Genomic DNA, 57007 nt, shown 5'->3' with positions numbered 1-57007 from the left:
TCGCGAAGTCGCTTCTCGAGGCATTACGGTAAACGTTGTTGCACCAGGCTTTATCGATACCGATATGACCAAAGCCTTAAGTGACGAACAGCGTGAAGCCATTTTCAAAGATATTCCGGCGAATCGTTTGGGTCAGCCAGAAGAAGTTGCTGCAACGGTTGCGTTCCTGGTGAGCGACGGTGCGGCGTATATCTCTGGTGAGACAATCCATGTAAATGGTGGGATGTACATGGGCTAACTCGATTTGTGTGATTTTTTGCAGTTTTGCATTGACACACAGACAGAGAAAGCCTTGAATGTTAAAATCTTGTTGATTAAACTTGGTTGGTTGCTGGTTTGACCAGATAGATTGTTCTAGCTGGTCGCTTGCAAGCGATAATATTGCAAAATAAACTAGTGACAATTTTTGTATCTAGTGACGTTAAGGGAAACCTAGAATTATGAGTAACATTGAAGAGCGCGTAAAAAAAATCATCGTTGAGCAGCTTGGTGTTAAAGAAGAAGAAGTAAAATCCGAAGCATCTTTTGTTGATGATCTGGGCGCTGATTCACTTGACACTGTTGAGTTAGTCATGGCGTTGGAAGAAGAATTCGACACTGAAATTCCAGACGAAGAAGCAGAGAAAATCACTACTGTTCAGTCTGCAATTGACTACATCAACGCTAACAAAGACGCGTAAGCTTCTTTTTTAGATAGTGAAAAACGGCTCTGTAACAGAGCCGTTTTTGTATGTATTGTTATAGCTCAACGTGCACTTTGTAGTGTTTACCGTTGGGTATCTGATTAGTTCCAATGCGAGGACATTCTGTGACAAAACGTCGCGTAGTGGTTACTGGCTTGGGTACGCTGTCCCCTTTAGGTTTGTCTACCGATAAAACCTGGCGCCGAATTCTGGCTGGCGAAAGCGGGATTGGCGACATTACCCATTTTGATTGCAGTAACTATTCCACCCGGTTTGCCGGTCAAATCAATGATTTTGATCCGCAAGACTATATCGATAAAAAAGAAACCAAGAAAATGGACCGCTTTATCCAGTTGGGTATTGCCGCGGGCAAGCAGGCATTACAAGACTCGGGTTTTGAGGTTACGCCTGAAAACGCGTCTCGCGTGGGCATTGCCATTGGTTCAGGTATTGGCGGTCTGGAGCTTATTGAAGAAAACCACTCCAAGCTGGTTAACAGCGGCCCTCGTCGGGTATCGCCGTTCTTTGTGCCTTCCACCATTACCAATATGATTTCCGGATTTCTGTCGATCATGGCAGGGCTGAAAGGACCTAACCTGAATATTGTGACTGCCTGTACCACAGGTGTACACAACATTGGTGTAGCGGCCCGGACTATCGCTTATGGCGATGCGGATGCCATGCTTGCCGGTGGTGCTGAAGCGTCTATTACGCCATTGGGTATGGCTGGTTTTGCCTCTGCTCGTGCACTGTCTTCACGCAACGATTCGCCGCAACAGGCCAGTCGCCCGTGGGACAAGGACCGTGACGGTTTCGTTATGGGCGAAGGCGCCGGTGTGGTAATGCTCGAGGAATACGAAGCGGCCAAAGCACGCGGCGCGACCATATATGCGGAGCTGGTAGGCTTTGGCATGAGCGGCGATGCGTACCATATGACCTCGCCACCAGAGAATGGCGAAGGCGCTGCGGCGTCGATGGTAAATGCCATCAACGATGCCAAAATCGATCCGTCTCTGATTGGTTATATCAACGCCCACGGCACGTCAACGCCGGCCGGTGATATTGCCGAAGTGTCAGCGGTGAAGAGCGTCTTTGGTGATCATGCGCATAAAGTGCTGGTTAGCTCAACGAAGTCCATGACTGGTCACTTACTGGGTGCTGCCGGTTCGGTTGAGGCGATTTTCACAATTCTGGCCCTGCGCGACAAACTGGCTCCGCCCACTATTAACCTGGACGAACCGGGTGAAGGGTGCGATCTGGACTTTGTTCCGCACAAAGCCAAAGCCTTTGAGGAAGAATATGCACTGTGTAACTCCTTCGGCTTTGGTGGCACCAATGGCAGCTTGATTTTCAAGCGCCCATAAGCCGACGTTGATAGACACAAAAGGGAGCCTGGTGCTCCCTTTTTCTTTGCAGTCGTGATCATCATTGGTCGCGACTTGGTATTAACAGAATTGCTGATACAATACCCGTCTGAAACTGACTAACCAGGTGACTGCCGAACGCGCTGTATGACTGATCCCAATGGACTGGCTCCACTCAAACAATTTGCCCTCAATGATCGGCTGGCCAATTATGGTGACGGTACGTTTACCACTATGCACGTGTCGGATGGTAAGGTTGCCCTGCTGAATCGCCACATTAATCGACTGGTAAATGACAGCCAGGCCCTTGGCTTAACGGTTGAAGCCGAAGTCATTCGTCAGGTGATTGCGGCCGCCTTACCAGAGCGAAATGAGGGTGTGCTAAAGGTGTTAATTGGTGCCGGGCAGGGCGGTCGTGGGTATGCGCGTCTGGCAGAGCCAAACATAAACGTTGCTGTAAGCTGGCATGACGTGCCTGCTGTTTATCAAAGCTGGCAACAACAGGGCATTCACGTAGGGACTGTGCCGGTCTCTTTAGCCAGACAGCCTTTACTGGCCGGATTAAAGCATGCCAATCGTTTAGAGCAGATTTTCATTAAACAGGCGTTGGCTCATACAGATTTCGACGATGCGATAGTAACCGACACCGAACAAAATATTATTGAAGCCAGTGCTGCAAACCTATTCTGGCTGGTTGGCGGGCAGTGGTTTACCTCATCGCTTGCGTTGGCTGGCGTTAATGGCGTTATGCGGCAATTTATTCTCGATAATTGCCCGGATATTCACATTATCGAACAGCAGTTAACAGAGATAGCCCACGTTGATGCCATGTTTTTATCCAATGCGCTGATGCAAATCGTTCCGGTGAAAACCCTCACCTTAGGTGAGTCTAAACGTGAACTTGCCATTGCGCCGGTACTGTCGCTCCACAAGTCACTGGCACAGGCTTATGTGGGAGAATACGGTGCTGCGTAAACTGGCCTTAGGATTAATCATTGTAGTAGGCGCAGCTATGGCAACCATGGGCTGGTTGCATCAGCAGTTTGCTAAGCCGCTGAATATCGAGCAACGCCAGTTATTTACCCTGCCGCCAGGCCAGGGCGCCATTGAAACGCTGATGCGCTTTGAACAGCAAGGATGGCTGCCCATGCCTACGCTGGCAGCCCGGCTGTGGCTCAAGCTGGTTTATGGTGGCCAGCCTATTCTGGCCGGTACCTATGCCTTTGAGCCGCCATTAACACTGGCGGGGGCTTTTGAACTACTTTCCCATGGCGAGGAAGTACAGTTTGATATCAGCCTGATTGAAGGGCAAACCTACCAGCAATGGCTGACAACGCTTAAAGCACATCCGCGTCTTAAGGCTGACCTCACTGATAATGAGGAGGCGCTTGTTCAGCGCCTTATTGCACAATGGCAGCCCTACAGCGCTGAGCCATTACATAGTCTTGAAGGCCTGCTGTTGGCGGATACCTATCACTTTACCAATCAGACCCCAGCCAGTGAGATTCTTGAACGTGCGTCTGATGCCATGCAGGAGTACCTGCTGGAGAACTGGGCTAAACGCGAGCCAGGCTTACCCTATGAGGCACCGGTGGAGGTGTTAACCATGGCGTCGATTATCGAAAAAGAAACGGCGCTTGCATCGGAGCGGGCCCGTATTGCCGGAGTATTTGTTAATCGGCTTGAGCAGAACATGCGGTTGCAAACCGATCCAACGGTCATTTACGGCCTCGGCGAACGGTTCGACGGAAATCTGACCCGCAAGCATTTACGCGAAGATACGCCTTACAATACTTATGTACATAAAGGGTTACCGCCAGGCCCTATTGCTATGATTGGCCGGGTTGCCATTGATGCAGCTTTGCAGCCGGCACTGACGTCGGAGCTCTATTTTGTGGCTCGTGGTGATGGCAGCCACCAGTTTTCCAATACATTAGAAGAACATAACCAAGCGGTACGAGAGTTCCAGCTAAACCGAAAGGACGGACAACCATAGATGTCAGGTAAGTTTATCGTCGTTGAAGGCCTTGAAGGGGCCGGCAAGAGTTCAGTGATTGCACTGGTAGAGCAAGCGGTTAAGTCAAAAGGCTTTACTACCGTGACAACCCGGGAACCCGGCGGCACGCCCATGGCCGAGGCCATTCGCAACTGCGTTAAGCAAAACTGGCAGGAAAATGTGGTTGAGGAAACCGAGTTGATGTTGATGTATGCCGCGCGGGCGCAACTGTTGGCTAACGTGATCAAACCGGCTATGGATGCAGGCAGTTGGGTGATTGGCGATCGTCACGATTTGTCCTCGCAGGCCTATCAGGGTGGCGGCCGCGAAATTGCACAAGCCACGCTGTCTGCGCTCAGTGACATTACGTTAAAAGGGTTTAAACCCGACCTCACTCTGTATCTGGATGTTGAGCCTGCTGTGGGCTTAGAACGTGCCCGCGGGCGTGGTGAGCTGGATCGCATTGAGTTAGCCGGCCTGGGCTTTTTTGAGCGTACCCGGGCCCGTTATCTGCAACTGGCTGCGGCCGATAGCAGCATCATCACCATTGATGCCATGCAACCTATGGCCGATGTGCATCGGGATGTTCAACGCACGCTGGAGCAGTATCTTTCATGCTAGCGTTACCCTGGTTAGCCGAGCGATATCAGCAGTTGGTACAGCGCTTTGGGGCCAGTACACTGCACCATGGCATATTGCTGAGTGGCCCGCAGGGCGTGGGCAAGCGTGAGTTGGCCGATGCCCTGATGCAGGCAGTACTGTGTTTGCACCCGAGGAGTGACGGCCCCTGCGGTGAATGCCAGAGTTGCAAACTGATTGAGGCAGGCACCCATCCCGACCGTTATGTGCTGGAAAGCGATAAACAGCTGGGCGTTGATGCCATCCGTGAAGCTATTGGTAAGTTAAATACCACGGCGCAGATTGGCCGTCATAAAGTGTTGATCATTCCCGCGGCCGAGCGGATGACCGAAGCGGCCTCAAATGCTTTACTTAAAACGCTGGAAGAGCCCACCGACAACACTTACCTGTTGTTATTAACCCACCGGGTGGCCGGATTATTACCGACTATTTTAAGCCGCTGTGAAAAGCACGTTATTGCCACTCCATCCGCAGAGCAAAGTCTTAACTGGCTGGCAGGCCAGGGCCATGATGAGGTTGATCAGGCGCTACTTAACGCTTACGGAAATGCGCCACTTCGGGTTGCCCGGGCGTTAACCGACGAGAGTGCGCTAAGTTACCGTGATTTTCTGACCGGTCTGGAAGGCTTGCTGGGTAATAACCAGGATGTGACGGAAGTGGCGTCGAAGTGGCAGGACCACGCAGAACAGGTGATTTACTGGTGCCAGCGGTATTATCATGATCAATACTGCAAAACACAGCGTAAAGAAGACTTGCAGCGTTATCAGCACTGTATCGCTTATGCTGTCCGGGTGCGTCATCCTGGCGTTAATAAAGTGCTGCTGCTGAGTCAGATTTTTTCATTACTAAAACAAGCCTAAGGAGGCTTTTTTGTTTGTAGATTCTCATTGTCATCTCGACCGCCTGAAACAAAATACCGAAGAGTTGGCGCAAACGCTGGCTTTTGCCCGCCAGCGCGGGGTAGAGCATTTCCTCTGTGTATCAGTATCGGTAAAAGATTACCCGCAGATGCTCAGTACGGTCAGTCATTTTGATGATGTCTCGGTGTCCTGTGGCGTGCATCCCTTGCATCAGGAAGATGCCTGCGATTACGACACCTTACTGACAGCGGCCAGTAGCGATAAGGTGATTGCGATTGGCGAAACCGGACTGGATTACTATTACAGCGAAGATACCCGTGAGGTGCAGATCCAGTCGTTTATCGACCATATCAAAGTGGCTAATGAAACCAACAAGCCGTTGATCATTCATACCCGCGATGCCCGCGAGGATACCATCGCGCTGTTAAAGCAGTACAAAGCCGATCACACTATTGGTGTGCTGCATTGCTTTACCGAAGATTTACCCATGGCCGAGGCGGCCATGAAAATGGGCTTTTATATCTCCATTTCCGGCATTGTTACTTTTAAGTCTGCGGAAGAATTACAGGCAGTTACTAAGGCTATTCCGCTTGAGCGGTTACTAATTGAAACCGATTCTCCCTGGCTGGCGCCGGTGCCCCACCGCGGTAAACCCAATCAGCCCGGCTATGTGGTAGAAGTTGCCGAATTTATTGCTGAACTTCGCGGTATCAGTGTGGATGAGCTGGCAAAAGCCACAACAGCGAATTTTTATCGCCTGTTCTCTGGCATTAAGCCGAATAGTTAAACGCCATGTCTGACTGGAGCGCGTTACTGTTAAAAAGTCTCGATAAAACCCGGGATATGCCGGAAAGCCGCTATTTTCAGCTGGCGACGGTTGATAGCAGCGGCCTGCCGCACAATCGCACTGTGGTGTGTCGCGGGGTAGATGAGAACCAGTCCCTGATGTGGGTGGTTACCGACACCCGCAACAAGAAAGTTGCTGAGCTTAAGGGCAACCCTCACGCGGCCGTTTGTTGGTATTTCGCCAAAACCCGTGAACAATACCGAATGACGGTAAGCTGCAGGGTGGATACGCCGAACGATGACAGCGCGTTATGCCTGCAACATTGGGATCGTTTGTCAGTGGCGGCCCGGCAACAGTTTTTATGGGGCGAACCCGGCAGCGAGCGCACAGCGCCGAAAAAGTCTCTGATTGATCACAGTGCCAATACGGATGTCTTGCCCGATCATTTCTGCGTGCTAACCCTACTGGTAGAAAGTGTGGACTACCTTAATCTGCGTGGTAACCCGCAGCAGCGGCAGTGTTTTGAAAAACACCAGGGGCAGTGGCATAGTAAAGAGCTTATTCCCTGAACGGTAAACGCTTATGGCTATTCGCTTTGTGTTGGGTGATATCACCAGTGCAACCACCGACGCTATCGTTAACGCGGCTAACCCGGCCATGCTGGGTGGCGGAGGCGTTGATGGTGCCATTCACCGGGCTGCAGGACCTGAGCTGTTAAAAGCCTGCCAGGCGGTAGCGGTAAAAGATGGCGTGCGCTGTCCACCGGGAGAAGCGCGAATAACGCCAGCGGGTAACCTACCGGCTAAATTTGTTATTCATACGGTAGGGCCTATCTACCATCAGGATCCACATCCCGCCCAAACTCTGGCTAGTGCCTATCAGCAAAGTTGCCGGCTGGCTGTTCACAACGGCTGCCAATCGGTGGCTTTCCCGGCTATATCCTGTGGTGTTTATGGCTACCCTCATAAGGAAGCGGCGAGCGTGGCTATTAACGCTTGTTTACAATTTGCATCCGCACTTAAGATTGATTTTTACCTCTTCGACCAGACACTATACGACTGTTTTGTTTCTCAGTGGCAGACGATTAAACAACAGCAGCAACAATAAAACTTTTTGGGCTGCGTCTGCGACTATATTAAAAGCACCTGAAACGGAGTTGGTGATGCGTTTACACAAAATAGTCCTGCTTGCCCTGGCGATAGTTACCAGCCCCATGGTGTTGGCCACCGATGCTGCCGACTTTAATGAGCTTGATAAGTATTTAACGACGGCTGAGGCCAACGGTTTCAGCGGCGCCGTGTTAATTGCTGAAGACGGTAAGCTCCGTTTAAATAAAGGTTACGGAAAAACAGAGCGGCAGGGGAGTACACCTATAACCGCCGATACCCTGTTTGATACCGGCTCGGTAACCAAGCAATTTACCGCCGCGGCAGTGATGCATCTTGTTCAACAGGGCAAGCTGAGCACTGCAATGCCAATTAGCCGGTTTTTTAACAGCCTGCCCGAAGATAAACAAGCTATCACCCTGCATCAGCTTCTTACCCATTCAGCCGGTATTGCCAATGGTATTGGAGCGAGGGATTTCACTCACGTTCCTACCGACGAGTTCTTTAAGCGGTTATTTGCTTTACCACTTTATTTTGCGCCGGGTGAAGGCTATGCCTATTCAAATGCCGGTTACAGTATTCTGGCGCGGATCATTGAGCTGGTTAGCGGGATGTCTTACGAAGCGTACCTTCAGAACGCTTTGTTTGAGCCAGCCGGTATGCACCATACTGGTTATCTGAATCCGGTACTGGCACAACTCCCTGCGGCAGCAGGCTATTTGTTTGGCGAAGTAGAGACGGGCAGTACCCGGGATAAGTACTTTGAGGACGAGGCTATCGCCTGGCCACTGAAAGGGAATGGCGGCATGCTGTCCACCATGAATGATATGTATCTGTGGGCACAGGCGCTGCAGCGTGACTCGGTGTTGGCTGCAAAATACCGCGATCAGCTCTTTGAACCCCATGTGGCAGAAAACGAGGAGGGCACCAGCCACTATGGTTATGGCTGGGCAGTCATGCCAACCCCACGGGAAACTACTTTTATTGGTCACAATGGTTCAAATGGTACTTACTACTTTGATTTTCGCTGGTTGCCTGACGAACAGATACTTATCCTGTTTGCCTCTAACGCATTGGTGGAAAGTACCATGGCCTTGCCTTATTACATCGAGCAATACCTTTTTGAAAAGGAACCGTTACCGGCGTTTGAGACCGGCATCACCAGTCAAATTGCAGGACTATCGCTGCGCACAGCCGGTAACCCTGAGCGCAAAAAGGCGGTGTTGCAGGAAACGTTTGCCAGCAGGATTGATAACAAGCGTACTCTGAATCGTGCCGGTTTGCGGTTAATGGATAATGAACGATATAACGATGCAATAGCCCTGTTGCTGCTGAATGTCGATCTGTTCAGGGATGACGGTAATTTGTGGGACAGTCTTGGGGAAGCGTATTTTGTTAACGGGCAGTATGCACAGGCAAAGCAGGCTTTTACCCAGGCCATTGAACTTAAGCCTGCAGAAAATTGCTACTGGTGTGATAACAGCGCTGCACGACTGCGGCAAATCAGCACAGCAGACTGAATACTGGCTTCTGGCCGCTATCTTAAAGCCGGTATAGTAATAAACCTACCGGCTTTGCACTAACCTGAATATGGGTGATGCACTGTTTTAACGCACTGCATTTAAATGCTTAAGCCAAAGATTGGTATTCCCACAACAAAATGTTACGTGTAACATAGGTGTTCGATGACCAATTATGTCTGTTAACATTTATGACCAATCGCGCCTCCCTACAAGATATTGCCGATCAACTGGGCATTACCAAAATGACGGTCTCCCGGTATTTTCGTTCTCCAGAAAAAGTAGCTCCCGCCACGCGCGAAAAAATTGCTCAGGCGGTAAAACATTCCGGCTATATTCATAACCGCGCGCCGGCGTTAATGTCCAGAGCGCTGAGTCGCACCATTGGTGTGGTCATCCCATCTTTATCAAACCAGGTGTTTTCTGCTTTGGTGGATGGCATTGAAACCATTACCAACGCAGAATCTTTCGACATATTACTGGCTCATTCAGGCTATGATCCCAAGGTAGAAGAACGCAAGATTGAAATGTTGCTGTCTTATCAGGTGGATGGCATGATCCTTTGCGAAACCGAACATACCGACCGCACCCGAACAATGTTAAAGCAGGCGGGCATTCCGGTTGTGGAGTGCATGGAGTTACCGGAAGCCCCAATAGATATGGTGGTAGGGCTCGATCATAAAGCGGCTGCTTTTAATGCGGTAACCCGGATGATTGCCAGCAATAAACAGCACATTGTTTATCTGGCAGCCCGGCTGGACCGACGAACCATGCTGCGTCAGCAAGGCTACGAGCAGGCTATGTGGGAAGCAGGGCTTACTCCGCAAACCGTGGCTACACCGTTTCAGTCGAGTTTTTCGCAGGGCATGAAATTGCTGCAGCAGGCGCTCGATACCTTTGACAGGGTGGATGGTATATTTTGTACCAACGATGATTTGGCCGTAGGGGCCATGCAGTTCTGTAAAAATGAAGGCATTCGGGTACCGGACGATCTTGCTGTAATGGGTTATAACGGGCTGGATATTGGCCTTACCATGCAACCTAAACTCACCAGTGTAGTGACTCCGCGTCAGGCCATCGGGATTAAAAGCGCACGTCTGCTTATTGATGTGATCAACGGCAAAGCACCCTCTGACAAGCTTTTTGATCTGGGCTTTTCTTACACTGCGGGAGAATCGCTGAGTTAATCCGGCGGCGTGAGCAACAGGTGATGACGCTGAATGTCAGCAACCAACTGTTCAATAGGCAACTCTATATCAAGGGTGTATACATCCTGTTCGTCGGCAGCGGGGCGTTCCAGCGTATTAAACTGACTTGCCAGCATTTCGGCTTTCATAAAGTGTGCCTGACGGGCTTCCATCCGGCGTTTAATAAGCTCAAACCGGCCATCCAGAAAAATAAACCTGACGCAGCTGATATGCTCACGAAATATATCCCGATAGTGCTTTTTGAGTGCTGAACAAACAATCACTACCGTGTTACCCGCCGTAACATGCTGTTCGGCAGTTGCGGCAATCTGTTTTAGCCAGGGCGCACGGTCTTCATCATTGAGTGCTTCCCCCCGCGACATTTTAGCTATATTCGCCAGCGGGTGCAGGTCATCGCCGTCAATAAACCTGGCGCCGACAGCCTCCGCGAGACGTTCACCAACCGTACTTTTACCACTGCCGCTAACACCCATTACTATAATGCAACAGGGAGCGGGATTATTATCGAGGGCTGTCATAGAGTCTGCTTGCGTTCTTGTTAAAAAAATGTTTTGCTAAATGTTATGCGTAACATTTTAGCTCGGCTTTACGGCTGTGTGAATAGTTAAATAGAGAATACAACGAGATTTCATGGATATTGCGAGCAATCAAACTGACAATATTGTTTTACTGTTAACCGGACTGACCATGGTTCTGGTGCTGATGGGACTGATTATTGTAGCCCGGGTGCATGCGCTCATTGCGTTAATTACAGTAAGTCTGATTACTGCCCTGGTAACCGGTATCGGCGCTGCTGACGTGCTGCCTGTTATGATGCAGGGCTTCGGCAGTACGCTGGCCGCAGTGGCCCTGCTGGTAGGTCTTGGCGGGATGATTGGTAAGTTACTAGAGAGCAGCGGCGGGGCAGATGTGCTGGCCCAGCGCATGATTAGCCTGTTTGGTCTCGAGCGAGCACCACTGGCTCTGGGTATTACTTCGTTGCTGTTTGGTTTTCCGATCTTCTTTGATGCCGGGCTTATTGTGATGATGCCCATCCTGCTGAGTGTGGCGAGGCGCTTGCAGCAATCAACCCTGTTAACCGTGCTTCCTGCGGCCGGTGCGTTTGCTGTAATGCATGCCTTTGTGCCGCCACACCCGGGGCCCGTAGCCGCGGCTGATTTGCTGGGGGCAAATATTGGACTGTTGCTGATAGTGGGAACGGTGATTGCTATCCCTACCTGGTATGCAGGCAGTTACCTTTATGCCATGTACGCTGGCAAGCGGTTTAATATAGACCTGCCCGCATGGTTTACTGATAGCGAATCTAACCCCAACAGCCAGAGGCAACCTGCTTTTGCCCGGGTTATCGCGGTGCTCTTGTTGCCGTTTGGTCTCATTTGCCTTGATACCGTGGTGAATACTCTGCAGGTTGCTGGCATGATCCCGCAAGAGTCGCCTTTTTTAAGTGGTCTGCGTTTACTTGGCAAGACGCCGGTAGCACTGTTATTAACCCTGCTCATAGCGTTTGGGTTATTTCGCAAGCAATTCAACCGTAAGCAATACGAAGGTTTATGCAATGATGCGCTTGAGCCTTTAAGTGCCGTTATTCTGGTCACCGGTGCCGGCGGAATGTTTGGTGGTGTGCTGCGTGCTGCGGGGATAGGCGATGCATTTGCGCAACTACTGGTAGACAATGGCTTACCGGTTATAGTGGCGGCGTTTGTGATTTCCGTTTGTTTGCGGGTTGCGCAGGGCTCAGCCACGGTTGCCTTAACGACCACCGCGGCGTTGATTGCGCCGGTAGTAACTCAGGTCCCGGGCCTCAGTGCGGTGGATTTATGCTGTATCGTTATTGCTATCGCCGGTGGCGCCACGGTACTGTCACATTTTAACGATTCAGGCTTTTGGTTGGTGTCACGGTTATTGCAAATGGATGAGAAAACCACCTTAAAAACCTGGACCGTGATGGAAACGCTATTAGGCACGATAGCCTTTATACTGGCGCTCCTGCTGAGCGCCGTATTCTAGGCGGCTATTCCGCCTCGGGCGGTGAGGGCAGGCCAAAGGAACTTAAAGCCAGTTCATAAGTGCCTGCCTGAACGCCATTTAATGGCGCGTAGTTAGGCGCGTTACTGGGAATAAAGCTGACCTTATTAAACAGCTGTGGCTGGATTTGCTTGATGATAGCCGGAATAAACTGCGGGTATTTTGTCATTGGCCCACCCAGTACAAACATTTTAGGGTTGATGACCGCCGCAATGGTTGCCAGAGTAGTGCCAATTTGTGAAATGGCCGGATGGCCGCTTAAATCCACGCCTTCTTCCAGGGCCTGCTGAAGATGGTGGTTAGACACAAAGTCCTGCAGGTTCTCTTTATTATTCACCATGATGTGCCCAATTTCGCCGGAGATGCCGGTTGAGCCTCTGATCAGATGGTTATCCAGATAAATACCGGCACCAATCCCTTCACCAAAGTAAATGAAGACAAAATCAGAGACGTTTTTAGCGATGCCGAGGCTTTTTTCGGCCAGCGTAGCCCAGTTTACATCGTTGTCGAGGGTAACCGGACAAGCAAAATGCTCTTCAAGCAGTGCTTTGAAGTTAATGCCATGAATGATACTGAACTTGGAGTAGGGCAATGCCAGGATTTCACCAGTTTGTGAGTTAACCGGTACTGCTACTGAGATGCCAATAGCGAGCAACGGCGAAGACTGGTCCTGCACGGCCAGGCGGATAAAGCGCAAAATCGCCTCTGCCAGTTCTGCCTGCTGCCAGGCAGGGTCGATATAAAAGCACTGATCACGAATCACTTTCAAAGACAGGTCGGTAAGGCGAAGCTGGATCTGTTTTACATCGATAGCAATAGCCAGGGTCAGCCCTTTAGCGGCGTTTATTTCGTAAATAACACCGGCTCGGCCCTGTTTATTTTTGGTTTTTCGGCTGGTTTCCACCACCAGGCCGCTTTTCTCAAGTCGCTGCGCCGATTCGGAGATCGTCGGCCGGGAAATACCGGTTTTCTTGGCTATGGCGGCTCGCGTCATCGGACCATGTTCTTTCAGACAGTGAAAAAATTGCCTGTCGGTCATCAGAGCGAGAGGTGTGCCGTTTTGTAGGGGGTCTGTTTGTTTCATTTTTATTAACACATTTCTCTACTGATTCGCTCAGTTTGATTATTATTGTATTAGGCAACAAATGCTTCCGTTATCGATATGTTAAATCACCGTTGCAAAATGTTTTGTTAATATACCTGCTTTTTAAATTCTTAAAAGGCTTTTCCGGTATTTTGCTGTTGCTTAGCACTAATTGATAATAAGTCAGGCACAAAATCCAGCATTACACAAATAATCGCCATGGCTAAACCATATAAAATAAAGTTAAATTGCTGAAATAAAATAAAAAAATATATTTCAGGCTTACTTTAACAGCTTCTGTATCCGCATTTAACAGTAAAACACCCGTTTAATATACAGCAAATTAATGCTGATTATTCATAAGGTTTGTTTATAAAATCGATTAGAATGAGATTGTTTCATGAGTTTTTTACTACCCTAATGTAAAGCAAAGATCGCACCAAACAGGGTAAAAGTGTTAAAATCTTATCAATTAGTTAAGTCGCTTTACAAAAAAGCTTGCAATGTTACGAGAATGTAACTATACATATTGGGCGTTACAAACGGTTAACCTGATTTCCCGTTGTAACGGTTCAATACGGATTGAGAGAACTGTATTGAATTTAGCACTGCGTCAAGGCAACAGCAGGTTAGCCTGCACTTAATTATCGGTTAATCGGTTGGGTATCAGATGACAGATGGTTAAGGGCAACGGCGCATATAAATAAAAAAGTGTTAATCTCATTGGAAACCAAATTATGTTTTATAAAAGCAAGCTAGCAACTGCTGTATCCGGGGCACTATATGTGATGGTCGCCACTGGCGTTCAGGCACAACAAGCGGAAACAGTTGAAAAGATCGAAGTACGCGGCGTTCGTGGCAGTCTGTCACAATCAATGAACGTAAAGCGTCAGTCTACTGGTGTTGTTGACGCCATCTCTGCTGAAGACATGGGTAAATTCCCGGATACTAACCTGGCTGAATCGCTACAGCGTATCACTGGTGTATCCATCAACCGTGTAAACGGTGAAGGTTCTGAAGTAACCGTTCGTGGTTTTGGTGGTAACTTCAACCTGATTACTCTGAATGGTCGTCAGATGCCAGCCGCTAACGTTGCCTCAATTACAGGTAACCCGCTTGACCAGGGCGCTTCTGGTACAACTCGTTCATTCGACTTCTCTAACCTGGCATCTGAAGGTGTTAGCGGCATTGAAGTTTATAAAACAGGTCGCGCAGCGGTACCTTCAGGTGGTATCGGTGCAACAATCAATATCAATACTTTAAAGCCACTGGCACAGGGTGATAACCGCGCTTCTGTTGGTGTTAAAGCCGTTAAAGACGAAAGTGGTGACGGCGTAACACCTGAAATGAGTGGTGTGGCTAACTGGGTTAACGAAGACGCTAACTTTGGTGTGTCAGTATTCGGTTCTTATCAGGAGCGTGATTCTGGTAGCCGTCACATGAGTGTTGAAAACTATCAGTTATATAACTGGGATGTTAACTCGCCAGGTACTTTTGGTCTGGTTCAGGGGGCTAACGTTACCAATGCTCCGGAACAGGGCCAACTGGTTGCAATGCCTTCCAACCTGGGTTTAGGTGTTAACAACGACAACCGTGAACGTATCAACGGTATGCTGACTGTTCAGTACGCACCAAGCGATGATATGACTATCACTGCCGATGCGACTTACGCGAGCAACGAAATTCAGTCAACTTCAGTTGTTGACGGTATCTGGTTCGCACGTCAGTTTACCGATATGGAATTTGACGGTAACCCTGTTGTTGCTACCCCAATCCGCTTTACTGAAGACATCGATGGCGGTAAAGACTTCTTCTTCCAGAACCTGGTAATGGGTGCGAAGGATGAGTTGTCATCATTCGGCTTCAACGTTGACTGGTGGGCAAGCGATTCACTGAACATGCGTTTTGATGCGTCAGTTGCCGAAGCTAAGAGTGGCGGTGCTGGTCCGTACGGTAAAAACGTAATTCGTTTCAACGTAGCGGGCGCGACGGCTGGCTGGCAAACAGTTGACTTCGGTCAGCGCATGCCTCAGGCGAGCATCGTGGTTGACGATTCTCAGAAGGGTAACGGCAACGGTATCTTCGATCTGCCGGACGTAGGTCCTCAGGTTACCCGTGCGATTTCTTCTGACCAAACTTCTGACGTTGCTCAGTTCCGTTTAGACGGTACCTGGGATCAGGGTTCTGATATCAAACTTGATTTCGGTGTGGGTTACATGAGCACTGAAATGAACCAGGTTCGTTACGAAACTGAAGCACAGCTGGGTGGCTGGGGTGTATCTGATGTAGGTAATATCCCTGAAGGTCTGCTGGAAATCGGTTGTACTGCCTGTGCGTTTGAAGATCATGACATGAGCGGTGTTGCCGGTGCTGATGGTATGGCTGTTCCAGCTGGCGCGACTACTATCCCTCTGGGTAGCGTATCGTTCGTTGGTAACGCAGTACACCTGTTAGAAGCTGTTGCTCCTGCATACGGTTTCACTCCAGGCGACCTGCCAGCTGTAGCGTCTGACAACAATACTGTTAAAGAAGACATCATGTCACTTTACGGTATGGCAACAATGGACGGCGAAATCGGTGGCTTCGAAGCTAACCTGGTAGTCGGTCTGCGTTACGAGAAGACAGACGTTGAGTCTATCTCTCTGCAATCAGTACCTGAGCAAATCATCTGGTTATCAGATAACGATTTCCGTATCCAGCTGGGTAGCGGTACCGATGCACTGTCAGAGAAGCACTCTTATGAGGCACTGCTGCCGAACATCGATTTGTCAGTTAACCTGACCGATGATCTGAAAGCCCGTTTCTCTTACAGCATGACCCTGGCTCGTCCTGCTTACAACCAGATGTACACTGCAACCAGCATTGGCGCGCCTAGCCGCCCAACTTACCTGGGTGGTCAGGGTTCTGGTAGCCGCGGTAACGCAGCGCTGGATCCGCTGGAGTCAAACAACTTCGACCTGTCACTGGAATACTACTACGGTGAGTCGAGCATGGTGTCTGTGGGTTACTACCGCAAAGACGTAGATAACTTCGTAGGTACTCAGCAGGTATCACAAAACCTGTTTGGCTTACTTGACCCAACTTCAGGTCAGGCTGGTACCGTTTCTGGTGATGCGATTGCAGAACTTGAAGCGCGTGGTATCGAAGTTACCGAGCGTAACTACTTCACCATGACAGCACTGCTGTCTAACCCGGATGCATTCCCGGGTGGTGCAGATGACTTCGAGGAAGGTCAGGCGTTCGCAGATGACGTATTTGCAAACTACAGTGTTGGTCCGGTAGCGGGCGATCCAAACATGCTGTTTGAGGTAACTCAGCCAGTGAACAACCAAAGCGCTCGTATCTCTGGTTACGAGTTAGCATGGCAGCACTTCTTCGGTGAGTCAGGCTTTGGTTATCAGGCTAACTTCACCATCGTAGACGGTGATATCGGTTACGACGTAGGCGCCGATCCGGCAGTTGACCAGTTCGCTCTGGAAGGTCTGTCTGACAGTGCTAACATCGTTCTGATCTACGAGAAAGACGGCTTGTCAGCACGTGTTGCTTACAACTGGCGTGACTCGTTCCTGAGCGAAGTTAACCGCGGCGTATCTTCTGTTCGTAACCCGCTATTTATCGACGAGTACGAGCAAGTGGATGTTAACGTTAGCTACGAGTTCAGCGAAGATCTGACAGTAAGCATGGATATCATCAACCTGACTGAAGAAGGCCAGCGCCAGTATGGACGCAGCTATAACAACACCTTCTTTATCCAGGAACTGGACAGACGCTACGTTCTGAACGCGCGTTACACGTTCTAAGTGATGTAAAAACCTGACCGGCGCATCCGTGCCGGTCGGGCATTTCCCTGTTGTATTCAAGTCAGCATTTGCCTGTCATCACAGCTAAGGGTAGGATGCAGACTAACCGTTTCTTCTTAGCTATTTAGCGAATTTTCCTATGTCTAACATTGCCGTTTTAAACAACGTTGATCACGCTGATATCAAGATCAGTGTTAGTGACACCAACAGCACCAGTGATAACGTCAACCGTTGCCAGATCTATGCATCTGAAATCACTGAGTTACAAAAAGAATTCCCCATCCTCATTTATCGCGGCGAAGAGACTGAGTCCTTGCAGTTGCATGCTATTCTGGGGCTGGAAAAAAATGAAAACCTGTTTTTATCCGCGAGCGGATGGACAACCCGTTATGTGCCGGCATTACTGGCTCGTGGTCCGTTTAGCATTGGCTACAGCAAAAACGACAATGGCGAACCCACGGATCCTAAAATCTGCCTCGATATGAACGATGCCCGGGTAAACAGTAACGAAGGCGAAGCCGTGTTTATGCCAATGGGGGGCGAGTCCCAGTATCTGCAGTATGTCAAAAAGGCACTGCAAACCATTGAAACCGGCGCTCAGTACAACCACACCTTATTTACTTTAATTGATGAGCTGGATTTATTGGAGCCAGTGTCAATTCAGATTAAGTTAAGTAATGTTGAACAGGTTAATCTGAACAATTACTACACGATTAATCAGCAAAAGCTCAGCGCCCTTGAGGGGGATCAACTCGCTAAGCTCAATCAGTACGGTATCCTTAGCTCATTATTTTTTATTCTGTCTTCAATGGGCAATTTTCAGCGTCTTATCGAGCTAAAGAACGCTAAGTCGGCAGTACTGTAATTTATTAAGGACGCATTACCATGACGGCCAATCAGGTACTTGTGTTAGAGGGCATTTCACCCGACAACATTCCTTTTGACGATCTTTTTGCGTTAAATAAACCGGTGATACTTAAAGGGCTGGTGAACAACTGGCCGCTGGTACAAGCTGGCAAACAGTCTGTTGAACAGGTCATGGCGCAGCTTACTGAAAACGATACCGGTCGGCCGTTGCTGGCCTATCGAGCGCCAGCACACATTAAATCGCGTTTTGGTTACAACGACACCTGCACGGGCTTTAACTATAGCAGCGAAAAAACGCGTCTCTCTGACGTGCTGGCACAAATCACAGCCGGTTTCAGTGACGATGAACACGAATACCTGTATATCAACTCCTTGCGATTTGATCAGGGCCTGCCTGAATTAAGTAAAGCCAATACGCTCAATTTTTCGCATCCGGAATTTACCAATAACCAGCCGGTGCCTAAAATCTGGATCGGTACGGAATCGGTGGCGGCTGCGCATTTTGATCAACCCAAAAATATTGCCTGTTGTGTATTAGGTAAACGCCGCTTTACGCTGTTTTCGCCAGAGCAGGTAGACAATTTATACCCCGGTCCGCTGTCACCAACGCCGGGCGGGCAGGTGGTTACCACCGCTAATCTTGATGAGCCCGACTTTGAAAAATTCCCACGTTTAAAAACCGCGCTGGAAAATGCCTGGATCGCTGATCTGGAACCCGGTGACGGACTGTATTACCCCAGTATGTGGTGGCACGAAGTCAGGGCGTTTGACCGCTTTAACGTTATGGTTAATTTCTGGTGGATGACAGCCAAACCTTATCTGGGCAATCCCATGGACCTGCTCATGCATGGCATGCTCACCCTGCGCGACAAACCGGCTGAGGAAAAAGCCGCCTGGCGTGCATTATTTGACTATTATGTGTTTGGAGAGGGCGAAAAAGTCATCGAGCATTTGCCGGTGGAATGTCATGGTCCGCTGGCACAGATGGATGAATTATCGGCGCGCCGTTTACGCGCAATGTTACTGAATAATCTTAATCGATAAATAGGCTTAAATTAATGGCGCAAAAGAAAACCCGTGTTGTTGTAGCCGGCGGCGGCACTGCCGGATGGTTAACCGCGTTTAGTTTAGTGACCCGTTTAGGTAATGTGCTGGATATCACGTTAGTTGAGTCTGATCAGATTGGCACCGTGGGAGTAGGGGAAGCAACCATTCCTACCATGTGTAATTTTCATCAGCTGATGGGCATCAACGAACAAGAGTTTATGGCTGCGACAAACGCCACCTTTAAGCTGGGGATTCAGTTTGATAACTGGGCAAACGACGGTGACAGTTATATTCACTCTTTTGGCGAAATCGGTCAGCGTTCATGGATGGCCGAATTTCATGAATTCTGGATGGAAGCCGTGGCTAATGGTCAGCAGGATAGTCTGGAAGACTATTGCCTGGAATTAAAAGCTGCCAAAGCCAATAAGTTTGCCACTAAGATTGGTAATCGGCCGCTTAACTTTGCCTACCACCTCGACGCCACCGCATATGCTGCTTACCTTAGAAATAAATCCGAAGCTGCCGGTGTTACCCGTTGTGAGGGTAAAATTCAGTCGGTAGATACCGATCCTCAAAGTGGTAACCTAACCCGCCTGACGCTGGATACGGGGATTACGATCGAAGGGGATGTGTTTATTGATTGCACCGGTTTTAGAGGGCTGTTAATAGGCGAACACCTTGGTGTCGGATATGAAGACTGGAGCCACTGGCTGGCTGCCGATCGGGCGATTGCTATTCAAACCCAGTCTACCGAAGCGCCCAAACCATATACTATCGCCACAGCCCATAAAGCCGGTTGGCAGTGGCGTATTCCGTTACAGTCACGGGTGGGCAACGGTATTGTTTACAGCAGTCGCTATTTAAGTGACGAGGATGCACTGGCAACCCTTAAGCAAAACCTCGACGGCGAAATGTTAACCGAGCCCCGTTACCTTAAATTCAAGACCGGCCGACGGGAAAAAGCCTGGCATAAGAACTGTATCGCGGTTGGATTGGCCAGTGGCTTTTTAGAGCCGCTGGAATCTACCAGTATTCATCTGGTAACTACTGCGCTTATCCGCCTGATGAAGCTATTTCCGTTTAGCAATGACCACGAACTGCTGGCTGAGCAATATAATCGAGAAACGCAAAAAGAGATGGAGACCATCCGCGATTTTATTATTCTGCACTACAACCTGACGAAACGTACCGACAGTGATTTCTGGGATCATTACCGCACTATGGATATTCCGGAACCCTTAGCCCACCGAATGGCTATCTTTGCGCAAAACGGCTACGTGTGGCCCGACGATGTGGCGCTGTTCAGAGTCGATTCCTGGGTGCAGGTAATGATGGGCCAGGGCCTGATGCCAGCGCAGCATCACGGGGCCAGTCGAATGCTTCCCATCGACGGTTTAAAACAGCAACTTAGTGCTTTCAAGCAATCGGTTAATAATGCGCTGGGCCAGTTACCCGCTCATGCCGACTTTATTGCCCGGTATTGTCCGGCCGGCGAGCAGGTTAAGTAAGGGCCTGGCATGCAAAAGATCATCACCCGGGTTGTAGTGGTAGGCGGTGGTACTGCTGGCTGGCTTACCGCCGGCATTATCGCGGCCAAGAACCCTTTGGTTGGCGAGAATAGTCACACTGAAGTTATTCTGGTGGAATCGCCGGACGTTAAAAACCTTGGGGTAGGTGAGGGAACCTGGCCTACCATGCGCGATACTTTGCGTTTGCTGGGCATTGCCGAAAAGCAGTTTCTCAGTGAGTGTGATGCCAGCTTTAAGCAGGCTTCAAAGTTTGTTGGCTGGCAGCAGGGCGGTGAGGATAAGTATTACCATCCCTTTACGGCACCTGCGGGGTTTGGTGCGGTTAATCTGGTTGAGGCCTGGCACGATGAAGGCTGCCCGGGCGACTTTGAATCCTGGGTCTGTGCTCAGGGCATGGCCTGTGAGCGCTATCAGGCGCCGAAGATGCCCCAATTACCCGAATACGCTTACAATTTTAATTACGGCTACCATTTAAGCGCCGATAAGTTTGTTGCGCTGCTTCATCGCCATTGTACTGAGCAACTCGGCGTGCAGTATAAAAGCGCCCATGTTGCCGGCATCCAGAGTCATCCCGATGGCGCAATAGCCGCTATCGAACTCGCCCAAGGCGAGCCGTTGGCCGGTGACTTATTTATTGATTGCAGTGGATTTAGCGCGCGCTTAATCGGGCAGCATTACAACGTTCCCTTTGTTTCTAAACGGCACATTTTATTTAACGACACGGCAGTGGCAGCGCAGGTGAACCATGCCAGTGACCAAACGCCAATAGCCTCGTGTACGGTTGCTACGGCAAGACCTCACGGGTGGGTGTGGGATATCGCGTTACAGTCGCGCCGCGGTATTGGCCATGTATTTGCCAGCGAGCTAACTACCGAGACTCAGGCTGAGGACGCATTAAGAGCCTATATCAGCAGTGATGAGTCTTTAAGCCAGAAAGCGATTATGCCGCGAACCATCCGCTTTGATCCCGGCCACCGGGCACGGTTCTGGGAACATAACTGTGTTGCCATCGGGGTCTCTGCGGGTTTTGTTGAGCCGCTGGAGGCCACGGCGCTGGTACTGATTGAAAAGTCGGCGGAGTGGATAGCCGAACAATTGCCGCGCAGCCGTGCCGCCATGGCAGTACTTCGTAAGCGCTACAATGACATGACGGACGCACGCTGGGACGAGATTATTGATTTTATCAAACTGCATTATGTGCTCAGTGAACGCCGCGACAGCCCCTACTGGCAGGCACATGCCGATCCTGCATCCTGGACGGACAGCCTGCAGGAAGCGTTGCAGTTATGGCAAAGTCAACCGCCAGGCTTGTTAGAAACCAATCTTCGCCAGGAGCTTTTCTCCTCAGCCAGTAAACAATACGTGTTGTATGGCATGGGGTTTCGCTCCCGTGACTGGCAGCCGGGTGGCATTACCAGCCTGCGCAAACCACTGATCGAACGGGTGCGCCGGGAGTTTCTGCATAATGGCGATAAGCTGTTGGCGCAGTTGCCAACCAACCGGGATTACTTTAACCGGCTTAAAGCGACTAGCGCTTAGCAATAATATAAACCGCGTGCACAATGCCCGGGATATAGCCCAGCAGGGTTAATAGAATATTGATCCAGAACTGTGCGCCAATACCCACTTGCAAAAATACGCCCAGTGGTGGCAGTAAAATTGACAATAAAATGCGTAGAATATCCATGGTTTTCACCTTGTTTGTGTAGAAAACCATGGATGTTGCAAGGGGCTTGCCAGTTATTGAATGTTAATGACAGCAACTGGCCTGGGAAGACTTAGTCATTTTCTGTTGCAGTGCCTGCCAGCCATTTCTAAGCATTAACCCACCGAGTAGCACAGCACACAGTGCGTAGACTGGTGAGATCTCTCCGTGTTCGTGGGTTGACTGACCAAGGGCAATCCACGACTGCAGTGAAAACTGCTCTACCAGCAGGTTAAAGCCATATCCCAGCATAATACTGGCGCTCATCACACTACCGATATACAGCACGAGGGTGCGTTTACCCATTTCCTTAGCAATCATCCCCATGGTTGAAATATTTGTGGCCGGGCCAGCCAGTAAAAATACCAGCACGGCACCTGGAGATAACCCGGCACTTAAAAAGCCCACTGCAACAGGCGTAGATGCCGTGGCACAGATATACATAGGAATACCAATTACCGCCATAACCAGCATGGCTACCAGACCGTCGCCCCAACTGGTCAGAAAGTCGGTCGGTACCCAGGTTTGAATTGCCGCGGCCAGCGCCAGGCCTATCAACAACCAGACGGTAATATCAATCAGCAGTTTACCACTGGAAAATTGCCAGATAGCGGCAACTTTGTCGGTAAAACCTGGTTTATTGGCATGTAATGCAGAGCTGCTATCGCTACCGCAACAAGAAGAGGTACTTGCCGGTGTTGCCTGTGCTTGCTGAGAGCTACAGCAGGAGGTTGTGCTGACCGGTTCAGCTGGCTTGCTACTACAACAGGATGACGTTGTTTTTTCTACTTCAGCGTTACTACTACAACCGCTTTGCGGTGCTTTGGCCGGTGTAGCAGGGACTGTATTGCTAGTGGCTGATATTTCTTTATCGAACCACTTCACCATCATCCCGGCATAGATAGCGCTGACAATGGCGCAAAATGGCCGCACTATGGCGAATAACGGGCCAAGCAACGCGTAGGAGACAGACACCGAGTCTACCCCGGTTTCCGGCGTGGAGACCAGAAACGAGACGGTGGCGGGTTTGGAGGCGCCGCTGCGGCGTAAGCCCACCGCTGCAGGAATAACCCCACATGAACACAGAGGCAGGGGAGCGCCAATGACTGCCGCTTTACCAACTGCGCCGGTACTGGCACTGCCCATGTGTTTTTGTAACATGCTGATAGGGACCAGTTCATGCATCAGGCCGGCAACCAGAAGTCCGAGCAATAACCACGGCGCTGATTCCATAAACAGCAATAAAAAGTTTTGTGCTAACAGGGCGATATCACTCATGATGCCTCCATGGAATCCAGTGCCTGCAGGATAGAGCAGTGCTCAGCACTCTCAGGACCGCCGCAACAGGCAGTATGCAGTGTTTTTAATGACATACGAATTTTCTCCAGTTCAGCAATCTTTGCATCTAACTCCCGGACTTTGCGAGCAGTGACCTGCTTTACCTCTTCACAGGTGTGATCGTCAGGGTGCAGACGCAGTTCCAGAAGCTCGCTGATTTCATCAAGAGTAAAGCCAACGGCCTTGGCCCGCTTAATAAATTGCAGGCGGGCTAAATCGTCAGCAGAAAATAACCGGTAACCAGCATCCGAACGCTGTGATGCTTGTACCAACCCTTTGTTTTCATAAAAACGTACGGTGTCGACAGTCAGCCCGGTGAGCGATGCCAATTGGCCAATGTTATAATGTTTTGTCTTCATACTGGTAGTTTAAACCCTGGAGTTAGCTCCAGAGTCAAGCATAGCAAAAAAATAACCGTCATACAGTTGCGGCAACTTCCATGCTGCAGCTGATAAACGCTTGAATGGCGCTGGATGGATTATCTTTACGGGATACCAGATAGGTAGGGGCATTTGCAATGTCGCTATCTACTGTAGCTATTTTGAGCCCGCTGGTTTGATGCAGCGTCAGCAATGAACGGGGCACCATGCCAATTCCCATTCCGGCGATGACACAGCCAATCATGGTAAAGTGGCTGGGGATCTCTATGACCTTTCCGCAAGTATGCCCGTGCTTTTTTAACCAGGTTTCCAGGCGGTGGCGATATGAGCAGCCTTTCTGATAGCCAACCATGGTCAGCGAAGTCGGTAGCTCATCTGTGTCCGGCCAGTCAGCCGGCATAATAAGCACTAATTCTTCATCAAAACAGGCCACGCAATGCAAACGGGGATCATCGGGTGGATCGGCAGCCATCACCACATCCAGCTCGCCATCTATCACTTTTTCAATCAGTGGCATGGATGCCCGGGTAATCAATTCTACCTGCACAGCATGATAATGTTGGTGAAAAGCCGATAGTATGTCGGGTAAGCGCGATGCGGCACTGCTTTCCATAGAGCCCAGGCGCAGTAAACCCGAAGGCTCTGTCTGGGTTAACTCCGCTATGGCACTTTTGTGTAACTGCAATATCTGATTGGCGTAGTCGAGTAGCCGAAGTCCTGCAGAGGTAACGGTGAGGCGATTATTGGTGCGCAGGAACAGCCCCACATTGAGTTCCTGTTCGAGTTTTTTGATCCGTGCTGTCACGTTTGAAGGCACGCGATGCAGTGACTCGGCCGCACGGCTAACACTGTCATGCTCAATGACGGCTTTAAAAACGGTAAGGTCGGCAATATCCATCAGTACTTCCAGATTAAGGTGATGATTCTTTCATAAATAATGAAAAAGTTGTTCTTTATTATTCATTATAAATGAATGTTTGGGTAGCTTATACTCATCACTCATGAAATCAACGGGGATCACAACACATGAGTGACACTGGCACGCCATCGTCATCACAATCGCTAACAGCAATGCCTATGGCCGGACTGGCGTATGCACTGTGTGCAGTGATGATTTGGACCGGATTTATTTTGGTGTCCAAGGCCGGGGCTTTAGCCGCTCTGGCAACCCCGGATTTGATTATGGTGCGCTTTGGTACCGCATTTGTATTGTTTTCTCCGTTTATCTGGCGACATCGTAAAGTGATCTGTCAATGGCGTATGGCGGTGTTGGGCAGTATTGGCGGGCTCGCGTACGCATTATCGGTGTTTACCGGTTTCGCTCATGCACCGGCTACCCATGCGGCGTTGTTACTACCAGGCCTGATGCCCATTATGATTGCGGTGTTTGCTTATTTTGTTGCTGGCGAGCGACATAAATTATCGTCCTGGCTGGGGATCGCGGTAAGCAGTCTGGGTATAGCAGCATTGTTAATCGAGACGCTGCTGGTTGATAATCGCTTTTGGTTTGGTGATATGAGCTTTATTGTTGCCTGTGTGTGCTGGGGCGTGTTTACCGTTTTATTGCGGCGCTGGCAGTTTGCCCCATGGCACGCCACGCTGGGGATCATCACGGTAACGACGCTGTTGTTTACGCCCGTTTATGTATTGTGGCTACCACATAATCTCAGCGAAGCTTCCTGGCAAATGCTGGGGTTACAGGCTTTTTATCAGGGCGTAATGGCGACCACCATTCAGATGGTCCTGTATGGCCGGGCGGTTCACTTAATCGGCGCTACCCGAATGGGCGGCCTGATGGCTTTAGTGCCGGTTTTTGCCAGTGTTCTGGCTGTGCCGTTATTTAACGAGCAATGGACGCCAGGGCTAACCATTGCGTTATTGCTAATCCTTGCCGGTACGCTGATCAGTAATTTTCCGGTACGGTTGGTAAGCGGGAAGTGGCGCCGAAAGTCATCCTGTACGGCATAACCCTACTTACAAAAAAGCCGCCGGAGTAAACCTGCCAGCGGCTTATTACGGTCAGTGAATATTTGTCAGCCTTTATACGACTAAGGGCTTACCAGCCACACTGACGGTCTTTATTTTGCTCATCGAGCCAGGTTTTAAGTGGCTGGAAGTAATTAACGATGGTGCTTGCGTCCATTTTGTCCGTGCCGGTTAGCGTTTGTAGTGCTTCTTGCCAGGGTTTGCTCTGTCCCATTTCCAGCATGGCATTAAGGGCTTCACCCGCTTCCTCACTGCCATAAATAGAGCAGCGGTTTAACGGACCTTCATCGCCTGCCACATCACACAACGCCTTATGGAACTGGAATTGCAGTATGTGGGCAAGGAAATAACGGGTGTACGGCACATTGGCCGGAACATGATATTTAGCGCCAGGATCGAAGGCGTTAGCATTACGATCTACCGGCGCCATTACACCCTGGTATTTTTCGCGTAAATTCCACCATAGTTCGTTGTATTCATCCGGGCCGACTTCGCCGGCCATGACTTTCCAGCGCCATTGATCAACCATTAAACCAAATGGAATAAAGGCTATTTTATCCAGCGCTGTCTGTAACAGCATGCCGACGTCATTGGAAGGATCGGGGATTTCATCAATCAGACCAATTTCTTTTAAGTACTTTGGCGTAATGGACAGGGCAATGGTATCGCCAATGGCTTCATGGAAACCATCATTTGCTGAACCTCGATACAGCAGTGGTTCCTGATTGTAGGCACGCTGGTAATAGTTATGGCCCAGTTCGTGGTGAATTACGTTAAACTCTTCGCCGGTAATCTGGATACACATTTTAATGCGTAAATCGTCTTTGTCGTCAACATTCCAGGCCGAAGCATGGCATTGCACATCCCGATCGGCAGGTTTACTGAACTGAGAGCGTTCCCAGAACGTTTCTGGCAATTGTTCAAAGCCCAGTGAGGAAAAGAACGATTCAGCCTGTTTAACCATTTTGATTTCATCGTAGTCCTGATCGCGCAATGCACCGGTAACGTCAGGCACTTCCATCGGCTCGTCTGGTTTTACCAAATCGTAGATATTGCCCCAGCTCTGCGCCCACATATTGCCCAGCAAATGAGCCGGAATAGGCTTATCCTGCGGCACGATATCTTCACCGTAGTAACCGCCGAGCTCAGCACGGACATGGCAGTGCAGGGCATCATACAAGGGCTTCACCTGACCCCATAAGCGGTCCAGTTCAACCGGAAAGTCATCGGCAGGCATATCATATTTGCTGCGCCATAACTCGCTGACATTAGCAAATCCCAGTTCTGCCGCACCTTCATTGGCGATAACCACCTGTTCGGCATACAAGTCTTTCATGGGAACAGACACTTCGCGCCAGCCTTGCCAGTATTCCAGCAGCAGATCGGCATCGCGGGAAGTCGCCATTTCTGCACTCATGTCGACCAGGCCGATACAATCTCCCTCAGAACGGCAGTATTTCCCTTTGCCGTACATGCCATCCAGTTCAGAGCTAATTTGCGCCAGACGCTCAGATTTCATTGGGCTTGCCGGAGGTGGCATAGTCAGGGAAGTGCGCATGAGATCCAGTTTACGGCGCAAATCTGCATCTACTTCCACATCATTAAACTCTGCTGCCTGCTTGGCAAGCTCAGACGCACGGTTTGCATAGAGTTCAGAAATATAGGCGTTTACCGTGGCCGTATCTTCATTGATATTGGTTGCATATAACCAGGCGGCCTTGGCTGCCGGTACCTGCATCTTTTCCATTTCACGCTGAGCTGATTCAACAAACATTGCCGCATCTTTGGCAGTATACATTGGCGTTGTTTCGGTGGTTTCCTGCGGTGGTTCGCTGGCTGGCTGACAACCGCTAAGAGCGGCAACCAGGCCCAGTGAAACCAAAGAAAAACGGGTCATTTTCATAATGCTTCTCTCGTTTTGGGAATTACCGCGTAATTGGGGTGACTCCCTTGTTGTTATATTGCAATGATTTGAGGCTGAAATAGCCGTACTACATAAGGTATGTACCTATCTGAGCACGGTTACCACTGTAATCACATTCCCGGCTAAAGCCAAGTGATACAGGCGGTTAGCAATAGCGATAGGGTGTAGTACAGGGATTACAGGACAATATGTAGGGAGTTGTCTATACAGGCAAAAATGGAATATGAATAAGGGCAGAAAATATATGCCGGGTAGGCAGATTACGCGGCAGGCGCCGCTATATTCGCTTTAAACAACACTGCTTAAATTTTTTGCCGCTACCACAAAAGCAGGGATCGTTGCGGCCCGTTTTGAGTAAGCCGGAATCGCTGTGCATGATGCCTGTGGTATAACGCCATTCATTATCTTCCATAACAAAGTCGCTGGTTTCATGCATCAGGTATGGTTTGTGGTTAACAGCGTAATAGGCTTTAAATTCTACCTGCTCGGTAGTAACAGAACTTTGTTGTGCTTTGGCTGAGGGGGGAAAAACTGATAAAGCCAACCACTTGGTACCAGAAGCACTTTCTTCTAACGCTTGCTCACTTAATGAGGCTCGTTGTTTTTTTGCGTAGGTTTTTAAAATATACGCCCAGTTACTCAGGCAATATGCACTAAAGCGAGAGCGCATCAGGGCTTGTGCTGATTCTGCTATTGTTGCCCCGGTATGCTTAGGCTCACAACACTCGCTATAAGGCTTATTACTACAACAAAAACACAACACCGGCTAATCCTGTTAAATGATAATGCCAGTAGTGTAAGGCGAGACGCCGGTTTTACCAAGGGCCTTGCAGGATATTACCAGCCACCTTGTCATTTACGGATACCGCCACTAAAGACACTGCATATTGCTCGCACAGTTGTTTAATAGAAACACGCTCTTCTGGCGTCAGAATGAGATCCTCTACATAAATAGAGCGGCACTGCCCACTGGTAATCAGGCGGCGGATCCAAGCTGGTACTTTTTCCTGGTCTGGTTTCTGTATACGAATGGCGTAGTCGACATCTTTCTGAAAAGCCACGGAATTTGATAACAAATATGACCAGCCTTTGTGCGCTGGTGCGCGTTTGGCCACGCGCTGAGGAAATTGCAGGATGTTGCTTTCAGTCTCAAAAGTTGTGGTTGCCATAGTCATGTTTGTTTCCCTGTTAATATATACAGTGTATAGATATACAGTAATGCTGTATAAAACAACATGCAAGAATTTTTTGCTACTTTTTTAATCGATCTTACCCGATCCTTCGCCAATGGTTACTCAAACGTGGCGCTGTGGTGTAGATAAAAGAAGGGTTTAAAGATTAGGCATGGCCGAAACGGATAGCCGCGTTATGCTTAGTTACATTTTACTGATTGCGCTAAGGGCGATTGAACGCTTTACTTTTAGTCAGGGAAAACTAAGAAGAGTCGCATTTCATGTTTAACGTTAAACGCGTAATACTGCTGATAGCTTTGCTTATGGGCGCCTTGCTTTGTTATCAGGCAGGCTTTGCTACCGGCATTTTTGTATTGGTAATTGTGGGTATGCTACTGGAACTGGGTTTTTGGGTTGGCATTTTTAAATGGGAAAAAGCCAGACCACTCAAGCAAGTTTCCAAGCAATAGCGCTGTCTTAAAATTAATAAGGTAACTACCTAAACCAGCTGCTGACTACTTTGAAAAGTTTGGCGGTATTTCGTCGGTGATACCGACAGATATTTATTAAAATTGTGTCTTAGGGTTACAGCATTATCAAAGCCTGCTCTCCCGGCAATTTGTTCTACGGAGAGGTGAGTGGTTTCCAGCAGTTGCCGGGCTACCTCAAGCTTGCGTTCGCACAGCCATTGATGGGGGGTCATATTAAAGTGGCGAATAAAATGGCGATCCAGAGTGCGTCGGGTCATGTTGGCCTTAGCTGCCATCTGCTCCACGGTTAATCCAGACCCACTATGTTTTACCGCCCAGTCGAGTATCTTTGCCAGTGCCGCGTTTACCGGCGCCAGCGGTTTCTGTACAAATTGCGACTGGCCGCCGTCACGGTGTGCAGGTAACACCAGGCGTCTTGCCACCGCATTGGCATATTCATAACCAAAATCATCTCGAATAACCGCTATTCCCAGGTCAATGGCAGCGGCACTGCCTGCCGAGCAGCCAATCCGGCCGTCGTACCAGTACAAACTGTCATCCCGGTAGGTGATATGTGGAAAGCGTTGCTTAAATTGTTCGGCATAGCGCCAGTGTGTAATCGCCGTGCGTTGATTGAGCAGGCCGAGTGCCGCTAGTAAAAATGAGCCGGAGCAAAAGCTGATAATCCGGCCCCCCTGATCATAATGACGACGCACTTCACTGGCTAACAGCGGGTCGATACGCTCAACGTCCACCGGAAAACTGGGGATCACCAGCAGATCAGTGGCCGGGAGTTGCTCAACCGCAGGGCACTGAAAGACCGTATTGCCTAATCCTTGCAGTGTTTGCCTGCCCAGTGTCACGGTTTTGGTCTGATACCAGTCTTTAAACTCCGGTCGGGGGAGGGCAAATAGCTCAGTGGCGCAGCCGAGTTCAAACAACGACAGCGTTTCACAAAGCAAAATGGTGACTTTTATCATAGGGGCCCCACACTGACAGCGACTAATTTGTCTAAATATTATCGATAGTGGTAATTTTAGACAGTTTTAGCGAGGCGATCCAGCAGTGATAATTAACTTTCAATTCATTAGGGAGTTTTATTATGCCATCTACTGTTATTCGCCCCAGACCTGCAGCCAGTGAGGAAGCCTTAGCCCATTTTCAGCGATTACTGAAATTTGAAACTGACTGTTGGGATGTCCACTATGCGCTGCACAACGATCTGACCGATTTTGTCTTGCTTGATGTACGCGCAGTGGAAGTGGCGCGGCAAGGCTACATTGAGGGGGCTACATTTTTGCCCCATGGGCAGATAAACGAAGAGACATTATCTGACTATCCCGCAGAAACCGTATTTGTGGTGTATTGCGCGGGGCCACATTGCAACGCTACCGAAAAAGCGGCTATCAGGCTGGCGCGCCTGGGCCGGCCGGTGAAGAAAATGATTGGCGGGGTTACCGGCTGGCTGGATGAAGGTTTTGAGTTAATCAGTGATGAATGAACTGCTGGTAAGAGAAGCCACAGTTCATGACATTGATAGCGTACTGCCATTAATGCAAGGGCTGGCGGCTTTTGAAGGCTATAGCGAGCAGTTAAAAGTGAACCGTAACAGCCTCGAGCAGTTGATAGAGCATAATTCTCAAGCCGGTGTACTGGTGGCTGCCGAAGATTCTGGTGAAGTGCCTCATTGTGTAGCGGGCATGTTGGTTTACTTTTATCAGCCTTTTACTTACGACCTTAAGCCGTGGATGGTGATCAAAGAGTTGTTTGTTGCTGCCGAGTGCAGGGGGCGGGGCGTTGGTGAAGCATTATTTAACGCAGCCCGGGCGCACTGTATAGCTCGAGGCGGTAGCAAAATGAAATGGGAAGTATTAGCCGACAACCAGTCTGCTCAGCGGTTTTATAAGCGGCTGGGCGGGCAGACAGAAAGTCGCTGGCAAATCATGTCGCTAGTGCTTTGACGGCTTGCAGCACGTTTAATCATCTGCCGGTACATCTATACGCGGGTGCTCCGGCAGACATGTGGTTCGCCGTTGCTGTTGGCGTAAATCACTTTTTTATTACTGACCATAAATATCACCCGTTTGCTGACTTCAAAGTTTTTAAAGTCGCCACATGTGCCGGTCAGTATGGTGTTGTTGCTGAGTCTGAAATAATAGGTATATTCACCGCTGCCTGACAACAGTGAATAAGAAAGTGCTTTATCCTCACCGTCCTGGAGTTGACCAAACGACAACTCGCCATTGTTAAGGCCAATGTTGCCCTCAACGATTTCGCTGTCAGAGCTGTTCAGTAAACTGACACTCGGCGAAGTGATAACATAAACCTGATAGAGAATAATGGCGATTGCAACTACGAAGCTGAGTGCTTTTAAAGTCATAGCCACCCCCGGTCAGGTTGACAGGAGCAGAATGAAGAAAAGTGATGATTTGCCATGTTTTCAATCCGTGAAATCTGGTGAATAAATCTTATAAATAAAGTAACGAAAATCCGTGTTACCTCAATAATATTGCAGTGATTGCCGCATAAAGCAAGTCACCCCGACTACTCAGGCTAACACATCCGGCCTCCTTGCCGTAAGGATGCGCTATGCGATGCAAACTGTATTTTTGTTATGCGTCTTGTTGGTAGCTCTGCCAGGCCTGCATTGATCCAATGAAAACATCCACGTTCTCAAAACCCTGGGCCAACAGATAACTGGCTGCTACGGTAGCGCGCTTACCGCTGCCACAGGCCAGTGTATAGTGGCGGGATTTATCCAATTGGTGGTGCATTTCCGGCAGATAGCCTAAGTAGATATGCTTAGCCTGTTTAAATTCGGTATTTTCAACCTCTTCCTGTTTACGAACATCCAGCAGTTGCCAGTTGGCTCGTGGCGCTTTAATGCGCTCATCAACCTTATCTGCGGTAACGGCTTTCACATGCTGACGTTGGTACGCCTCGACAGTATCTGGCTTTGGTACCATGGTCAGGTAACCACTAATTTGTTGGTAGCCCATCCGCCACAACTGTTCGGCGCTTTCGGTAGCCTGTTGATGGGAATCAGCCACCAGTGCAATCGGGGTGGAATAGTCAAGAAACCAGCCGCCATACGCGCTGAGTAAACCGCCTGGCAGATTAAGACTACCGGGATAGTGACAGTCGCGAAACTGAGCATGACTTCTCACATCAATGAGTATACCGGGACGTTCGGCGCTTTTCTGCCAGGCAGGCAGAACATCCGGCGCCAATTTCTGACAAGCCACTGCCGGTATAGGCGTATCCACCCCGGTAACATTAGACTGCTCCATCTTGCTGAAGTAGGGAGCAATATAATGGTTCTCTTTTAACTTACGCTCTATAAATGCTTTTTTAGAGGTGCACTGGTAGCCCGGGTTTTGCCGTTTCTCTATCCCTATGGTGGTAAACTCACGCGCTGCCATGCCTGAACCACACACCGAGCCGGCGCCGTGAGCGGGGTATACAATAATATCGTCACCCAGGTTGGCCAGCGTTTGCAGGCTGTCATAAAGCTGGCCCGCCATCTTTTCCTTTTCCTCAGGGTAAAAGTCCGTGCGGCCAACTTCACTGACAAATAAGGTATCACCGGTAAATACACCAATGGGCTGACCATCCTGTTCGTTGTCGATAGCCAACACACAAATACTGTCTTTGGTATGGCCGGGCGTTGTAATGACCTCGAGTGTCCATTTACCAATCTCAAATTTATCGCCATTAACGGTCTTGTGGGCATATTCGATAGGCTCGTCAGCGTCTTTACCATGGTAAATATCAGCACCGGTCTGGTTGGCCAGAGCTACCGCGCCAGAGATAAAGTCTTCATTGCGGTGGGTTTCGATAATGGTAGTGATCCGGCATTCATGCTTTCCGGCAAGGGCGAGATAAAGTTGCGTATCTAACTGAGGATCAATCACACAGGCTTCACCATCACTGCCAATCAGGTAGGAAAGGTGGGCAATGCCCGGTGTTTTAACAGATTCAACAAACATAGGTTAACTCCACTTTGGTGTTGTGCCGCGCACAACGTGAATGTATTCACTTCACCATAAGCTTTCAAATGTCATGCCGAATAAAAAGTTATTTTAAAACAGTGAATTAAGAATTATCGCCACAGAGATTTCCAGCAACGGAAGAAATATTCACTTAATCCTATATAAAATTTACATACTGCTGAGGTGTCAGCGTGCGCGTTGCAGTCGCTGTTTCAGGTATTGCAGTCTGGGAAGCAAAATCAGCAAGGCGATTACCCAGTAAATCAAAGGTTCCTGCAAGCCGGTTTTGCGTGACCAGCTAAAGTGTAACAGGGCCAGAAAAACAACAAGGTAGATTGTGTTATGCAGGGGTTGCCAGCGTTTGCCAAGACGCTGCCTGACTTTATTAGGCGAGGTAATGGTCAAAGCAGCCAGCAGTAATAAGGCAACCATGCCTATGGTAATGTACGGCCGTTTAATAATTTCACCCACCACTAAGGACCAGTCAAACTGTAACTCAAAGCTGATATATGTCAGCAGATGGATAACAGCATAAACGAACACATAGACGCCCAGCATTCGCCTGAAACGCATTAAAACCGGGGCGGGCAGGTAGCGGGCAGCCGGACTGATAAGCAGGGTGATCAGCAGCAGGTTTAAGGCGCCGATACCGGTAAAATGAATCAGCGCTTTCACCGGGTCTGCCCCCAGGTTATCGGTGACACCCAGATAAAAAGTGAAAATCACCCAACCGAGGATCAACAGGTGCAATAACGTTTTGCCCAGCGTGATTTGCCGGGCAGATAATCTTAACGGTTTATTCAGTAACTTCATCAAATACTAATAGTAGCGGGTGAGATCCATATTGGAATACAACGGGGCGACTTCCTGATAGCCGTTAAACATCTCGGTATCGATACGGTTCTGTGAAAACAGGCCGCCTTTAGTGATCCGTCGTTCACTGGCCTGACTCCAGCGTGGGTGAGCCACGTTTGGGTTCACGTTGGCATAAAAGCCATACTCGTGGGCTGCCAGTCGATTCCAGGTAGTCGGCGGCTCCTGATCGGTGAGAGTAATGCGCACCACTGATTTAATACTTTTAAAGCCATATTTCCAAGGCACTACCAGCCGAATTGGCGCGCCGTTTTGCGGTGGCAGGGTTTTACCATACACGCCAACCGACATCAGGGATAGCGGGTGCATGGCTTCATCCAGACGCAGGCCTTCCACATAAGGGTAGTCGATACCACCACCCATAAACGGGTTGCGTTGACCCGGCATCTGTTTCGGATCGAACAGGGTTTTAAACGCAACATATTTAGCCGAACCGAGCGGATCAGCCAGCTTGAGTAGTTTATTTAATTCAAAACCCAGCCAGGGGATCACCATCGACCAGGCCTCAACGCATCTTAACCGGTACACCCGTTCCTCTAATGGAAATTTATTGAGGATATCGTCATAGCTCAGGGTAATGGGGTTGCGAACCATACCGTCAATTTTCAGTGACCACGGGTCAACCTGAAAGTCCTGGGCATTTTCTGCCGGATCGTCTTTACTGGTGCCGAACTCATAAAAGTTGTTGTATGAGGTGACTTTTGCATAAGGCGTCATGGTTTCGTCGGTAGACAGGCTGTCGTTGCGGGTAAAATCCAGCGGTTTGGCCTTGAATGCTGGCTTGTCATCATCGTCATCAAACCAGCCACGAGCTGTTGCTGAACCGCTTAACAGCGCGCCAGCACCAACAAACCCCATGGATTTGAGCAATCTGCGCCGCGATGAGAACACTGATTCGTCGGTAATTTCGTGACTTTTAAAAGTTTGAGATGGTTTAAATCGTTTAGTCATAATACCTGATTTGCGAAAACTAATACCTCTGGTTACGTACTAAGACCGCATTAAGCACAAAAAAATTTCATCCCCGCCGGATAGTATTAGTCGCAGCGCCGGCGGCTCACGCTACCCCCTACAAGTTGGCAAGATATTTGTAACATTGTTGGTTCAATGCCTAAAACCACAGAATATTGACACTTATGAGATTACCGACAAAAAGCCTGATCGCTAAAATTGAAGCCTTGTCTGCGCAAATGAATCCTGAGCAATTAAAAGACTTTCTGGATGTGCTGGATTCCATGGCTGTAATGGTGGAAGACGCCAAAGCAATGCCGACCTCTGCAGAAGCCAGCGAGTTAAACGCGGTAAAACTGGCCCTGCATTAATATGTAGCCTGCCTCTGCTGCTGATTGCTTACAGGTAGGCAAGCGTATTAAACATCCGTTCAGGCGTTTACAATGACAAAGTATCGAGTACACCACCGCGCTTAGGCACAAACATATTGGAATAGAGACGGGCGGCGAATTCGTCGGTCATGCCTGAAATATAATCGGCAATCACGCGGTGACCGTTGCCTTGCTCCTCGGCCTGTAACCAACGACTGCGGGTGTTTTCCGGTAGCAGGCGGGTGGGATCTGAGCTGAATGCCTCAAAAAGCTCCATCACTACCTGCTGGCCTTTATATTCCAGTAATTGCACTTCAGGTTTGCGAATGACCTTGCGATATACAAATTGTTTAAACAGGGCCAGGGCTTCACTGTGGTGGTGAGGAAGAACCGCCTGATAACACAACAAGGGGTGAGTAAACTGCGGGTTTTCCTCGATGCGGATTGCGGTAATAAAGCAGTTAACCAGTGCGCCAATAGCGTTTTTGCGCTCAAACTGTTCAATGCTGAATAAGCGGTCACCGAGTTTACTGATAGCATCAGACAGCCACGACACTTTGAGTTCAATCAACGGCTTTTCCAGCTCTTCACTGAATTCGGCGCGCTTAACCATCCCCATCACAATGGCATCTTCCAGATCGTGAATACCATAAGCAATATCGTCGGCCAGCTCCATCACACTGCAATCAAAGGACTTATGACTGGTTTTACCGTGCTTACCGGCACTTTGATTAAATGCCATAAAAGCGTCGCGTTCTTCTGGTTTTAACGGAGCGAGTAACCAGTCAAACAGATTTTCATCACAGCGAAACAGCCCTTTAGGCGGGTGCCAGTTTTCGGCTTTCACCTGACGCATGCGTAAATCATCTGCCGGCACAATATCCTGATTGGTCAGCGTATCGATAAAATTGGGGTATTTCACCAGGCCCAGAACACTACGACGGCTCAGGTTCATGCCGTGTTCTGCGGTATAGGGCTCCAGCCGGGTAACAATGCGAAACGTCTGGCCATTGCCTTCAAATCCGCCGTGCTGGTGCATCATGTAATGCAGTGCTATTTCACCGCCATGGCCAAACGGCGGGTGACCAATGTCATGGGCCAGACAAAGAGTTTCAATTAAATAGGGATCGAGACTGACATATTCGGTTAAGCGGGGAAATTTGCCTTGCAGCTGTGCGGTAATGCCGGTGCCAATCTGCGCCGCTTCCAGTGAATGGGTGAGGCGGGTACGGTAGAAATCACTTAATCCCACCCCCAGTACCTGTGTTTTGGCCTGTAAACGGCGAAAGGCCGCTGAGTGGAGTACCCGCGCTTTATCACGCTGAAAAGGCGAACGATGATCGCCGTCTCTTGCCTGAGTGCGGGGTAACCGACGTTCGGACCAGATGGATTGCCGATCGGATTGCATACAGACCGACTCCTTTATTACTCGCCGTGATCTTCCTGAGTGATTTCATCCAGACTCAGAGAGAAGCTGGGCACGTACTGTTTTAAAAAATAATCCACTTCGTCTGAATGGTAGTCTTTGAGCATTTTATCAAGGCGCTTTTTGGCAAGCGTGAACTCACGGTTACCGGCGCTGAGCTCCTCAAGCGTTTTCAGGTAGGCACAAATAACGTCGGCGGCTTTTACAATAAAGGCTTCGTCTTCGCCGTGTTTGTCACCGCTGATTAATTCGGCGTAATCTTCGCGAAAGGGCTCAGGGGCCATATCGATAAGCTTCTGCTCGGCGATTTTCTCAATCTTTTTATACTCTTCCTTGATGGCCGGGTTGTAGTACTTAACCGGCGTAGGCAGATCGCCGGTAAGCACTTCAGACACATCATGGAACATCGCCAGGGTGGCAATCCGGTCGGGATTGAGCTGACCATCAAAAAAGCGATTACGAATAAGCGCCAGGGCATGGGCAACCATAGCCACCTGCAGGCTGTGCTCCTGAACATTTTCAATACGCACATTATGCATCAGCGGCCAGCGGTGAATCAGTTTCATCCTGGCCAGGTGGGCAAAGAAATGGCTGTTTTCAGCCATTACTTTTTACCTTTCTGGCGGTAGCCATTAAAGAAGTTTTCAATGCGATCCATGGCCGGGCCTAAAATATCGCTGTGCGGTAAAAATACCAGACGGAAATAAATGCCTTCGTTTAAGTTGAAGGCACGGCCGTGAACCAGCAGGATTTTTTCGCTGCTGAGCAGGTCGAGGATCATTTGTTCGTCGTTGGCGATATTAAACTTCTCAGCATCGACCTTAGCAAAACAGTACATGGCGCCATTCGGCGGCACACAGGTGATGCCGTCGATGTCATTCAGACGACGGGCCGCCAAATCCCGCTGTAATTGCAGTCGGCCGCCGGGTTTGACTAAATCGTTGATGCTCTGATAGCCGCCAAGCGCTGTTTGTATAGCGCTCTGGCAGGGCACGTTGGCGCACATCCGCATGGATGACAGAATATTCAGCCCTTCAATATAGTGTTTAGCCAGGCGTTTATTACCGGATACCACCAGCCAGCCGGCACGGAAGCCCGCCACGCGGTAGTTTTTGGATAAACCGCTAAACGTCACAAAAAACACGTCATCGGCCAGTGAGGCTATGCACGTGTGCTTGGCATCGTTATACAGAATCTTGTCGTAGATTTCGTCGGAATACACCACCAGCTCATGCTCGCGGGCTAAATCAACAATTTGTTGCAGTAATTCTTTGCTGTACACGGCCCCGGTGGGGTTATTCGGGTTGATCAGTACGATGGCTTTGGTTTTCTTGGTGATCTTACTTTTGATGTCATCAATATCGGGAAACCAGCCAGCCTGTTCGTCACAGCGGTAATGCACCGGGGTACCGGAAGATAAGCTTACCGCAGCCGTCCATAGCGGGTAATCCGGGCTGGGTAACAATACTTCGTCGCCCATATTAAGCAGCGCCTGCATGGCAATCATGATCATTTCACTCACGCCATTACCAATAAACACATCATCAACCTGGATGTTGCGAATGTTCATTTGCTGGTAGTACTGCATTACTGCAACACGGGCCGCGTAAATACCGGTAGAGTCAGAATAGCCTTGTGAGGTTGGCAGGTTATGAATGACGTCCTTAAGGATATCGTCGGGGGCATCAAATCCAAACGGGGCAGGGTTGCCAATATTCAGTTTGAGAATACGATGGCCTTCATCTTCCATCTTGCGAGCCTGCGCGGCGATCGGACCGCGAATGTCATAACATACGTTATCTAACTTGTGCGAACTGTGTACCGGTTTCATCTTAAACTACTTAAATTACGGGGCTTTCAGGGTATCGCATCGGGCTATACGCTGTTAAGCAAATTTTGCGCTTTAGCGCAAATATATTGCATAAACTGTTACAAAAACCGACTTGAGACAGTAAAAAGGAAGGGCTATAACTCAAAATAGTGCTTTTAGAGAATAAGTTTGCTTTTTGCAGGGTGTCCGCATGCGCCATTCAGATGTAGTTGTAGATCACAGCGCCGGGGTAGAACATTACCCGGGCGAGAGCAGGGTGTCGGTAAAACCTGTTGATGGTGCCATGGTTTGCTGTGGTATTTATGGCGTTTTCGAACACACGGGTATGTGGGTTGATGGGCACATTATTGAACTGCATGGCAGTGGATTGGTGAAAGCCGTGTCGCCTCAGCGTTTTTTAAACGACCGCAGTGGCGAGCACATTTATATGCTCTGCGATAAAGATCTGCAACCGCTGGTAGCCGATGGCTCCGCCGAGCGTGCCGTATCGCGCATCTTTACTTATATTGAATACCATCCCTGGGGCAATAATTGTCATCGTTTCACTTTTGATGTGGCCACCGGGCAAAAAAGCGCAGTATGTAGTTTTTACGATTTTAATGTGGCGGTGAATCGCTACTTTCACCGTCGCCTTTACTGGCAACCGGTCAGTATCCCTCGTATATATTAATATTTAATATTTTTATTGTTAATAAATTGTGAACTTTAGTAATTGGATCTATCGTATATATAACGGTGGGGAAGATTCTGCAGTAAGTAGCACCGGTTCGCTCAGAAGATCGGTAAATATCGTGGATAAGTGAATGTTCCCCTGTTTTGCGCTTAACAGTAACAACTGAGGGAAGTGAATTTATGTCACAACACTTTAAAGAAACACCCCAGAACGCTATCACCGACAGCGGTATCGCCAGGGTCATTCCCTGTAAAGAGCTCGATGTCGGCGATCCCATTAAATGGTTGTCTCTGGGCTTTCAGGATTTATTAAAAACCCCGTTATTGTCCGTTTTCTATGGTTTATTATTCGCCGTCATTCCCTGGTTAATCTCCTTTTTAGTGGCGATGACCGGCTGGCACCTGATTATTTTGCCCTCGATAGTGTGCTTTATGCTGATTGGTCCGTTTCTGGCAGCGGGCTTGTACGATATAAGCTGGGAACATGAAAAAGGCCATAAGCCCACTTTATCGCATTCGCTACGTGCCATGCGCCGTAATGCGGTGAACGAGTGGGGATTTGGCATTTTGCTGATGATCCTGATGATCTTCTGGTTACGTGTTGCCTCCCTGATCCATGCACTGTATCCGCAGCATCAGATTGAGAGTCTGGAAAGCTTAATGCCTTTCCTTATTCTTGGAACCGGCGTAGGCGCAGTGTTCTGTATCGGTATGTTTTTTGTTACCGCATTTACTCAGCCCATTCTGCTGGAGCGGAAAGTTGATTTAGCCACTGCTGTGATGACCAGCATTAATGCTGTATGGGTGAATAAGGTACCGATGTTTATCTGGGCTGGTATCATTTTCTCCATCGTTGCCATTGGCTTTGTTACCGGGTTTATCGGCTTCATTGTATTAATGCCATTACTTGGCTATGCCTCCTGGCATGGTTACATTGATGCCATCGAAACCAAGCGGGAACGTGAATACGTTTAATCCGGCTCTCGACCTCTCCTTCATAACCTACGGGTAGTCGGGCATATAGTCTGGCTACCCTTTTTTCTGCTTTTAACCTTGCCCCGCAACCAATTTATCTTTAATTGAAATCATTACGGGCGCTGATGAATCTTCTTTCTGATGACGATTGTCGTTCTGTCTGACTTTCAAAATAGCCAAATTTTCATCGTTTTTACATTATTTCTGTAATTAAATTACAGGTTAAGTGAGCTCTAAGAGCCGTTTTATCAACTTAAGTTGTATAAATTTGTGAATAACTGGCTGAATCAAGCTAAAAACTTTCAGAATTGAAGGTGTTTTTTAGAACTTTTTTATATCTAAAGTTTAATAGATATTCTGAATGGTAATATTTATTTAAAAAATACCCTTCAAAAACAAAGGTGTAAGTTGTTAATTGGCTATTAACATTATAATTTACGCTATTTTCACCATACCTATACAATAATAAAACAGTAATTTTCTTTCAGATGGGGCATAAATATAGTGCACCAACGAGAAACGCTCAGCGCAAATCGTTGGGCTGACACCAGAACTGATAAACAGCAATTTCGCTCTACAGCTTCCGGTGGATACCAAGATAATATGAGAGGAAATTTAAATGACTAAAGTAATCAAATCAACAATCGCTGCTGCAGTATTAGCAGTAATGGGTGTATCAACTGCTTCTGCTGACGTAACTGCTGAAGGTGTTCGTTTTACAGGTGATACTGAGTTCGCTGGTTTTTGTAAAGCGGTAGTAAAAGATGACGTTCGCCTGCTGCGTTCTTCTGTATCACGTAACATCGGTCTGATTGGTGCGAGCCAGCGTGAAGTACTGAAAGTAGTTAGTGCAAAAGACGGTGTAACTTGTAATGGTGTATCTCTGGTTGAGTTTTCTCAGTCTCGTGACGCATCAAACGTCTATCAATTCCTGACTGCACGCAGCTAATCGTGCCGGGAATCAGTAAACGGGAACCGCAGTGGTCAAAAAACCGAGTTCCCGTTTAACTCCTTCCTTCTCAGGCGCTTTATCCTTAAGCCCTAATCCAACGACTCACCTGTACTTTCGAGCGGAAAATCATTTTGCTCACCCGATAACGTAACTTCAGTAACAGTACATAAGCCAATGGAACCAGAAACAGACTGGTTAGTGTGGAGAACACTAAGCCGCCAATAATGGCTATTGCCATGGGCGAGTAGGCCGGGCCGTCGCCACCAATACGGGTGCTGCCCATTGCCAGAGGTACCAGACCCAGTACCGTGGTGGAAACCGTCATCAGAATTGGCCGGATCCGCGAGCTGCATCCATCTACTATAGCGGTAATTAAGGCTTCGCCTTCGCCAATCAACTGGTTAATTCTATCTACCAGCACAATACCGTTGTTTACCACTATTCCCATCAGGATCAGCATGCCTATCATGCCCATTACCGACATAGAAGTGCCCGTGATCATAAAGGCCCAGAATACGCCAGTAATACTAAACAGCAGTGACGTAATAACGGCGGTTGGTAGCAGCAAGGATTCAAACAGCGCTGCCATAACAATGTAGATCATGCACACAGCCAGCAACATATTCATTTGCATTACCGCAAAGGCTTCGTCCTGACGACGGAAGCCGCCGTCTAGTGTCCAGCTGTAGCCAGAGGGCAGGCTCATGTACTGCATGGCAGCCTCTATCCGTTCGCGGGCCTGTTCCATAGTCGTGCCTTCTTCCAGGTTGGCACCCACTGACAGTGCGGTTTGACGATAATAACGGTTTATTTGCGCCAGCTGTGGCATTACCGTGATATCGGCCACCATGTCCAGGGTAATATTGCGGCCTGAATTATTGGTCAAATTGAGGTTTTGCAGCGCATTGAGTGATTCCTGCACCGATTTACCATACATCAGTTTGACATTGACCTCGCCGGCTTCGCCGTAGCGGAAGGTGCGCAGGTTGTTACCGCGCAGGGCAGTTGCTACCAAACCAGACACCTGTTGAGTGGTGAGGCCCAGCTGATAAGCTTTGTCACGGTCGATACGGATCTGCAGTTCCTGGCGTTCGCTACCCACATCAGCGCGTACATCAGTTAAGCCATCAACGTTGTCCAGCACATCTACTACACGGTTGGCGATCACTCTGAGCTGATCAGAAGATTCGCCAAGCAGGGTGAGTCTGACCCCACCGCCATTGCCTTCGTTCCAGCGGAAAGACGGTTTGGCCCGGACAAACTTCGGCATATTCTCAAGTATCAGGCGTTTAATTTCGCTTACCGGTACCGGTAAATCATCCTGCAGGGTGATACCAGATGTTGCCTGCCCAGCTTCGTAATAGGTATACACCTGTTTTATGTAGAACTTTTCCTGATTGTCGTAGAGATAAGCTTCCATTTTATCAACGGTTTTCTCTACTTCTTCCAGAGTGTAATTCTGGCTGATGTGATAGTTCAGCCAGACTCGGGAGCGGTTATCATTCCCTTCGTCATCGTTGGAAATAACGCCCAGAGGAATGGCCGTACTGGCCAGAATAGCTAACGCAATGACCGAGGTTTTGCCCTGATTATGCATGGCCCAGTTTAAGATTTTGCGATAACGCTTAATATACCCTGCAGGCTTTGCATGGTGAGCGGCAGGCGGCTTAACCTTTGAGGCCAGCAGGGGGATCAGCGTTTGTGCAATCAGCAGTGAGGCAAACAGCGAGATACAAATGGCAATTGCCACGTGCTCCAGAAACACGGTGACATCAATTTTAACGCCCACAATATTGGGTAAAAAGACGATAGCCATTGTAGTGGTACCGGCGATGACAGCCAGACTCACCTTACCAACGCCTAATTTGGTAGCCTGTTTCGCATCGGCATGAGTGGCCCGCTGCTGAAAAATGCTTTCAGTGATTACTACCGCATTGTCTACCAGCATACCTACCGCCAGCATCAGGCCCATCAGCGACAGGATATTCAGCGAGTACCCCAGCAAATACATGACGCCCAGGGTAATGCAGATAGAAAACGGCACAGACAGCACAACCAACAGGGTGGTTGTGAGTTGCCGCAGGAATAAATACAACACCACAACAGAGAGCAGTGCGCCAAATAAACCCGCTTCCACCAGATTTGATAACGATGAGGTGACACTTTCGGCCACGTCATCCATTACGTACAGGTTAATGCCGTTAAAAGCCGGATCCTGTTTGGTTTTTTCAACCACCGCCATTACCTGTTCACTGACTTCTACCAGGTTACTGCCTGATTCACGGAAGATATTCAGACCCACTGCGTAGGCGCGGTCGAGGTGGCGGCCATTGTTACGCTCAGGTGTTTCATAATCCACCGTGGCAATATCTTTAAGCATGATCCCCGGTGCAACATAGAGCTGCTGGATATCGCGCATATCAGAGAACTGGCCCTGGGGATTAACAATAAACTTCTGGTCGTTGGCAAAAAAGTGTCCGGCCGTCATCGAGAAGTTGGCTTCCCGCAACCGTCTGCCCAGTTCGTTGGTATCGATATGTAGTGAAGTAATGCGTTCCGGGATAAGGCGAATACTGATTTGTTTTTTCTCAACACCATACAGTTCAACCCGGGAGACACCCTGAACCCGTTCGATTTCACCTTTTAAATTACGGTCGAGGAGATCGTAGGCGTTCGACAGATCGCGCTCGCTGGAGACCCGCAACTGGAAAATCGGCATGTCGTTGGTATTAAACTTAAACACCATCACGCGCTCAACATCATCGGGCAGTTCGTCGCGAATAGCATCGATTTTTTCCCGGGCTTCGATGCTTTTGGCTTTAATGTTGGCGTCCCAGTCAAATTCCACAAACACTTCAGCGCGGTTTTCAAACGAAGTTGCCCGCAGCCTTTTGATGCCGGACATGGTGGCAATCGCTTCTTCCACCGGACGAGTGATCATGCGCTCTATTTCAGCCGGAGTGGCGTCGCGATAGGGCACCTGAACGACCATTTGCGGAATATCAATGCCGGGAAATTTCTCCAGCGGTAATAACCGTCCTGCAGCGATGCCGAAAATCAGCATCGACAGGAAACACATACAGATAGTGACCGGTTTGCGCAGGGCAAAGCTGGTCAGGGTGGCGCCAGCCTGAGCAAACTTATCCATAAACTTTGTCTCCGGCAGTGTCGCTCGCCGTTACGGCAAACTGTTTGCGGTCGAACAGTGAGTAAATCACCGGTAACAGAATAAGGGTCAGCAAGGTAGAGAACAGTAAACCAAATATCACGGTGATGGCCATGGGCGTGCGCACCTCGGCACCTTCACCAAAGCCAATGGCCATGGGCAGCAGACCAAGAATAGTGGTCTGCGTGGTCATGATAATGGGACGTAAGCGGCTGTTGGCGGCATCGATGATGGCGCTGTGTTTATCCTGACCCTGTTCACGTAACTGATTGATGCGATCGATCAGTACAATGGCGTTATTAACCACGATACCGCAGAGCATAATTAAGCCGATGAACACCACCACACTAACGTTGGTGTTGGTAAGCAGCAGACCATAAATGGCACCGGCTACGGCCATAGGAATGGCAAATAAAATCAGCAGCGGGTGACCCAGTGATTCAAACTGTGAAGCCATTACCAGGTACACCATAAAGATAGCCAGAGCCAGGGCCAGCATCAGCGAGTCGAAACTTTGCTGCATGTCTTCGCTCTGACCGGCAATGGTTGCCCGCAACTGCGGCGGCAGGGCAATTTCACGGATAATTTGTTCTGCCTCAGCCACGCCCTGGGCCAGATCACCATAGCGCAGATTGGCTTCCAGCAATGCTACACGTTGCTGGCCTACCCGGGTGATCTCACTCGGACCGTTACTGACAAAGACTTCAGCCACAGCATGTAAGGGCACCGGCTGTTCTGCGCCCGGATTAATGATGATTTGGCTGATATCGTCAATCTGGTCGCGTTGTGTATCGGCAGTGCGTACCAGAATGTCCACTTTACGGTCGCGCATACTGTACTGGGTTGCTACTTCCCCCCCAATTTGTGCAGCTACCAGCTTGGCGGCGGTAGACGCATCCAACTCGAGGCGGGCCAGCGCCGCGTGATTGAAATTAATTTTGAGCTCAGGGTTACCTACCCGCAGACTGCTGGTTACATCGGCAAAACGGCTGCTGCCTTCCAGTGCCTGCTTCAACGAGTCGGCACTGCGCTGGAGCAGCGCTAAATCATAACCTTGCAGCTCAATCTGTATCGGTGCCGCAAAGGTAAACAATTCAGGATAACCAAACTTGCTCTGCACACCGGCCTGTTTTGCCAGGTATTCACGTAATGACTCTTTCACCCGGGCTTCATCGGCATCGCTGGCCTGTTTATCCAGCACTACGTTGAGTTTGCCCCAGTGATCGCCTCCCTGTGATGGCGCAGCACTTATAAGACTGCCAGTACCGGCCAGTGAATAGGTACGATCAACATCAGGCAAGGACTCGGTATAGAACGCCAAACGGGTCAGTAAGTCGTCGGTTTGCTCAACACGAGAGCCTGCCGGCAGGGTGACTTCAATGAAAAATTCACCCTGTGACATGCGCGGTATAAGCTCCATGCCTAAGCGAGGGATTAGCATAAACGCCGACGCGGTAACGGCAACAGCCACACCCAGCACCAACCAGCGGGTGCGCAGGGCAGCTTTCAGACTGACATTATAGAGCTTCTCTATACCGTTAAAGGCTATACCAAATAAGCCGGTGAGTGGCTTAAAAATAAACAACAGAGCGGTGCTGATCGCGCGCCACACTGTAATAAGCAGGGTCGTAACCAGCATGGGAATGATCCCGAATACCAGCTTAACCAGCATGCGTAGCGGCCAGGTAATGTAAAACACGATCTTGCGCCAGCCTTCAGGGCGGCCAGCAGGTGTCGGTTCCAGCGCATCCTGCTCAGTGAAACTGTCTTCACGGTGGGCTTTGGCGGCCAGTGCCGGGATCACCGTCAGAGCCACAATCAGTGAGGCAATTAAGGCAAACGAAACGGTCATAGCCTGGTCGCTGAATAACTGACCGGCAATGCCTTCGACAAAAATAAGCGGTACAAATACTGCCAGGGTAGTGAGCGTGGAGGCTAAAATGGCACTGGAAACTTCTTTAGTGCCCTCGGTCGCCGCCGTCGCAGCGCTGATCAGGCCCTTGCCGCGCTGTTTGTGTTTGTCGATATTTTCCAGTACCACGATACTGTTATCCACTAACAAACCCACCGCCAGGGCAATACCACCGAGGCTCATAATGTTAAGGCTGATATCGTTACCGTACATCAGGTTAAATGTGGCGATAACCGATAGCGGGATCGATACTGAGATGATCAGCGTTGGCCAGAAATCTTTAAGGAACAGGTAAAGAATGATCATGGCCAGAATGCCGCCAATAATGGCAGACGATTTTACATCTTCGATGGCCTGTTTAATAAACTCACTCTGATCGTACACTTTATCAAGCGCATAGTCAGAAGGCAGCTGATTTTGGATCCGCTCTAGGGCTATCCCTACCTGACGTGCTACATCTACTGAGTTGGCGTCACCTTCTTTGTATATGGCAATCTCAGCGCCTTCCTTGCCGTTAAAGCGACTAATGGCATCCCGTTCCTTATAGGTATTCTGAATGGTAGCCACATCGCGCAGGCGAATAGACTTGCCGTTGCGGTTGGCAATATATAGCTCACCAATCTCATTGAGGCCGGTAAACTGGTTCAGGGTACGTACCAGAAACGCCTGATTGCCGTTATCAATACGACCGCCTGCGGTGTTGAGGTTTTCCTCTTTAAGGCGGGTGATAATGGTGTTGATGCTGATATTTAACTGGCTGACCCGGCGCTGATCCACCAGTACCTGAATTTCGTTTTCCAGGGCACCACCAATTTTTACCGAAGCAACGCCTTCAATGGACTCCAGTTGACGCTTAATCTGCTCATCGGCATAAATACGTAACGACTTCATGGCTTCAACGGAAGGATCCGGCGTAGTGAAACTCAGGCCGTAGCGCAAAATAGGATCGAGGCTGGGGTTAAAGCGCAATAAACGGGGCTTATCTACATCCAGTGGCAGTTGCAGGATATCCAGTTTTTCCCGCACTTCCAGGCTGGCGAAATCCATGGCAGTGCCCCAGGCGAATTCCAGCACGACGTCTGACTGGCCCGGCCGTGATATAGATTTAACGGTGCGCACGCCTTTAACGGTGCCAATGGTTTCTTCGATGGGTTTGGATACCAGCTGTTCTACCTCAGCAGGCGCCGCACCGGTGTAGTCGGTGCGAATTGTCAGAGTCGGGTAGGCCAGTTCGGGTAGCAGGTTTACCGATAACCGGCCTAAAGAGACCATACCAAATAACAGCACGGCGAGCGTGAACATGGCAATCGCGACAGGGCGCTTTACCGCAATATCAACAAGTTGCATAACAATCTCCTGGCGGCTATCAGCTGTTTACAATTTCAACTGGTGACGCATCTTTCAGATTGTGATGCCCGACGGTAACAACGGTTTCTGAACCAGTAAGGCCGTTGGTAATTTCGATAAATTCACCGTTTTCGAAGCCGGTGGTTACATCTAGCTTTTTCGCTACGCCTTCTTCCACCACAAACACACTGGTTTGGTCGTCGATGGTTAGCAGCGCTTTACGGGGCAATAAGGTCGCATTCGCATGAGTATCGTAATCAATCGAGACTTCAGAAAACATACCTGCTTTCAGGCGGCCGTTAGTATTAGGAACGGTGAGGGTAACTTTAAAGGTACCAGTGGTTGCATCAACTACCGGGCTGATCCGCTCAACGTAGCCGCTCACCGTGGCATTACCCAGTGCTGCAATTTTCAGGCTGGCATTTTGTTTTGCCGAAATGGAGGCCATTTCGCTTTCTGGCAGATAAACAATGCCCTGTAAGGCTTTTTGCTGAACAATATGGAACATTCTTTCGCGCTGAAAAGACTCAGTAAGGTTACCCACCTTGGCATTACGCTCGGCAATGTAACCGCTGATGGGAGCGGTGATGGTGGTTTCCCTCAGATCCAGTTCGGCTAGTGCCAGCACGGCTTTGGCTGCTTCGTACTGGGCGGTGAGCTTATCAAAGGTATCGTCGCTCACCAGTTTGCTGGAATACACTTTCTTAATTTTGCTTAATTCTTTTTCGATGCCGGTGAGATCGGCACGGGCTTTACTCAGGTTTAACTCGTAACGTTTTTTATCGAGCTGGGCAAGTACCTGACCCTTTTCTACATAATCGCCTTCTTCGACGAAAATGTGCTCAACAATACCAGACGCCCGGGCGACTACAAACGCTTCTTCTTTGGCTTCTAAAATGGCGGTGGTCTGATAGCTCGATGAGATATCACCCATGGTTACAGGTGTGGCTTCTACGGGAATGCTGACAACCACTTCATCTTTTTGTTCTGCTTTTGTATCAGTGGCCTCGGCGTCGATACAACCGGTTAAGGTCACGCTTGTGGCCAGCAGGCTGGCAATAAGTAATGAGCTGATGTTGCGGTGGGTTTTTACGTGTTCCATCGTGTTACCTTGAAAGTATATTGTTATATACGCCTGACAGCATTCGCTGTGCCAAATTGTTAAGTAAAGTATAAATCCCTACAAAACAATAAATTAGCGAGCAGATGTATCTTTGTGTAAGCAATTGTATCAATTTGGTGTGGCGGTAATGGCTAACTGTTAAGTTAATTGGTTATATGTTGAGGATTTTGACTATTTTAATGAGCGTAGAAACAATTTTTCTGTCATTCAGGCCCCCAAGAGCAGAAAAATACAATCAATAGGCGACAATTGTGGTTGGGGCTGTAACAATTACGGGTCTTGGTTTCACCTCAATTTTATTGCAGCGTTTTCGGATTCTTTCATGTCAGCACCGGTTAAATTAGTCAGCTTCTCCATTGCCTTTATTTGCATTCTTCTGGCTCTCAATTTTGGTATTCGTTCTTCCATGGGCTTTTTTATGGAGCCGGTGTCGTCCGAGTTCGGTTATGGCCGGGAGGTGTTTGCTTTTGCACTGGCGTTGCAAAATCTGTGGTGGGGGCTGTCACAACCTGTCGCCGGCGCTATTGCCGATAAGTACGGTACGGCCAGAACCGTGGTGGTTGGCGCCTTTTTATATGCGGCAGGGTTAGCCATAACCGCCACAACAGATTCGGTTGCCGGATTGAACACCGGCGCAGGATTGCTGATGGGAATGGGCATTGCCGCCACCGGTTTTGGAGTGGTGTTACCCGCTATGGCACGCATGGTGTCGGTGGAAAAGCGCGCTTTTGCGCTGGGGCTTGGTAGCGCCGCAGGGTCTGCCGGGCAGCTTCTGGTCGTGCCGGTTGCCCAGGAATTTATTCTCGGTTTTGGCTGGGTAAACGCGCTGTTATTGCTGGCCGGATGTTCGTTGTTAATGGCGGTGCTGGCTGCTACGTTCCGCCAATCGGGCGGGGCGCAGCTGGCGGTTAATAAAGACAGTACCGCACAAACCATGCGTGAGGCACTGAAAGAGGCTTGTGGTTACTGGCATTACTGGCTGATTGTGGTGGGCTTTTTTGTGTGTGGTTTTCAACTGGCATTTATTACCGTGCATATGCCAGCGTTTTTAAGTGACCGAGGATTTTCGGCTAACACCGCGGTAGTGAGTTTATCGCTGATTGGATTGTTTAATATCTTTGGTTGTCTGCTATCCGGCTCGTGGTCGGGCAAATATTCGAAGAAAAACCTGCTGACCATTATCTACGCGTTGCGTGCGATTGCGATAGCCGCATTTATGCTGTTTGAAATGAGTGAAATGTCGGTGTACCTGTTTTCTATTGTTACCGGATTGCTGTGGTTAGCCACTGTACCGCCAACGTCCGGGCTGGTGGCACAATTATTTGGCCTGCCTTACATGGGGCTGTTGTACGGTATCGTTTTTCTAAGTCATCAACTGGGCTCGTTCAGCGGTGTCTGGCTGGGCGGCTATTTGTACGACCTTACCGGTTCTTACGATGTGGTGTGGTGGAGTGCCTGTTCGATAGCTCTGGTTACTGCGCTGGTACATGTGTTTATTGATGAGCGGCCAGTCCCCCGACTGCGGGAGCAACCCTTAGCAGTATGATGAATGTGCGGGCAGTTGTGGGTTAACTGCCCGCCGCAAAATGATGGTTAATCAACAATAGTGTAGCTGGTGGTGATAACCACATTGCCTTTTAACATGAGCATCACCGAGCAATATTTCTCGGCCGACAGTGACACTGCGCGGTCGACGTCTTTTTCTTTTAAGTTGTCACCGCTCACGATGTAATGGGCATGAATTTTAGTAAATACCCGCGGCGGTTCTTCGGCACGGTCTGCCTCCAGCTCGCACTGGCAGTCGTGAATGGTCAGGCGGCGTTTTTTAAGAATATCCACCACATCGATACTGGAGCAGGCGCCAACCGCCAGTAATACTGTTTCCATGGGGGACAGGGTTTCACCATTGCCATCGAGGGTCTGGCTGAAACCGCTTTCGGTTTTTCCTGAGAAGGTAAGGGCTTGTTGCCAACTGACTGTCGCTTTCATTGTTATTATTCCACCAGGGTGATTTTTTGTTTATCCAGTTTAATCTTCTGCTGCTTATACAAGGCGCCTAAAGCGCGTTTGTAAGCCGCTTTACTCACGTTAAAGTGGGCGTAAATTTCTTCCGGCGGGCTTTTATCGGTGAGCGTGGAAAAGCCACCGTGGGCTTCCAGATCGTCGAGGATTGCCTGTTGTAGTGCATCCCGCCCGGTAGCGTTAACCTGTTGCAGGGCAACGTCGATTTTGCCGTCTTCACGCACCTGCTTAATGTACCCGGTGGTTTCGTCGCCAATGCGCAGCTTCTTAAAGGCGTCACTGGCAAATACTAACCCCAGGTGAGTCTGGTTGATGACTACTTTGTAACCCAGGTCGGTCTGGCCGCAGACAATTAGCTCGACTTCCTGGCCGGCCTTAAAGTAGATGCCATTCTCGCTTAAAAACGGGTGTAATTTGGTGGTACCCAGCAGGCGGCCGGTGGGCTCATCAAAATACAGATAAACCGGGTAAACCATGCCCTGATTAACCGGCATTGCCTGGTTCTGGCGGGGAACCATCAAATCGCGCGGCAATCCCCAGTCGAAAAAAGCGGCAAAATCGGTAACGCCCACCGCTTTTAATACTTTGACCTCACCAGCCAGAATTTTTGGGGTTGCCAGGCTGGCCGCGAGCTGGCCGTTTTCACCGGTATACACCATGGCCTGCACTTCGCTGTCGACTGCCAGTGGTTGTTCTACCTCTTCGGTAAGCACAATACTGCGATCATCATCCGCGTGAGACAACTGATAACCGAAGGGAAACTCTCCAACCACTTTAAGCGGGTTAATCTGACCAATTTTTAGCATGGGGACTGACTTTTAAAATAAAACAAGTAACATGATAACCGATATGTCACGAAGAACTAACCGCTTATGATGTTAAATTGCGATTTAGGCGAAAGTTATGGCGCCTGGACAATGCCTGTTGATGAACAAATCATGGTTCATATCGACATGGCCAATATTGCCTGTGGTTTTCACGCCGGCGATCCGCTTACCCTGCAAAAAGCCATTGGCCTGGCCATTGAACACAATGTAGCTATTGGAGCCCATCCTGCTTATCCCGACCTGGCTGGTTTTGGCCGCCGAAGCCTGGCCATGGCCGACGATGAACTGATTGCCTGTCTGCACTACCAGATTGCTGCGCTAGATGGGATGGCCCGGGCACAGGGCGGCGAGGTGGAGTACATTAAACCCCATGGCGCTTTGTATAACGATCTGATGCAAAAGCCTGCACTTCGGCGCACTGTGATGCAGGCAGTTGCCAGTTGTTCGGTTGCGGATGTTCCGCTGATGATTCAGGCGCATCCGGACCATCAGCAATTAAGCCGGGAGGCCGCTGAGTTTGGCCTGGTGTTATTATTTGAGGCGTTTGCCGACCGTAAATACACTCCTGAAGGCTACCTGATGTCGCGTAAGGAGTCCGGTGCTGTGCTCAACGAGGAGCAGGCGTATGAACAGGCTACCCGGTTAATGGATGACGGAATTATTATTGCCAGCGACTACAGCGTGTTAAGCATGCCGGTGGATACACTTTGCGTGCATGGTGATTCGCCTGGTGCAGTCGCCATGGCAGAGTCGCTGCGGGTAGCGTTAACCAAACGTAAGCTGAGTCACGTGAGGCCGGGAGCGAACGCCTGATATGCAACCTTTCGGTACGATACGGGCAGTGCAGGCCGCCGGTGAGGACGGCGTTATTTTCTATACCAGCGGAGCTGATCTGGCCGCGCAGAACCAGGCGGTTAACGCGCTGCATCAAGCGTTGGTGACGCATCGTCCCCACTGGTTAACTGAGTTGGTACCTTCCTACGACAGTTTAATGCTGGTGTTTAATATGAGCGAGGTGGATTACCACGGCGTTTATCAGTTTGTTAAACAGCTACCGATAACCGATACCAATAGTCAGGCCGCCTCCACATTACACCGTCTACCGGTGTGGTATGGCGCGCCTGAGGCCAATGATCTCGAGCTGGTTAGCAATACTACTGGATTATCTGCTGCCGAGATTATTGAACGTCATCAGCAGTCTGCTTACACCGTTTTTGCTGTGGGGTTTGCGCCAGGCTTTGCCTATCTGGGAGAGCTGGCGGCGGAGCTGACTACACCGCGTCTGGCAAACCCGCGTCAAGCGGTACCTAAGGGCGCTGTAGCGATTGCTGACCGGCAGACCGCAGTCTATCCGGATGTATCGCCTGGTGGCTGGCATTTACTTGGCCTTTGTCCGGTAGATCTATATAAACCCGGCGCTACAGAGCCAACGTTGATGCAGGCGGGTGACAAGGTTGAGTTTTATGCCATCAGTGAAGATGAGTATCACGCCCTGGCGCAGAAAGCAGGGGAGTCGGCCTGATGGCAGTACGTTTTACCCGCGTCGATTTTACCGCCTATCCGGTGGATGCCGGCCGGCGGGGGCAATTACATCAGGGGTTTTGTCAGTCGGGCCCGCTGGATCTCTATGCGTTTTCGCTGGCTAATTTACTGTGCGGACAACAGGGTGCTACGGCCATCGAGTTTATTGGCGGCCTGGGCGTGGAATTTACCGCTCCGGCAGTGGTGAGCGTTACCGGGCCGGCCGCTGAGATCACCTTGGATAATCAGCTGCATCAAAGCTGGCAGTCGATACAGGTTAACGCCGGTCAGCAGCTTATTGTGGCGCCGGCAAGAATCGGCAGCAAACACTATCTGGCGATTCAGGGCGGCTTTGAGTTTCCCCGGGTGGTTGGCAGTGCCAGTATGGTAAAGCGTGAACAGCTGGGCGGTTTGCATAACGATGGTAAACCTTTAAAGGCGGGTGACGAAGTGGTGGTTGCCAGCGTAGCATCAGCGCAAAAATTGCCCGACGCGCTACCGGCGCAATTGATCCCTGATTATCAGCCTGACGCGCGGGTAGGCTTGGTGCCTGGCTATCAGCATGACTGGCTAAGCCCATTGCAGTGGCAGCGACTACTCAATAGTGAATACACCATCACGCCGCAGGTCGATCGCATGGGCTATCGGCTAAGCGGGCCTGCCATAGAGCTGCCCTCAAGGGCTTTATATTCAGAAGCCATTGCGCTTGGCGCGATGCAAATTCCGCCCGACGGTCAGCCCATTGTGATGATGGCCGACCGGCAAACTCTTGGCGGTTATCCCAAAGCCGGGACCATTGCCCGATGTGATCTGAATCATTTCGCACAGGGCATTCCCGGTGATAAGATAACTTTTTATCAACTCGACGCCGACGATGCCAGAGCAAAATGGCTGCTGATGCAGGCCGCTATTCAACGCTGGCTATCTTTTTAGGTCTGTGGACCGGGCGTTTTCTCAACGAGACTCTCATGACCATAGCATATTTAAACGGCGAGTTTGTGCCGTTGGAACAAGCACGTATTTCGCCGCTGGATCGCGGTTTTCTTTTCGGCGATGGTATTTACGAAGTGATCCCCAGCTATGCAGGTAAAATGGTGGGGTTCAGTCAGCATATGGCCCGTTTTGCCAAAGGCCTGGCAGCTATTGAGATTGATTATAAAATCGACAGGGATGAGTGGCAGACACTTGTCCAGCGTCTGATAGACGATAACCGTGAGACCTTAGGCGACAATATCGGTGTTTATCTGCATGTCAGCCGTGGTGCAGATACCCGCCGTTATCATGCTTATCCGGAAGGCGTTACGCCTACGGTATTTGGTTTTGCCTTTGCCTTATCGGCGCCGGTTAAAGCCGATCGTCATGCACACCCGGGTGCCAGCGTGTCACTGGCAGAAGATTTACGCTGGGAACGTTGTCATATTAAGTCAACGGCGCTACTGGGTAATGTAATGCATTTCCAGCAAAGCGTTAAAGAAGGTAATGCCGAAACGCTGCTGTATAACCATCAGGGAGAGATCACCGAGGCGAGCAGCAGTAATGTGTTTATTATTAAAGATGGCAAGGCTTTTACACCGCCGCTGGATAACCAACTGCTCCCCGGGATCACCCGGATGCTGGTTCTGGAGTGCCTGAAAATAGCCGGAATTGAAGTGTCTGAAGAGGTCATTACCGTGGGCGAATTACTGGCTGCTGATGAAGTCTGGATCACCAGCTCCGGTAAAGAGATCCTGCCAATCGTTAAGGTTGGCGATAATCAGATAGGCGACGGTAAGGTTGGCGAGATCTGGGAAAAAGTGTTCTCTGTTTACAGCGAACAGAAATTTGTTTTGTAGGCGCTGAGTCTGCCGCTTAAATAAAAAAGGAGTCTTTCAGACTCCTTTTTTACGTTTAATCGAGGTTTTCACAGTTTTCGTCGGTACATTCGCCGTAAAGGTACAAACTGTGATGGGTTAATTTCATCTTGTTGTCTTTAGCGATTTGCTCCTGACGCTGTTCAATCAGATCATCTTCGAATTCGATAACCTTGCCACATTTCAGGCAGACCAAATGGTCATGATGTTCTTTGTGGCTGATTTCAAATACCGATTTTCCGCCTTCAAAATGATGGCGGTTTAAAATGCCGGCATCGTCAAACTGATTGAGAACCCGGTACACGGTAGCCAGACCGATTTCTTCACCTTGTTCGATCAAAATCTTATACACGTCTTCTGCGCTGATGTGTTGATTTTTTGGCTCCTGCAAAATTTGCAGGATTTTTAATCTAGGCAAGGTAACTTTGAGGCCGGCTTTCTTTAATTCTTTATTTTGGTCCATTGGGTGCCTACATCTGGGATGCGAATTTCTCGCTATTATAGGTAAGTTGAGCAGATTTGAAAGCCTAACAGGGCATAGAAAATGGTGATTTCTATAAATAATGTCTATTTTGGGCTTAAACGTATAGGGTGTAGACTATATTTAAAATAATGTGAATGAGATGGTGCAGGTTTTAACGTTTGTATCGCTGCGGGTTTTCCAGACCATGCTGACTCATCGATTTGACGTTCCGGTAAAATCTTAAACTTAATTCTTCTTATAATGAGGCCGATTAAGAGGTATGTTGCGCCGGAAGTCACTAACTTCAGCACTGCTATACTTAGATTGCCGTGCTGCAAACAGGAATACTAATGTCTTTAACAGTCGTTAATAAAGGCTATGTTCTGCTAAATTGTTGCTATACTGTATATGGATACAGTTATTGAGGGTTGATTATGCTCCCAGCACAATTTAGAAAGCTTATAGCCGAGTTAGAACACTTAACAGATAGCCAAACCCGTTATGTTGAGAAGCTGCTGAAAGGCACTGATAGCGTCTCACAGTTGATAACAGAGCTTGAGGAGCGGATGGTTGAAAACCCTGAATGTCCGCACTGTCATAGCTCACTGATCAATCGGCATGGCAAAGTGAATCAGATGCAACGTTATCGTTGCAAGAACTGCGGCAAAACCTTTGTAGCGACAACGGCGACACCGCTAGCTCGACTAAGATACAAAGAGCTGTGGTTAGAATATATTCGCTGTATGCTGGACAGTAAGCCATTGCGTAAATGTGCCGAAGAATGTGGTCTCCACCTTGAAACATCGTTCAGGTGGCGGCATCGATTCCTAGCGCTACCATCAGCACTGAAAGCGAGCAAACTAGAAGGTATTATCGAGGCTGACGAAACACTTTTTCCCTACTCAGAGAAAGGCTCAAAACGTATGACTCGTCAGCCCCGCAAAAGAGGGATGAAAGCGAAAAAACGAGGGCGTTCAAAAGATGACTGGGTGCCCGTTTTAACGGTCAGAGACAGAGCCAAGAATACGTATGAGGCCGTTGTGCCAAGTGTTACATCGGCAACTCTGCATCAGGAGCTAGCAGGAAAATTAGAGAAAGACAGTGTGTTATGTAGTGATGGATATAAGCCCTACATAGCTCTTTCTGAGAAAAATGATTTAATACACAAGCGCTTAGACGTGGCGGGAGGTGTTAAGGTGATAGATAAAGTCTTTCATATTCAGAATGTTAACGCCTATCACAG

At 49.3% G+C, this 57007-nt stretch carries 55 protein-coding genes (1 of these 55 cut by a window edge); 32 read left to right on the top strand and 23 right to left on the bottom strand.

Annotation, left to right across the window (positions count from 1 at the left end; genetic code table 11):
- The 12 genes from fabG to C6Y40_RS18145 form a co-directional block, all read left to right on the top strand.
- Positions 1 to 238, top strand: partial view of a 3-oxoacyl-ACP reductase FabG gene (gene fabG / locus C6Y40_RS18200; protein ID WP_105935829.1) — the 3' portion only. The gene continues 503 nt to the left of window position 1, outside the view; 238 of the gene's 741 nt are visible here — the last part of the coding sequence; its start codon lies beyond the left edge, outside the window; the stop codon is at positions 236 to 238.
- Between the two features lie 202 nt (positions 239 to 440).
- Positions 441 to 680, top strand: coding sequence for an acyl carrier protein (gene acpP / locus C6Y40_RS18195; RefSeq protein WP_018981476.1), 240 nt, complete (start codon positions 441 to 443; stop codon positions 678 to 680).
- A gap of 128 nt (positions 681 to 808) precedes the next feature.
- Positions 809 to 2047, top strand: a complete 1239-nt coding sequence (fabF, locus tag C6Y40_RS18190) for a beta-ketoacyl-ACP synthase II (protein WP_105935828.1) — start codon at positions 809 to 811, stop codon at positions 2045 to 2047.
- Between the two features lie 147 nt (positions 2048 to 2194).
- The gene (pabC, locus tag C6Y40_RS18185; protein ID WP_105935827.1) at positions 2195 to 3022 is read left to right on the top strand and encodes an aminodeoxychorismate lyase; all 828 of its coding nucleotides are present in this window, start codon (positions 2195 to 2197) and stop codon (positions 3020 to 3022) included.
- On the top strand, positions 2997 to 4043 hold the full coding sequence (gene mltG, locus C6Y40_RS18180) for an endolytic transglycosylase MltG (RefSeq protein ID WP_105935826.1): 1047 nt from the start codon (positions 2997 to 2999) through the stop codon (positions 4041 to 4043). The genes pabC and mltG overlap by 26 nt, the downstream gene beginning before the upstream one ends.
- Positions 4044 to 4664 carry a dTMP kinase gene (gene tmk / locus C6Y40_RS18175; protein ID WP_105935825.1) on the top strand — a complete coding sequence of 207 codons (621 nt, stop codon included), beginning with the start codon at positions 4044 to 4046 and terminating at the stop codon, positions 4662 to 4664.
- Complete coding sequence (gene holB / locus C6Y40_RS18170) at positions 4658 to 5542, top strand: DNA polymerase III subunit delta' (protein ID WP_105935824.1); 885 nt, start codon at positions 4658 to 4660, stop codon at positions 5540 to 5542. The genes tmk and holB overlap by 7 nt, the downstream gene beginning before the upstream one ends.
- A 10-nt stretch (positions 5543 to 5552) precedes the next feature.
- Positions 5553 to 6329 (top strand): TatD family hydrolase, encoded by a 777-nt coding sequence (locus C6Y40_RS18165; RefSeq protein ID WP_105935823.1) that lies wholly within the window; start codon positions 5553 to 5555, stop codon positions 6327 to 6329.
- 5 nt (positions 6330 to 6334) lie between these two features.
- Positions 6335 to 6898 (top strand): pyridoxamine 5'-phosphate oxidase family protein, encoded by a 564-nt coding sequence (locus C6Y40_RS18160; protein WP_105935822.1) that lies wholly within the window; start codon positions 6335 to 6337, stop codon positions 6896 to 6898.
- A 13-nt stretch (positions 6899 to 6911) separates the two neighbouring features.
- Complete coding sequence (locus C6Y40_RS18155; protein WP_105935821.1) at positions 6912 to 7436, top strand: O-acetyl-ADP-ribose deacetylase; 525 nt, start codon at positions 6912 to 6914, stop codon at positions 7434 to 7436.
- Between the two features lie 55 nt (positions 7437 to 7491).
- Positions 7492 to 8955 carry a serine hydrolase domain-containing protein gene (locus C6Y40_RS18150; protein WP_170308530.1) on the top strand — a complete coding sequence of 488 codons (1464 nt, stop codon included), beginning with the start codon at positions 7492 to 7494 and terminating at the stop codon, positions 8953 to 8955.
- Between the two features lie 191 nt (positions 8956 to 9146).
- Entirely contained in the window at positions 9147 to 10142 is a 996-nt protein-coding gene (locus C6Y40_RS18145; RefSeq protein WP_105935819.1) for a substrate-binding domain-containing protein, read from the top strand.
- On the opposite strand, the gene C6Y40_RS18140 is transcribed toward C6Y40_RS18145, so the two are convergent.
- Positions 10139 to 10681: a gluconokinase gene (locus C6Y40_RS18140; protein WP_105935818.1), complete on the bottom strand. Its 543-nt coding sequence runs from the start codon at positions 10679 to 10681 to the stop codon at positions 10139 to 10141. The genes C6Y40_RS18145 and C6Y40_RS18140 overlap by 4 nt on opposite strands.
- Positions 10682 to 10793: 112 nt before the next feature.
- Between C6Y40_RS18140 and C6Y40_RS18135 the strand changes: the two genes are divergently transcribed.
- Positions 10794 to 12170, top strand: a complete 1377-nt coding sequence (locus tag C6Y40_RS18135; protein WP_105935817.1) for a GntP family permease — start codon at positions 10794 to 10796, stop codon at positions 12168 to 12170.
- A gap of 4 nt (positions 12171 to 12174) precedes the next feature.
- On the opposite strand, the gene C6Y40_RS18130 is transcribed toward C6Y40_RS18135, so the two are convergent.
- The gene (locus C6Y40_RS18130) at positions 12175 to 13272 is read right to left on the bottom strand and encodes an ROK family transcriptional regulator (RefSeq protein ID WP_105935816.1); all 1098 of its coding nucleotides are present in this window, start codon (positions 13270 to 13272) and stop codon (positions 12175 to 12177) included.
- A gap of 737 nt (positions 13273 to 14009) precedes the next feature.
- On the opposite strand from C6Y40_RS18130, the gene C6Y40_RS18125 reads away from it, so the two are divergent.
- The 5 genes from C6Y40_RS18125 to C6Y40_RS18105 all read left to right on the top strand — a co-directional run bounded on the left by C6Y40_RS18125 (position 14010) and on the right by C6Y40_RS18105 (position 22054).
- A complete protein-coding gene (locus tag C6Y40_RS18125; protein WP_105935815.1) occupies positions 14010 to 17072 on the top strand; it encodes a TonB-dependent receptor in 3063 nt (1020 codons plus the stop codon).
- Between the two features lie 139 nt (positions 17073 to 17211).
- Positions 17212 to 17937 (top strand): SapC family protein, encoded by a 726-nt coding sequence (locus C6Y40_RS18120; protein ID WP_105935814.1) that lies wholly within the window; start codon positions 17212 to 17214, stop codon positions 17935 to 17937.
- A gap of 20 nt (positions 17938 to 17957) precedes the next feature.
- Positions 17958 to 18983: a cupin-like domain-containing protein gene (locus C6Y40_RS18115; protein ID WP_105935813.1), complete on the top strand. Its 1026-nt coding sequence runs from the start codon at positions 17958 to 17960 to the stop codon at positions 18981 to 18983.
- A gap of 14 nt (positions 18984 to 18997) precedes the next feature.
- Positions 18998 to 20494: a tryptophan halogenase family protein gene (locus tag C6Y40_RS18110; protein ID WP_105935812.1), complete on the top strand. Its 1497-nt coding sequence runs from the start codon at positions 18998 to 19000 to the stop codon at positions 20492 to 20494.
- A 9-nt stretch (positions 20495 to 20503) separates the two neighbouring features.
- Positions 20504 to 22054 (top strand): tryptophan halogenase family protein, encoded by a 1551-nt coding sequence (locus tag C6Y40_RS18105; RefSeq protein WP_240622008.1) that lies wholly within the window; start codon positions 20504 to 20506, stop codon positions 22052 to 22054.
- On the opposite strand, the gene C6Y40_RS18100 is transcribed toward C6Y40_RS18105, so the two are convergent.
- From C6Y40_RS18100 to C6Y40_RS18085, 4 genes are all read right to left on the bottom strand, one after another.
- Positions 22044 to 22202, bottom strand: a complete 159-nt coding sequence (locus C6Y40_RS18100) for a YqaE/Pmp3 family membrane protein (RefSeq protein ID WP_105935811.1) — start codon at positions 22200 to 22202, stop codon at positions 22044 to 22046. The two genes, C6Y40_RS18105 and C6Y40_RS18100, sit on opposite strands and share 11 nt — an antisense overlap.
- A 63-nt stretch (positions 22203 to 22265) precedes the next feature.
- Positions 22266 to 23498, bottom strand: a complete 1233-nt coding sequence (locus tag C6Y40_RS18095; RefSeq protein ID WP_105935810.1) for an SO_0444 family Cu/Zn efflux transporter — start codon at positions 23496 to 23498, stop codon at positions 22266 to 22268.
- A complete protein-coding gene (gene zntR / locus C6Y40_RS18090; protein ID WP_105935809.1) occupies positions 23495 to 23917 on the bottom strand; it encodes a Zn(2+)-responsive transcriptional regulator in 423 nt (140 codons plus the stop codon). Before zntR ends, C6Y40_RS18095 begins: the two co-directional genes overlap by 4 nt.
- A 58-nt stretch (positions 23918 to 23975) precedes the next feature.
- Positions 23976 to 24836 (bottom strand): LysR family transcriptional regulator, encoded by an 861-nt coding sequence (locus C6Y40_RS18085; RefSeq protein ID WP_105935808.1) that lies wholly within the window; start codon positions 24834 to 24836, stop codon positions 23976 to 23978.
- 128 nt (positions 24837 to 24964) lie between these two features.
- Here C6Y40_RS18085 and C6Y40_RS18080 point away from each other — a divergent pair, with 128 nt between their 5' ends.
- Positions 24965 to 25906 (top strand): DMT family transporter, encoded by a 942-nt coding sequence (locus C6Y40_RS18080; protein WP_105935807.1) that lies wholly within the window; start codon positions 24965 to 24967, stop codon positions 25904 to 25906.
- Positions 25907 to 25994: 88 nt separating this feature from the next.
- On the opposite strand, the gene C6Y40_RS18075 is transcribed toward C6Y40_RS18080, so the two are convergent.
- The 3 genes from C6Y40_RS18075 to C6Y40_RS18065 form a co-directional block, all read right to left on the bottom strand.
- Positions 25995 to 27827: a M2 family metallopeptidase gene (locus tag C6Y40_RS18075; protein ID WP_105935806.1), complete on the bottom strand. Its 1833-nt coding sequence runs from the start codon at positions 27825 to 27827 to the stop codon at positions 25995 to 25997.
- Positions 27828 to 28125: 298 nt separating this feature from the next.
- Positions 28126 to 28611, bottom strand: coding sequence for a YchJ family protein (locus tag C6Y40_RS18070; RefSeq protein ID WP_105935805.1), 486 nt, complete (start codon positions 28609 to 28611; stop codon positions 28126 to 28128).
- A 52-nt stretch (positions 28612 to 28663) separates the two neighbouring features.
- Complete coding sequence (locus C6Y40_RS18065; protein ID WP_146129605.1) at positions 28664 to 29017, bottom strand: deoxyguanosinetriphosphate triphosphohydrolase; 354 nt, start codon at positions 29015 to 29017, stop codon at positions 28664 to 28666.
- 284 nt (positions 29018 to 29301) lie between these two features.
- Between C6Y40_RS18065 and C6Y40_RS18060 the strand changes: the two genes are divergently transcribed.
- The gene (locus C6Y40_RS18060) at positions 29302 to 29490 is read left to right on the top strand and encodes a hypothetical protein (protein WP_105935803.1); all 189 of its coding nucleotides are present in this window, start codon (positions 29302 to 29304) and stop codon (positions 29488 to 29490) included.
- A 29-nt stretch (positions 29491 to 29519) separates the two neighbouring features.
- Here the strand turns inward: C6Y40_RS18060 and C6Y40_RS18055 are convergent, their stop codons facing one another.
- Entirely contained in the window at positions 29520 to 30470 is a 951-nt protein-coding gene (locus tag C6Y40_RS18055) for a GlxA family transcriptional regulator (RefSeq protein WP_105935802.1), read from the bottom strand.
- Between the two features lie 122 nt (positions 30471 to 30592).
- Here C6Y40_RS18055 and C6Y40_RS18050 point away from each other — a divergent pair, with 122 nt between their 5' ends.
- Entirely contained in the window at positions 30593 to 30991 is a 399-nt protein-coding gene (locus tag C6Y40_RS18050; protein WP_105935801.1) for a rhodanese-like domain-containing protein, read from the top strand.
- Positions 30984 to 31451, top strand: coding sequence for a GNAT family N-acetyltransferase (locus C6Y40_RS18045; protein WP_105935800.1), 468 nt, complete (start codon positions 30984 to 30986; stop codon positions 31449 to 31451). Before C6Y40_RS18050 ends, C6Y40_RS18045 begins: the two co-directional genes overlap by 8 nt.
- Before the next feature lie 35 nt (positions 31452 to 31486).
- Here C6Y40_RS18045 and C6Y40_RS18040 read toward each other — a convergent pair whose 3' ends face one another.
- The 4 genes from C6Y40_RS18040 to msrP form a co-directional block, all read right to left on the bottom strand.
- Positions 31487 to 31870 carry a hypothetical protein gene (locus C6Y40_RS18040; RefSeq protein WP_105935799.1) on the bottom strand — a complete coding sequence of 128 codons (384 nt, stop codon included), beginning with the start codon at positions 31868 to 31870 and terminating at the stop codon, positions 31487 to 31489.
- A gap of 232 nt (positions 31871 to 32102) precedes the next feature.
- Positions 32103 to 33479, bottom strand: coding sequence for an MBL fold metallo-hydrolase (locus tag C6Y40_RS18035; RefSeq protein WP_105935798.1), 1377 nt, complete (start codon positions 33477 to 33479; stop codon positions 32103 to 32105).
- A 189-nt stretch (positions 33480 to 33668) separates the two neighbouring features.
- Positions 33669 to 34295, bottom strand: a complete 627-nt coding sequence (locus C6Y40_RS18030; RefSeq protein WP_105935797.1) for a protein-methionine-sulfoxide reductase heme-binding subunit MsrQ — start codon at positions 34293 to 34295, stop codon at positions 33669 to 33671.
- A 6-nt stretch (positions 34296 to 34301) separates the two neighbouring features.
- The gene (gene msrP, locus C6Y40_RS18025) at positions 34302 to 35306 is read right to left on the bottom strand and encodes a protein-methionine-sulfoxide reductase catalytic subunit MsrP (protein WP_105935796.1); all 1005 of its coding nucleotides are present in this window, start codon (positions 35304 to 35306) and stop codon (positions 34302 to 34304) included.
- Positions 35307 to 35491: 185 nt separating this feature from the next.
- On the opposite strand from msrP, the gene C6Y40_RS18020 reads away from it, so the two are divergent.
- Positions 35492 to 35677: a hypothetical protein gene (locus C6Y40_RS18020; RefSeq protein WP_105935795.1), complete on the top strand. Its 186-nt coding sequence runs from the start codon at positions 35492 to 35494 to the stop codon at positions 35675 to 35677.
- Positions 35678 to 35744: 67 nt separating this feature from the next.
- On the opposite strand, the gene C6Y40_RS18015 is transcribed toward C6Y40_RS18020, so the two are convergent.
- Genes C6Y40_RS18015 through C6Y40_RS18005 form a run of 3 tightly spaced genes read right to left on the bottom strand, consistent with a single transcriptional unit; the run spans position 35745 to position 38934 of the window.
- A complete protein-coding gene (locus tag C6Y40_RS18015) occupies positions 35745 to 37085 on the bottom strand; it encodes an anti-phage deoxyguanosine triphosphatase (protein WP_105935794.1) in 1341 nt (446 codons plus the stop codon).
- 17 nt (positions 37086 to 37102) lie between these two features.
- Entirely contained in the window at positions 37103 to 37708 is a 606-nt protein-coding gene (yfbR, locus tag C6Y40_RS18010; RefSeq protein ID WP_105935793.1) for a 5'-deoxynucleotidase, read from the bottom strand.
- Positions 37708 to 38934 (bottom strand): pyridoxal phosphate-dependent aminotransferase, encoded by a 1227-nt coding sequence (locus C6Y40_RS18005; protein WP_105935792.1) that lies wholly within the window; start codon positions 38932 to 38934, stop codon positions 37708 to 37710. The genes yfbR and C6Y40_RS18005 overlap by 1 nt, the downstream gene beginning before the upstream one ends.
- Before the next feature lie 190 nt (positions 38935 to 39124).
- Here C6Y40_RS18005 and C6Y40_RS18000 point away from each other — a divergent pair, with 190 nt between their 5' ends.
- The 3 genes from C6Y40_RS18000 (at position 39125) to C6Y40_RS17990 (ending at position 41530) form a co-directional block, all read left to right on the top strand.
- A complete protein-coding gene (locus C6Y40_RS18000) occupies positions 39125 to 39604 on the top strand; it encodes a hypothetical protein (protein WP_105935791.1) in 480 nt (159 codons plus the stop codon).
- Between the two features lie 182 nt (positions 39605 to 39786).
- Positions 39787 to 40581 (top strand): DUF2189 domain-containing protein, encoded by a 795-nt coding sequence (locus tag C6Y40_RS17995; RefSeq protein WP_105935790.1) that lies wholly within the window; start codon positions 39787 to 39789, stop codon positions 40579 to 40581.
- A gap of 619 nt (positions 40582 to 41200) precedes the next feature.
- Positions 41201 to 41530, top strand: a complete 330-nt coding sequence (locus C6Y40_RS17990) for a DUF3718 domain-containing protein (protein ID WP_105935789.1) — start codon at positions 41201 to 41203, stop codon at positions 41528 to 41530.
- An 85-nt stretch (positions 41531 to 41615) separates the two neighbouring features.
- On the opposite strand, the gene C6Y40_RS17985 is transcribed toward C6Y40_RS17990, so the two are convergent.
- Genes C6Y40_RS17985 through C6Y40_RS17975 form a run of 3 tightly spaced genes read right to left on the bottom strand, consistent with a single transcriptional unit; the run spans position 41616 to position 49060 of the window.
- Positions 41616 to 44681 (bottom strand): efflux RND transporter permease subunit, encoded by a 3066-nt coding sequence (locus tag C6Y40_RS17985; protein WP_105935788.1) that lies wholly within the window; start codon positions 44679 to 44681, stop codon positions 41616 to 41618.
- Positions 44674 to 47958 carry an efflux RND transporter permease subunit gene (locus C6Y40_RS17980; protein ID WP_105935787.1) on the bottom strand — a complete coding sequence of 1095 codons (3285 nt, stop codon included), beginning with the start codon at positions 47956 to 47958 and terminating at the stop codon, positions 44674 to 44676. Before C6Y40_RS17980 ends, C6Y40_RS17985 begins: the two co-directional genes overlap by 8 nt.
- A 19-nt stretch (positions 47959 to 47977) precedes the next feature.
- Positions 47978 to 49060 carry an efflux RND transporter periplasmic adaptor subunit gene (locus tag C6Y40_RS17975; protein WP_105935786.1) on the bottom strand — a complete coding sequence of 361 codons (1083 nt, stop codon included), beginning with the start codon at positions 49058 to 49060 and terminating at the stop codon, positions 47978 to 47980.
- Between the two features lie 343 nt (positions 49061 to 49403).
- Between C6Y40_RS17975 and C6Y40_RS17970 the strand changes: the two genes are divergently transcribed.
- Positions 49404 to 50627: an MFS transporter gene (locus tag C6Y40_RS17970; RefSeq protein ID WP_105935785.1), complete on the top strand. Its 1224-nt coding sequence runs from the start codon at positions 49404 to 49406 to the stop codon at positions 50625 to 50627.
- Between the two features lie 47 nt (positions 50628 to 50674).
- On the opposite strand, the gene C6Y40_RS17965 is transcribed toward C6Y40_RS17970, so the two are convergent.
- Positions 50675 to 51070: an OsmC family protein gene (locus C6Y40_RS17965; RefSeq protein ID WP_105935784.1), complete on the bottom strand. Its 396-nt coding sequence runs from the start codon at positions 51068 to 51070 to the stop codon at positions 50675 to 50677.
- A gap of 5 nt (positions 51071 to 51075) precedes the next feature.
- A complete protein-coding gene (locus C6Y40_RS17960; RefSeq protein ID WP_105935783.1) occupies positions 51076 to 51909 on the bottom strand; it encodes a CvfB family protein in 834 nt (277 codons plus the stop codon).
- A 66-nt stretch (positions 51910 to 51975) separates the two neighbouring features.
- On the opposite strand from C6Y40_RS17960, the gene C6Y40_RS17955 reads away from it, so the two are divergent.
- Genes C6Y40_RS17955 through C6Y40_RS17940 form a run of 4 tightly spaced genes read left to right on the top strand, consistent with a single transcriptional unit; the run spans position 51976 to position 55283 of the window.
- Positions 51976 to 52743: a 5-oxoprolinase subunit PxpA gene (locus C6Y40_RS17955; protein ID WP_105935782.1), complete on the top strand. Its 768-nt coding sequence runs from the start codon at positions 51976 to 51978 to the stop codon at positions 52741 to 52743.
- A gap of 1 nt (position 52744) precedes the next feature.
- On the top strand, positions 52745 to 53452 hold the full coding sequence (gene pxpB / locus C6Y40_RS17950; protein WP_105935781.1) for a 5-oxoprolinase subunit PxpB: 708 nt from the start codon (positions 52745 to 52747) through the stop codon (positions 53450 to 53452).
- Complete coding sequence (locus tag C6Y40_RS17945) at positions 53452 to 54384, top strand: 5-oxoprolinase subunit C family protein (RefSeq protein WP_105935780.1); 933 nt, start codon at positions 53452 to 53454, stop codon at positions 54382 to 54384. The genes pxpB and C6Y40_RS17945 overlap by 1 nt, the downstream gene beginning before the upstream one ends.
- A 35-nt stretch (positions 54385 to 54419) precedes the next feature.
- A complete protein-coding gene (locus C6Y40_RS17940) occupies positions 54420 to 55283 on the top strand; it encodes an aminotransferase class IV (protein WP_105935919.1) in 864 nt (287 codons plus the stop codon).
- A 55-nt stretch (positions 55284 to 55338) separates the two neighbouring features.
- Here C6Y40_RS17940 and fur read toward each other — a convergent pair whose 3' ends face one another.
- Entirely contained in the window at positions 55339 to 55764 is a 426-nt protein-coding gene (fur, locus tag C6Y40_RS17935; RefSeq protein WP_105935779.1) for a ferric iron uptake transcriptional regulator, read from the bottom strand.
- Positions 55765 to 56198: 434 nt separating this feature from the next.
- Here fur and C6Y40_RS17930 point away from each other — a divergent pair.
- On the top strand, positions 56199 to 57007 hold an 809-nt coding region (locus tag C6Y40_RS17930; protein ID WP_105935778.1), incomplete at its 3' end, for an IS1595-like element ISAma5 family transposase.

The organism is Marisediminitalea alba (genome assembly GCF_002993365.1).
Classification (GTDB): domain Bacteria; phylum Pseudomonadota; class Gammaproteobacteria; order Enterobacterales; family Alteromonadaceae; genus Alteromonas; species Alteromonas alba.
Note: the sequence above shows the minus strand (reverse complement) of the source record. Positions and strands in the feature narration are given on the sequence as shown.

What these genes read in the sequence shown, in the direction of transcription:
- acpP (WP_018981476.1), top strand. Translation starts at nt 441, where the DNA reads ATGAGTAACATTGAAGAGCGCGTAAAAAAAATCATCGTTGAGCAGCTT.
- pabC (WP_105935827.1), top strand. Translation starts at nt 2,195, where the DNA reads ATGACTGATCCCAATGGACTGGCTCCACTCAAACAATTTGCCCTCAAT.
- mltG (WP_105935826.1), top strand. Translation starts at nt 2,997, where the DNA reads ATGTGGGAGAATACGGTGCTGCGTAAACTGGCCTTAGGATTAATCATT.
- tmk (WP_105935825.1), top strand. Translation starts at nt 4,044, where the DNA reads ATGTCAGGTAAGTTTATCGTCGTTGAAGGCCTTGAAGGGGCCGGCAAG.
- holB (WP_105935824.1), top strand. Translation starts at nt 4,658, where the DNA reads ATGCTAGCGTTACCCTGGTTAGCCGAGCGATATCAGCAGTTGGTACAG.
- C6Y40_RS18160 (WP_105935822.1), top strand. Translation starts at nt 6,335, where the DNA reads ATGTCTGACTGGAGCGCGTTACTGTTAAAAAGTCTCGATAAAACCCGG.
- C6Y40_RS18155 (WP_105935821.1), top strand. Translation starts at nt 6,912, where the DNA reads ATGGCTATTCGCTTTGTGTTGGGTGATATCACCAGTGCAACCACCGAC.
- C6Y40_RS18150 (WP_170308530.1), top strand. Translation starts at nt 7,492, where the DNA reads ATGCGTTTACACAAAATAGTCCTGCTTGCCCTGGCGATAGTTACCAGC.
- C6Y40_RS18145 (WP_105935819.1), top strand. Translation starts at nt 9,147, where the DNA reads ATGACCAATCGCGCCTCCCTACAAGATATTGCCGATCAACTGGGCATT.
- C6Y40_RS18140 (WP_105935818.1), bottom strand. Translation starts at nt 10,681, where the DNA reads ATGACAGCCCTCGATAATAATCCCGCTCCCTGTTGCATTATAGTAATG.
- C6Y40_RS18135 (WP_105935817.1), top strand. Translation starts at nt 10,794, where the DNA reads ATGGATATTGCGAGCAATCAAACTGACAATATTGTTTTACTGTTAACC.
- C6Y40_RS18130 (WP_105935816.1), bottom strand. Translation starts at nt 13,272, where the DNA reads ATGAAACAAACAGACCCCCTACAAAACGGCACACCTCTCGCTCTGATG.
- C6Y40_RS18125 (WP_105935815.1), top strand. Translation starts at nt 14,010, where the DNA reads ATGTTTTATAAAAGCAAGCTAGCAACTGCTGTATCCGGGGCACTATAT.
- C6Y40_RS18120 (WP_105935814.1), top strand. Translation starts at nt 17,212, where the DNA reads ATGTCTAACATTGCCGTTTTAAACAACGTTGATCACGCTGATATCAAG.
- C6Y40_RS18115 (WP_105935813.1), top strand. Translation starts at nt 17,958, where the DNA reads ATGACGGCCAATCAGGTACTTGTGTTAGAGGGCATTTCACCCGACAAC.
- C6Y40_RS18110 (WP_105935812.1), top strand. Translation starts at nt 18,998, where the DNA reads ATGGCGCAAAAGAAAACCCGTGTTGTTGTAGCCGGCGGCGGCACTGCC.
- C6Y40_RS18105 (WP_240622008.1), top strand. Translation starts at nt 20,504, where the DNA reads ATGCAAAAGATCATCACCCGGGTTGTAGTGGTAGGCGGTGGTACTGCT.
- C6Y40_RS18100 (WP_105935811.1), bottom strand. Translation starts at nt 22,202, where the DNA reads ATGGATATTCTACGCATTTTATTGTCAATTTTACTGCCACCACTGGGC.
- C6Y40_RS18095 (WP_105935810.1), bottom strand. Translation starts at nt 23,498, where the DNA reads ATGAGTGATATCGCCCTGTTAGCACAAAACTTTTTATTGCTGTTTATG.
- zntR (WP_105935809.1), bottom strand. Translation starts at nt 23,917, where the DNA reads ATGAAGACAAAACATTATAACATTGGCCAATTGGCATCGCTCACCGGG.
- C6Y40_RS18085 (WP_105935808.1), bottom strand. Translation starts at nt 24,836, where the DNA reads ATGGATATTGCCGACCTTACCGTTTTTAAAGCCGTCATTGAGCATGAC.
- C6Y40_RS18080 (WP_105935807.1), top strand. Translation starts at nt 24,965, where the DNA reads ATGAGTGACACTGGCACGCCATCGTCATCACAATCGCTAACAGCAATG.
- C6Y40_RS18075 (WP_105935806.1), bottom strand. Translation starts at nt 27,827, where the DNA reads ATGAAAATGACCCGTTTTTCTTTGGTTTCACTGGGCCTGGTTGCCGCT.
- C6Y40_RS18065 (WP_146129605.1), bottom strand. Translation starts at nt 29,017, where the DNA reads ATGGCAACCACAACTTTTGAGACTGAAAGCAACATCCTGCAATTTCCT.
- C6Y40_RS18060 (WP_105935803.1), top strand. Translation starts at nt 29,302, where the DNA reads ATGTTTAACGTTAAACGCGTAATACTGCTGATAGCTTTGCTTATGGGC.
- C6Y40_RS18055 (WP_105935802.1), bottom strand. Translation starts at nt 30,470, where the DNA reads ATGATAAAAGTCACCATTTTGCTTTGTGAAACGCTGTCGTTGTTTGAA.
- C6Y40_RS18050 (WP_105935801.1), top strand. Translation starts at nt 30,593, where the DNA reads ATGCCATCTACTGTTATTCGCCCCAGACCTGCAGCCAGTGAGGAAGCC.
- C6Y40_RS18045 (WP_105935800.1), top strand. Translation starts at nt 30,984, where the DNA reads ATGAATGAACTGCTGGTAAGAGAAGCCACAGTTCATGACATTGATAGC.
- C6Y40_RS18040 (WP_105935799.1), bottom strand. Translation starts at nt 31,870, where the DNA reads ATGACTTTAAAAGCACTCAGCTTCGTAGTTGCAATCGCCATTATTCTC.
- C6Y40_RS18035 (WP_105935798.1), bottom strand. Translation starts at nt 33,479, where the DNA reads ATGTTTGTTGAATCTGTTAAAACACCGGGCATTGCCCACCTTTCCTAC.
- C6Y40_RS18030 (WP_105935797.1), bottom strand. Translation starts at nt 34,295, where the DNA reads ATGAAGTTACTGAATAAACCGTTAAGATTATCTGCCCGGCAAATCACG.
- msrP (WP_105935796.1), bottom strand. Translation starts at nt 35,306, where the DNA reads ATGACTAAACGATTTAAACCATCTCAAACTTTTAAAAGTCACGAAATT.
- C6Y40_RS18020 (WP_105935795.1), top strand. Translation starts at nt 35,492, where the DNA reads ATGAGATTACCGACAAAAAGCCTGATCGCTAAAATTGAAGCCTTGTCT.
- C6Y40_RS18015 (WP_105935794.1), bottom strand. Translation starts at nt 37,085, where the DNA reads ATGCAATCCGATCGGCAATCCATCTGGTCCGAACGTCGGTTACCCCGC.
- yfbR (WP_105935793.1), bottom strand. Translation starts at nt 37,708, where the DNA reads ATGGCTGAAAACAGCCATTTCTTTGCCCACCTGGCCAGGATGAAACTG.
- C6Y40_RS18005 (WP_105935792.1), bottom strand. Translation starts at nt 38,934, where the DNA reads ATGAAACCGGTACACAGTTCGCACAAGTTAGATAACGTATGTTATGAC.
- C6Y40_RS18000 (WP_105935791.1), top strand. Translation starts at nt 39,125, where the DNA reads ATGCGCCATTCAGATGTAGTTGTAGATCACAGCGCCGGGGTAGAACAT.
- C6Y40_RS17995 (WP_105935790.1), top strand. Translation starts at nt 39,787, where the DNA reads ATGTCACAACACTTTAAAGAAACACCCCAGAACGCTATCACCGACAGC.
- C6Y40_RS17990 (WP_105935789.1), top strand. Translation starts at nt 41,201, where the DNA reads ATGACTAAAGTAATCAAATCAACAATCGCTGCTGCAGTATTAGCAGTA.
- C6Y40_RS17985 (WP_105935788.1), bottom strand. Translation starts at nt 44,681, where the DNA reads ATGGATAAGTTTGCTCAGGCTGGCGCCACCCTGACCAGCTTTGCCCTG.
- C6Y40_RS17980 (WP_105935787.1), bottom strand. Translation starts at nt 47,958, where the DNA reads ATGCAACTTGTTGATATTGCGGTAAAGCGCCCTGTCGCGATTGCCATG.
- C6Y40_RS17975 (WP_105935786.1), bottom strand. Translation starts at nt 49,060, where the DNA reads ATGGAACACGTAAAAACCCACCGCAACATCAGCTCATTACTTATTGCC.
- C6Y40_RS17970 (WP_105935785.1), top strand. Translation starts at nt 49,404, where the DNA reads ATGTCAGCACCGGTTAAATTAGTCAGCTTCTCCATTGCCTTTATTTGC.
- C6Y40_RS17965 (WP_105935784.1), bottom strand. Translation starts at nt 51,070, where the DNA reads ATGAAAGCGACAGTCAGTTGGCAACAAGCCCTTACCTTCTCAGGAAAA.
- C6Y40_RS17960 (WP_105935783.1), bottom strand. Translation starts at nt 51,909, where the DNA reads ATGCTAAAAATTGGTCAGATTAACCCGCTTAAAGTGGTTGGAGAGTTT.
- C6Y40_RS17955 (WP_105935782.1), top strand. Translation starts at nt 51,976, where the DNA reads ATGATGTTAAATTGCGATTTAGGCGAAAGTTATGGCGCCTGGACAATG.
- pxpB (WP_105935781.1), top strand. Translation starts at nt 52,745, where the DNA reads ATGCAACCTTTCGGTACGATACGGGCAGTGCAGGCCGCCGGTGAGGAC.
- C6Y40_RS17945 (WP_105935780.1), top strand. Translation starts at nt 53,452, where the DNA reads ATGGCAGTACGTTTTACCCGCGTCGATTTTACCGCCTATCCGGTGGAT.
- C6Y40_RS17940 (WP_105935919.1), top strand. Translation starts at nt 54,420, where the DNA reads ATGACCATAGCATATTTAAACGGCGAGTTTGTGCCGTTGGAACAAGCA.
- fur (WP_105935779.1), bottom strand. Translation starts at nt 55,764, where the DNA reads ATGGACCAAAATAAAGAATTAAAGAAAGCCGGCCTCAAAGTTACCTTG.